This window comes from Blautia pseudococcoides (assembly GCF_001689125.2).
Classification (GTDB): domain Bacteria; phylum Bacillota; class Clostridia; order Lachnospirales; family Lachnospiraceae; genus Blautia; species Blautia pseudococcoides.
Genome location: NZ_CP015405.2, coordinates 115,343 through 169,347, shown reverse-complemented (window position 1 = coordinate 169,347; position 54,005 = coordinate 115,343). Strand labels below are relative to the sequence as shown.

73 protein-coding genes and 2 tRNA genes (2 of these 75 running past the window's edge) are annotated in these 54,005 nt (G+C 43.2%); 11 read left to right on the top strand and 64 right to left on the bottom strand.

Annotation, left to right across the window (positions count from 1 at the left end; translation table 11 throughout):
• From A4V09_RS00855 to A4V09_RS00730, 25 genes are all read right to left on the bottom strand, one after another.
• Positions 1-197 carry the 5' portion of a phage holin family protein gene (locus A4V09_RS00855; protein WP_033143733.1) on the bottom strand. The gene continues 106 nt to the left of window position 1, outside the view, so 197 of the gene's 303 nt are visible here — the first part of the coding sequence; its start codon is at positions 195-197; its stop codon lies off the left edge, out of view.
• 12 nt (positions 198-209) lie between these two features.
• Complete coding sequence (locus A4V09_RS00850; RefSeq protein ID WP_065544571.1) at positions 210-470, bottom strand: DUF6275 family protein; 261 nt, start codon at positions 468-470, stop codon at positions 210-212.
• Between the two features lie 5 nt (positions 471-475).
• Complete coding sequence (locus tag A4V09_RS00845) at positions 476-703, bottom strand: hypothetical protein (protein WP_330396485.1); 228 nt, start codon at positions 701-703, stop codon at positions 476-478.
• 75 nt (positions 704-778) lie between these two features.
• Complete coding sequence (locus A4V09_RS00840) at positions 779-1,018, bottom strand: hypothetical protein (RefSeq protein ID WP_065540679.1); 240 nt, start codon at positions 1,016-1,018, stop codon at positions 779-781.
• Positions 1,019-1,030: 12 nt separating this feature from the next.
• Positions 1,031-3,406 (bottom strand): hypothetical protein, encoded by a 2,376-nt coding sequence (locus tag A4V09_RS00835; RefSeq protein WP_065540678.1) that lies wholly within the window; start codon positions 3,404-3,406, stop codon positions 1,031-1,033.
• Between the two features lie 52 nt (positions 3,407-3,458).
• Positions 3,459-3,902, bottom strand: a complete 444-nt coding sequence (locus A4V09_RS25065) for a hypothetical protein (RefSeq protein WP_065540677.1) — start codon at positions 3,900-3,902, stop codon at positions 3,459-3,461.
• A 12-nt stretch (positions 3,903-3,914) separates the two neighbouring features.
• Entirely contained in the window at positions 3,915-4,112 is a 198-nt protein-coding gene (locus A4V09_RS00825; RefSeq protein WP_065540676.1) for a hypothetical protein, read from the bottom strand.
• Positions 4,072-6,396, bottom strand: a complete 2,325-nt coding sequence (locus tag A4V09_RS00820; RefSeq protein ID WP_065540675.1) for a hypothetical protein — start codon at positions 6,394-6,396, stop codon at positions 4,072-4,074. The genes A4V09_RS00825 and A4V09_RS00820 overlap by 41 nt, the downstream gene beginning before the upstream one ends.
• Positions 6,393-6,764 (bottom strand): hypothetical protein, encoded by a 372-nt coding sequence (locus A4V09_RS00815; RefSeq protein ID WP_065540674.1) that lies wholly within the window; start codon positions 6,762-6,764, stop codon positions 6,393-6,395. The genes A4V09_RS00820 and A4V09_RS00815 overlap by 4 nt, the downstream gene beginning before the upstream one ends.
• 10 nt (positions 6,765-6,774) lie before the next feature.
• Positions 6,775-10,668 carry a hypothetical protein gene (locus A4V09_RS00810; RefSeq protein ID WP_065540673.1) on the bottom strand — a complete coding sequence of 1,298 codons (3,894 nt, stop codon included), beginning with the start codon at positions 10,666-10,668 and terminating at the stop codon, positions 6,775-6,777.
• Positions 10,669-10,682: 14 nt separating this feature from the next.
• Positions 10,683-11,288 (bottom strand): Gp15 family bacteriophage protein, encoded by a 606-nt coding sequence (locus A4V09_RS00805; protein WP_065540672.1) that lies wholly within the window; start codon positions 11,286-11,288, stop codon positions 10,683-10,685.
• Positions 11,288-11,746, bottom strand: a complete 459-nt coding sequence (locus A4V09_RS00800; RefSeq protein ID WP_065540671.1) for a hypothetical protein — start codon at positions 11,744-11,746, stop codon at positions 11,288-11,290. Before A4V09_RS00800 ends, A4V09_RS00805 begins: the two co-directional genes overlap by 1 nt.
• 85 nt (positions 11,747-11,831) lie before the next feature.
• Positions 11,832-12,323 (bottom strand): hypothetical protein, encoded by a 492-nt coding sequence (locus A4V09_RS00795; protein WP_065540670.1) that lies wholly within the window; start codon positions 12,321-12,323, stop codon positions 11,832-11,834.
• A 14-nt stretch (positions 12,324-12,337) separates the two neighbouring features.
• On the bottom strand, positions 12,338-12,826 hold the full coding sequence (locus A4V09_RS00790; RefSeq protein ID WP_065540669.1) for a hypothetical protein: 489 nt from the start codon (positions 12,824-12,826) through the stop codon (positions 12,338-12,340).
• A 4-nt stretch (positions 12,827-12,830) separates the two neighbouring features.
• Complete coding sequence (locus A4V09_RS00785) at positions 12,831-13,277, bottom strand: minor capsid protein (protein WP_065540668.1); 447 nt, start codon at positions 13,275-13,277, stop codon at positions 12,831-12,833.
• On the bottom strand, positions 13,278-13,727 hold the full coding sequence (locus A4V09_RS00780; protein WP_065540667.1) for a DUF6751 family protein: 450 nt from the start codon (positions 13,725-13,727) through the stop codon (positions 13,278-13,280).
• A 10-nt stretch (positions 13,728-13,737) separates the two neighbouring features.
• The gene (locus A4V09_RS00775) at positions 13,738-14,085 is read right to left on the bottom strand and encodes a hypothetical protein (protein ID WP_065540666.1); all 348 of its coding nucleotides are present in this window, start codon (positions 14,083-14,085) and stop codon (positions 13,738-13,740) included.
• Positions 14,072-14,542: a head-tail connector protein gene (locus tag A4V09_RS00770; RefSeq protein ID WP_065540665.1), complete on the bottom strand. Its 471-nt coding sequence runs from the start codon at positions 14,540-14,542 to the stop codon at positions 14,072-14,074. Before A4V09_RS00770 ends, A4V09_RS00775 begins: the two co-directional genes overlap by 14 nt.
• A gap of 11 nt (positions 14,543-14,553) precedes the next feature.
• Positions 14,554-15,570 carry a hypothetical protein gene (locus A4V09_RS00765; protein ID WP_065540664.1) on the bottom strand — a complete coding sequence of 339 codons (1,017 nt, stop codon included), beginning with the start codon at positions 15,568-15,570 and terminating at the stop codon, positions 14,554-14,556.
• A 19-nt stretch (positions 15,571-15,589) separates the two neighbouring features.
• A complete protein-coding gene (locus A4V09_RS00760) occupies positions 15,590-16,228 on the bottom strand; it encodes a phage scaffolding protein (protein ID WP_065540663.1) in 639 nt (212 codons plus the stop codon).
• 135 nt (positions 16,229-16,363) lie between these two features.
• A complete protein-coding gene (locus A4V09_RS00755; protein WP_065540662.1) occupies positions 16,364-17,581 on the bottom strand; it encodes a phage minor capsid protein in 1,218 nt (405 codons plus the stop codon).
• Between the two features lie 3 nt (positions 17,582-17,584).
• Complete coding sequence (locus A4V09_RS00750) at positions 17,585-18,985, bottom strand: phage portal protein (protein ID WP_065540661.1); 1,401 nt, start codon at positions 18,983-18,985, stop codon at positions 17,585-17,587.
• Positions 18,985-20,631, bottom strand: a complete 1,647-nt coding sequence (locus A4V09_RS00745; RefSeq protein ID WP_084043380.1) for a PBSX family phage terminase large subunit — start codon at positions 20,629-20,631, stop codon at positions 18,985-18,987. Before A4V09_RS00745 ends, A4V09_RS00750 begins: the two co-directional genes overlap by 1 nt.
• Positions 20,632-20,948: 317 nt before the next feature.
• A complete protein-coding gene (locus A4V09_RS00735) occupies positions 20,949-21,326 on the bottom strand; it encodes a hypothetical protein (RefSeq protein WP_065540660.1) in 378 nt (125 codons plus the stop codon).
• Positions 21,327-21,436: 110 nt separating this feature from the next.
• Positions 21,437-21,760: a hypothetical protein gene (locus A4V09_RS00730; protein WP_065540659.1), complete on the bottom strand. Its 324-nt coding sequence runs from the start codon at positions 21,758-21,760 to the stop codon at positions 21,437-21,439.
• A 58-nt stretch (positions 21,761-21,818) separates the two neighbouring features.
• Between A4V09_RS00730 and A4V09_RS25690 the strand changes: the two genes are divergently transcribed.
• Positions 21,819-21,944, top strand: coding sequence for a hypothetical protein (locus A4V09_RS25690; protein ID WP_274537187.1), 126 nt, complete (start codon positions 21,819-21,821; stop codon positions 21,942-21,944).
• Between the two features lie 55 nt (positions 21,945-21,999).
• Here A4V09_RS25690 and A4V09_RS00725 read toward each other — a convergent pair.
• The 28 genes from A4V09_RS00725 to A4V09_RS00605 all read right to left on the bottom strand — a co-directional run bounded on the left by A4V09_RS00725 (position 22,000) and on the right by A4V09_RS00605 (position 35,380).
• Positions 22,000-22,071: transfer RNA gene (locus A4V09_RS00725), tRNA-Ile, on the bottom strand.
• Between the two features lie 59 nt (positions 22,072-22,130).
• Positions 22,131-22,463 carry a hypothetical protein gene (locus A4V09_RS00720; RefSeq protein ID WP_065540658.1) on the bottom strand — a complete coding sequence of 111 codons (333 nt, stop codon included), beginning with the start codon at positions 22,461-22,463 and terminating at the stop codon, positions 22,131-22,133.
• The gene (locus A4V09_RS00715; RefSeq protein ID WP_065540657.1) at positions 22,460-22,915 is read right to left on the bottom strand and encodes a Panacea domain-containing protein; all 456 of its coding nucleotides are present in this window, start codon (positions 22,913-22,915) and stop codon (positions 22,460-22,462) included. Before A4V09_RS00715 ends, A4V09_RS00720 begins: the two co-directional genes overlap by 4 nt.
• Positions 22,916-23,162: 247 nt before the next feature.
• Positions 23,163-23,235, bottom strand: a tRNA-Asn gene (locus A4V09_RS00710).
• Between the two features lie 464 nt (positions 23,236-23,699).
• Positions 23,700-24,143 (bottom strand): sigma factor-like helix-turn-helix DNA-binding protein, encoded by a 444-nt coding sequence (locus A4V09_RS00705; protein ID WP_065540656.1) that lies wholly within the window; start codon positions 24,141-24,143, stop codon positions 23,700-23,702.
• Entirely contained in the window at positions 24,130-24,354 is a 225-nt protein-coding gene (locus A4V09_RS00700) for a hypothetical protein (protein ID WP_065540655.1), read from the bottom strand. Before A4V09_RS00700 ends, A4V09_RS00705 begins: the two co-directional genes overlap by 14 nt.
• 6 nt (positions 24,355-24,360) lie before the next feature.
• Positions 24,361-24,648 carry a hypothetical protein gene (locus A4V09_RS00695; protein WP_065540654.1) on the bottom strand — a complete coding sequence of 96 codons (288 nt, stop codon included), beginning with the start codon at positions 24,646-24,648 and terminating at the stop codon, positions 24,361-24,363.
• A 33-nt stretch (positions 24,649-24,681) separates the two neighbouring features.
• Positions 24,682-24,840 (bottom strand): NrdR family transcriptional regulator, encoded by a 159-nt coding sequence (locus A4V09_RS24790; protein ID WP_171286179.1) that lies wholly within the window; start codon positions 24,838-24,840, stop codon positions 24,682-24,684.
• 607 nt (positions 24,841-25,447) lie between these two features.
• Entirely contained in the window at positions 25,448-25,657 is a 210-nt protein-coding gene (locus A4V09_RS00690; protein WP_065540653.1) for a hypothetical protein, read from the bottom strand.
• 122 nt (positions 25,658-25,779) lie between these two features.
• A complete protein-coding gene (locus A4V09_RS00685) occupies positions 25,780-26,274 on the bottom strand; it encodes a hypothetical protein (protein WP_065540652.1) in 495 nt (164 codons plus the stop codon).
• A gap of 13 nt (positions 26,275-26,287) precedes the next feature.
• Positions 26,288-26,539 (bottom strand): hypothetical protein, encoded by a 252-nt coding sequence (locus A4V09_RS00680; RefSeq protein WP_065540651.1) that lies wholly within the window; start codon positions 26,537-26,539, stop codon positions 26,288-26,290.
• A complete protein-coding gene (locus tag A4V09_RS00675) occupies positions 26,523-26,795 on the bottom strand; it encodes a hypothetical protein (protein WP_065540650.1) in 273 nt (90 codons plus the stop codon). Before A4V09_RS00675 ends, A4V09_RS00680 begins: the two co-directional genes overlap by 17 nt.
• A 9-nt stretch (positions 26,796-26,804) precedes the next feature.
• A complete protein-coding gene (locus A4V09_RS24070) occupies positions 26,805-26,960 on the bottom strand; it encodes a hypothetical protein (protein WP_156120919.1) in 156 nt (51 codons plus the stop codon).
• A gap of 17 nt (positions 26,961-26,977) precedes the next feature.
• Entirely contained in the window at positions 26,978-28,003 is a 1,026-nt protein-coding gene (locus A4V09_RS00670) for a DUF7666 domain-containing protein (protein ID WP_084043379.1), read from the bottom strand.
• Entirely contained in the window at positions 27,990-28,895 is a 906-nt protein-coding gene (locus A4V09_RS00665) for a DUF4373 domain-containing protein (protein ID WP_171286181.1), read from the bottom strand. The genes A4V09_RS00670 and A4V09_RS00665 overlap by 14 nt, the downstream gene beginning before the upstream one ends.
• 13 nt (positions 28,896-28,908) lie before the next feature.
• Entirely contained in the window at positions 28,909-29,232 is a 324-nt protein-coding gene (locus A4V09_RS00660) for a putative PDDEXK endonuclease (RefSeq protein ID WP_065540648.1), read from the bottom strand.
• A 51-nt stretch (positions 29,233-29,283) separates the two neighbouring features.
• Positions 29,284-30,021: a hypothetical protein gene (locus A4V09_RS00655; RefSeq protein WP_065540647.1), complete on the bottom strand. Its 738-nt coding sequence runs from the start codon at positions 30,019-30,021 to the stop codon at positions 29,284-29,286.
• A 14-nt stretch (positions 30,022-30,035) separates the two neighbouring features.
• Positions 30,036-30,500, bottom strand: a complete 465-nt coding sequence (locus A4V09_RS00650; protein ID WP_065540646.1) for a hypothetical protein — start codon at positions 30,498-30,500, stop codon at positions 30,036-30,038.
• Between the two features lie 83 nt (positions 30,501-30,583).
• Positions 30,584-32,131: an ATP-binding protein gene (locus tag A4V09_RS00645; protein ID WP_065540645.1), complete on the bottom strand. Its 1,548-nt coding sequence runs from the start codon at positions 32,129-32,131 to the stop codon at positions 30,584-30,586.
• The gene (locus A4V09_RS00640) at positions 32,128-32,877 is read right to left on the bottom strand and encodes a PD-(D/E)XK nuclease-like domain-containing protein (RefSeq protein ID WP_065540644.1); all 750 of its coding nucleotides are present in this window, start codon (positions 32,875-32,877) and stop codon (positions 32,128-32,130) included. Before A4V09_RS00640 ends, A4V09_RS00645 begins: the two co-directional genes overlap by 4 nt.
• Positions 32,825-33,748 (bottom strand): hypothetical protein, encoded by a 924-nt coding sequence (locus A4V09_RS00635; RefSeq protein ID WP_242963910.1) that lies wholly within the window; start codon positions 33,746-33,748, stop codon positions 32,825-32,827. The genes A4V09_RS00640 and A4V09_RS00635 overlap by 53 nt, the downstream gene beginning before the upstream one ends.
• Positions 33,749-33,752: 4 nt before the next feature.
• A complete protein-coding gene (locus A4V09_RS00630) occupies positions 33,753-33,995 on the bottom strand; it encodes a hypothetical protein (RefSeq protein ID WP_065540643.1) in 243 nt (80 codons plus the stop codon).
• Positions 33,974-34,276 carry a hypothetical protein gene (locus tag A4V09_RS00625; protein ID WP_065540642.1) on the bottom strand — a complete coding sequence of 101 codons (303 nt, stop codon included), beginning with the start codon at positions 34,274-34,276 and terminating at the stop codon, positions 33,974-33,976. Before A4V09_RS00625 ends, A4V09_RS00630 begins: the two co-directional genes overlap by 22 nt.
• Before the next feature lie 49 nt (positions 34,277-34,325).
• Positions 34,326-34,514, bottom strand: coding sequence for a hypothetical protein (locus A4V09_RS00620; protein ID WP_065540641.1), 189 nt, complete (start codon positions 34,512-34,514; stop codon positions 34,326-34,328).
• Positions 34,507-34,719: a hypothetical protein gene (locus A4V09_RS00615; RefSeq protein WP_065540640.1), complete on the bottom strand. Its 213-nt coding sequence runs from the start codon at positions 34,717-34,719 to the stop codon at positions 34,507-34,509. The genes A4V09_RS00620 and A4V09_RS00615 overlap by 8 nt, the downstream gene beginning before the upstream one ends.
• 15 nt (positions 34,720-34,734) lie before the next feature.
• Positions 34,735-35,028, bottom strand: a complete 294-nt coding sequence (locus A4V09_RS00610) for a hypothetical protein (RefSeq protein WP_065540639.1) — start codon at positions 35,026-35,028, stop codon at positions 34,735-34,737.
• Entirely contained in the window at positions 35,025-35,171 is a 147-nt protein-coding gene (locus A4V09_RS24065) for a hypothetical protein (RefSeq protein ID WP_157123426.1), read from the bottom strand. The genes A4V09_RS00610 and A4V09_RS24065 overlap by 4 nt, the downstream gene beginning before the upstream one ends.
• Positions 35,168-35,380, bottom strand: coding sequence for a MerR family transcriptional regulator (locus tag A4V09_RS00605; protein ID WP_065540638.1), 213 nt, complete (start codon positions 35,378-35,380; stop codon positions 35,168-35,170). Before A4V09_RS00605 ends, A4V09_RS24065 begins: the two co-directional genes overlap by 4 nt.
• A 93-nt stretch (positions 35,381-35,473) precedes the next feature.
• Between A4V09_RS00605 and A4V09_RS00600 the strand changes: the two genes are divergently transcribed.
• The gene (locus A4V09_RS00600) at positions 35,474-35,788 is read left to right on the top strand and encodes a hypothetical protein (protein ID WP_065540637.1); all 315 of its coding nucleotides are present in this window, start codon (positions 35,474-35,476) and stop codon (positions 35,786-35,788) included.
• Here A4V09_RS00600 and A4V09_RS00595 read toward each other — a convergent pair.
• A complete protein-coding gene (locus tag A4V09_RS00595; RefSeq protein WP_118593974.1) occupies positions 35,778-35,957 on the bottom strand; it encodes a hypothetical protein in 180 nt (59 codons plus the stop codon). The genes A4V09_RS00600 and A4V09_RS00595 overlap by 11 nt on opposite strands.
• A gap of 114 nt (positions 35,958-36,071) precedes the next feature.
• Between A4V09_RS00595 and A4V09_RS24060 the strand changes: the two genes are divergently transcribed.
• The gene (locus tag A4V09_RS24060; protein ID WP_157123425.1) at positions 36,072-36,236 is read left to right on the top strand and encodes a hypothetical protein; all 165 of its coding nucleotides are present in this window, start codon (positions 36,072-36,074) and stop codon (positions 36,234-36,236) included.
• A gap of 190 nt (positions 36,237-36,426) precedes the next feature.
• Here the strand turns inward: A4V09_RS24060 and A4V09_RS00585 are convergent, their stop codons facing one another.
• Positions 36,427-36,615: a hypothetical protein gene (locus tag A4V09_RS00585; RefSeq protein ID WP_065540634.1), complete on the bottom strand. Its 189-nt coding sequence runs from the start codon at positions 36,613-36,615 to the stop codon at positions 36,427-36,429.
• A 124-nt stretch (positions 36,616-36,739) separates the two neighbouring features.
• On the opposite strand from A4V09_RS00585, the gene A4V09_RS00580 reads away from it, so the two are divergent.
• The gene (locus A4V09_RS00580) at positions 36,740-37,132 is read left to right on the top strand and encodes a helix-turn-helix domain-containing protein (protein ID WP_018597928.1); all 393 of its coding nucleotides are present in this window, start codon (positions 36,740-36,742) and stop codon (positions 37,130-37,132) included.
• A gap of 315 nt (positions 37,133-37,447) precedes the next feature.
• Here the strand turns inward: A4V09_RS00580 and A4V09_RS26275 are convergent, their stop codons facing one another.
• Entirely contained in the window at positions 37,448-37,621 is a 174-nt protein-coding gene (locus A4V09_RS26275; RefSeq protein ID WP_334293546.1) for a helix-turn-helix domain-containing protein, read from the bottom strand.
• Between the two features lie 95 nt (positions 37,622-37,716).
• On the opposite strand from A4V09_RS26275, the gene A4V09_RS00570 reads away from it, so the two are divergent.
• The 5 genes from A4V09_RS00570 (at position 37,717) to nagB (ending at position 42,776) form a co-directional block, all read left to right on the top strand.
• Positions 37,717-38,244, top strand: coding sequence for a PH domain-containing protein (locus tag A4V09_RS00570; protein WP_065540633.1), 528 nt, complete (start codon positions 37,717-37,719; stop codon positions 38,242-38,244).
• Positions 38,245-38,249: 5 nt separating this feature from the next.
• Positions 38,250-39,281 carry a hypothetical protein gene (locus A4V09_RS00565; RefSeq protein WP_157123424.1) on the top strand — a complete coding sequence of 344 codons (1,032 nt, stop codon included), beginning with the start codon at positions 38,250-38,252 and terminating at the stop codon, positions 39,279-39,281.
• Positions 39,282-39,433: 152 nt separating this feature from the next.
• Positions 39,434-40,594, top strand: coding sequence for a tyrosine-type recombinase/integrase (locus tag A4V09_RS00560; RefSeq protein WP_065540631.1), 1,161 nt, complete (start codon positions 39,434-39,436; stop codon positions 40,592-40,594).
• A gap of 448 nt (positions 40,595-41,042) precedes the next feature.
• A complete protein-coding gene (locus tag A4V09_RS00555; RefSeq protein ID WP_084043377.1) occupies positions 41,043-41,939 on the top strand; it encodes a helix-turn-helix transcriptional regulator in 897 nt (298 codons plus the stop codon).
• A 108-nt stretch (positions 41,940-42,047) separates the two neighbouring features.
• Positions 42,048-42,776, top strand: a complete 729-nt coding sequence (gene nagB, locus A4V09_RS00550; protein ID WP_065540630.1) for a glucosamine-6-phosphate deaminase — start codon at positions 42,048-42,050, stop codon at positions 42,774-42,776.
• A 61-nt stretch (positions 42,777-42,837) separates the two neighbouring features.
• Here the strand turns inward: nagB and A4V09_RS00545 are convergent, their stop codons facing one another.
• The 7 genes from A4V09_RS00545 to A4V09_RS00515 all read right to left on the bottom strand — a co-directional run bounded on the left by A4V09_RS00545 (position 42,838) and on the right by A4V09_RS00515 (position 49,167).
• On the bottom strand, positions 42,838-44,121 hold the full coding sequence (locus A4V09_RS00545) for an ABC transporter permease (protein WP_065540629.1): 1,284 nt from the start codon (positions 44,119-44,121) through the stop codon (positions 42,838-42,840).
• Complete coding sequence (locus A4V09_RS00540; protein ID WP_065540628.1) at positions 44,118-45,014, bottom strand: ABC transporter ATP-binding protein; 897 nt, start codon at positions 45,012-45,014, stop codon at positions 44,118-44,120. The genes A4V09_RS00545 and A4V09_RS00540 overlap by 4 nt, the downstream gene beginning before the upstream one ends.
• A gap of 81 nt (positions 45,015-45,095) precedes the next feature.
• The gene (locus A4V09_RS00535) at positions 45,096-45,842 is read right to left on the bottom strand and encodes a DUF3169 family protein (protein ID WP_065540627.1); all 747 of its coding nucleotides are present in this window, start codon (positions 45,840-45,842) and stop codon (positions 45,096-45,098) included.
• Positions 45,829-46,047: a helix-turn-helix transcriptional regulator gene (locus A4V09_RS00530; RefSeq protein WP_065540626.1), complete on the bottom strand. Its 219-nt coding sequence runs from the start codon at positions 46,045-46,047 to the stop codon at positions 45,829-45,831. Before A4V09_RS00530 ends, A4V09_RS00535 begins: the two co-directional genes overlap by 14 nt.
• A 188-nt stretch (positions 46,048-46,235) precedes the next feature.
• On the bottom strand, positions 46,236-47,069 hold the full coding sequence (locus tag A4V09_RS00525; protein WP_065540625.1) for a CPBP family intramembrane glutamic endopeptidase: 834 nt from the start codon (positions 47,067-47,069) through the stop codon (positions 46,236-46,238).
• 6 nt (positions 47,070-47,075) lie between these two features.
• Positions 47,076-48,359, bottom strand: a complete 1,284-nt coding sequence (locus tag A4V09_RS00520) for a glutamate-5-semialdehyde dehydrogenase (RefSeq protein ID WP_065540624.1) — start codon at positions 48,357-48,359, stop codon at positions 47,076-47,078.
• A 103-nt stretch (positions 48,360-48,462) separates the two neighbouring features.
• Positions 48,463-49,167: an ABC transporter ATP-binding protein gene (locus A4V09_RS00515; RefSeq protein WP_065540623.1), complete on the bottom strand. Its 705-nt coding sequence runs from the start codon at positions 49,165-49,167 to the stop codon at positions 48,463-48,465.
• A gap of 1,319 nt (positions 49,168-50,486) precedes the next feature.
• Between A4V09_RS00515 and A4V09_RS00505 the strand changes: the two genes are divergently transcribed.
• Positions 50,487-52,868 carry a heavy metal translocating P-type ATPase gene (locus A4V09_RS00505; protein WP_065540621.1) on the top strand — a complete coding sequence of 794 codons (2,382 nt, stop codon included), beginning with the start codon at positions 50,487-50,489 and terminating at the stop codon, positions 52,866-52,868.
• 79 nt (positions 52,869-52,947) lie between these two features.
• Here the strand turns inward: A4V09_RS00505 and A4V09_RS00500 are convergent, their stop codons facing one another.
• Entirely contained in the window at positions 52,948-53,136 is a 189-nt protein-coding gene (locus tag A4V09_RS00500) for a DUF6472 family protein (protein ID WP_065544566.1), read from the bottom strand.
• A 216-nt stretch (positions 53,137-53,352) separates the two neighbouring features.
• On the opposite strand from A4V09_RS00500, the gene trkA reads away from it, so the two are divergent.
• Positions 53,353-54,005 carry the 5' portion of a Trk system potassium transporter TrkA gene (trkA, locus tag A4V09_RS00495; RefSeq protein ID WP_065540620.1) on the top strand. 709 nt of this gene lie beyond the right edge of the window, so 653 of the gene's 1,362 nt are visible here — the first part of the coding sequence; the start codon lies at positions 53,353-53,355; its stop codon lies beyond the right edge, outside the window.

The window sequence follows — 54,005 nt, the reverse complement described above, 5'->3', positions numbered from 1 at the left end:
CCGCCAAGAATTACCTCCGCATTAATGCCGCTGCTCATGTTGATGAGTATCGCAATTATAGTGCCCATCGCAAGGGCTGCAAGTGGTATGTACCTGTTTTTGATCGCCGGTATCGCGGTCTTTATCACATAGCCCACCAACAGGCAGATTCCCAATATTACCGGGTTGATATAGTTTGTCAAAAAGCTTAAATCCATGATTAATACCTCCTATCGTACAACAAAGTTCTCCCATTTTTTATATGCATCTACATATGTCTCTTTTTTATCCCCGTTATGAGTGATTTCGTAATACATGCCATCTGACACCGTAGTGCTTACCAAGGCTTTATTGTTCTGCAGTGTTTTACAGCTCCACACAATAAATACATCCTCTTCGGTGATCTGTTTCCGATCCGTTTTGTCAGCGTGCTCATTAAAATAATCCATAACGGTTTTCTTGCATAATGCTAAAAATTTTTCATTATTCATTTTTTTCATCTCTCCTTTTCCAAGTCTTCAATCCTGTGGTTGGCAACCTTCATTTTCTCTTCCAAAATGTAGGTTCTTTCCACGACCGAGTTATGCTTCTCTACCTTTTTTGTAAGCTCTTCCAGCTTATATTCCATCAATGCCCGCGTTTTTTCCTGCTGGCTCTTGTTGCTTATCAGGCAGACAATTAGAGTAACGCCTGCAGAGATGCCGGCTGAAATGATTGTTTCCATTTGCATATCTCCTTATTGATTTTTATTATAAAATAAGACCGTTTCCGGTCCTGCTCTGATCTCTGCCATATGCAATCACTCTACCGGGATCTCAACCGGCGGGTCCACTGGGTCTGTGGTGTCTGGTGTGGACTCCGGATCTACCGGGTCGGGATACATCTCTTCAGCCAGCATGACAAGGTCCATGTACTCCTCTTCACTGATCCGGTTCATCGCGAAATACACATCCAGCTTTTCAATCGCTTCATCCTTGCCATCGTAGAACTTTTTGTTAATCAAGTTCTGCATCATTCTTACAATTACACTACTGTTCATTCTTTCTTCCTCCTAAATGGTTGATAATAAGTCACGGGTTTCGTTTTCTATCATTGCCGCCTGTATTTCTGGCGGTAAATAGCTAAATGCTGCCGTAGTCTGTGCCTGGGCTGTTTCTAAGGCCGCTATCCGGTCTTCAAGCGCTCCGATATACTTGACAGTGTCCACCGTATAGTCCAGGGAAATGACAGGCTGTAGCGGGTCATCTGTCCAGATGTGGGTGGTCCCGGCGTAACTGCACAGGGCGTTCATGGCGGCCTGCTCTGCGGCGGAGAGGGGCACCCATTCTTCGGTAGCAAGTTGGTAGCATGCCGTCACGGGCGTTCCACTAGTGTCGCACTCCGTCAAAAATGTTTTGAAACCGTCTATGTCGAATGTGTTCTCAACTTTGTCACTAAATCTCCTGTCATAAATCCATATAAAAAAACCTGTGCCCATGTAAGTTAAAACACTGTCGTCATTAATTTCCTTACCGGAATACGGATAATGGCTACAAGAAATATGGGAATGCTTTAACATCTTACCAGGGATGGAATATGCATACTGTCCAACGCTTTTTATTTCGCTCGTCCCCGTAAGTCTGCATATGGCACCCCCATACGCCCATCCCCACACACCATCCCGGCATGTAAGCTTATCCCACTTTGTCAGCGGGCGGTCTGCGGTTATGGTGGCGGTGTGGCCTCTGTAGGGTTCCCAGCCGGTGTCTTTGTCTCCTAGTAATACACGAGGATAATATATTTTATTTGTCAGTGTTGTACCAGTTTTGACACTTACATGCCTTGCCCCTGTTACTTTGATACCATCAGGGTATACATTTGCATCAACGGTATATTTACCTTCTATCGCCTGTCCGGTGCCATCATTATCCAAAAAATATAGCACTACATCATTGACAAAATACGTCATCCCCGGAAGGAGTGTGATGATTGTGTTACTGCTTGTAGGAGGTTTCGCGTAGTTGCCTAAAAACCAAATATTAATAGTTTTATCACTAAATGTACCGTTAGATCTCACAGTGCCATCAGGATTTACAATTGATGATATGCCGGATGACGTGCCACCTTTTGCGCCGCTCATATCCAGGAGGTTTCTACTACAAGATGTTATTGTCACCTCATACTTCCCGGTCTGTTCATTCAGCTTCCCAACATTCTTCATCTCCTGCGGGTGCTCCGGGGATGGAGATGGTGCAGCTCCGGTGTAGGGTTCCCAAGGAAGGGCCGTGTCACCTGCGTTGAGCATGATATCAGAATATTCCCCAGCTCCAGATTCGGCAAAGTTCAGCCTGATCTTGCTTGCCAGTCCGGTAACTGATTTTATGTCCTTATTTATCCGCCCAACTATATTTCCCGCTGAATCTATGAGATCAATACGATATCCGCTGCCTGATATGTCACGTACATTACCACTTAATGTTACTTTTGTGTCCTCTGTGCTAAAACTGATGGGCGCCTGGTATCCGGAACCAAGCGCTGTTATTTTATAGACACGCCCGCCCACTTGTGTATATTGTGATTTCCAGTTTTTCAGGCATTGTTCAAAATCTATTAATTGTGCCCCAGTCGTTGTGACCTGCCTGGTCTCTCCTGGTATCTCCAACTGCCTGAACCCCATCCCGTCCGCCGCATCCTCCAAGGTGATAAAGCTCCCCTCAGCGCTCCGTGTAATGGCCCCAGCCGATATGCGCTGGAGCCTTGCTGTATTATCCCGGTTGGTATGTATCTGTTCTCTGTCTGCGGCTATCTCTGCGGCTGTAGCCTGGACGTTCTGGACCTGGGTTGTGCCCTCGGCCTGGATGCAGGATACCTGAGTGTCTCCGGCAGTGTTTACTCTCTGGGTCTGGGTCTGACCTGCATTGTTTACGTCGGCTACGGCTTGCTGTGCGGTCAATGTAAAATCGTTTTTTATCTTCTCAGTGTCCTGCGCTGATTTATTTGCCGCTGCCGCTTCTGCCTTTGCCGCATCCAGTGCTTTGATTGCATCCTGCCCCAGCGCTTCAAACATTCCTTCCAACACCGTTGATTCATTTTCACTGGGTATTCCGTCTCCCCTGGCGCTTCCGTCTATACAGAGATTGAACGGAAATGAGGATACTACGTCCTCGCCGCTGTCAAACTCAATTATGCATATAGCAACGCCAGGTTCCGCAAGCATCTGATTCGTCAGAGAAAAAACCACTGTATTCTCTACTATCCGGCAGTCATCATACACAACCTTTTTAGAGGGTTTAACCACCCATACACGTGCTGTAGCATCTGTAGGTATATCCCAGTCAGCTACTGTACACTCTATTTCCCTGCCAGTGTCTCCCTGCATTGTATAGACAACCAGAGGCATAGTCCGCTTATGTAATACACTAATCTCAATTTTTTTTACTGCTTTCATATTTCACCTCAATAAGTCTTGTATCCACATGGTTGATTTATAATATTATGATCTACACTGGGCCAATTGCGATCCACGCTAGTATGGTTTCTGTTGTGTTAGTCCTTGTTATGTAAGCGTCAAATCCATCATTTGAAATATTTGAAACGCCAGCCCCTAAAAAAACAGTGCCAGGAACGGATGTTATTGGAGTAACTACAGTACATGGCCGTCCTGCAAAGGATTTCGGAAATTGCACGTGCTTCATTGTTGGTTTATTTTCGACTGGATTAATACTGACACGACCATATTGAAACAAAATACCTCTTAATGTGGAATCAAATTCACGATTGAACATTTCCTTTAATGATTTTACTTTTATTCTTCCGGTCTTCGGTTCACCTACAGTTGGTGATGTTTCAATGAGTAGATCATCTGAATCATTTATTGTTGTTAAAATGGGAAGCGCTTTTATAAACACGTCATCAACTTCCGTCACCGCATCCAAATTCGCCATGTGTTATACCTCCTAATTCGCCAAAAAATTTTCATTTATAAACTTTTCTATATCGTCAACTTTTGCTTTTATCTCATCATCTACCAAGATAAAGTTTCCTTTATTATTTTGGCTAATAAGCTTCCCCATATCGTCAACTTCAGAAAAAGTAAAAGCAATCCTCACACCTTCACCAGTTGTAAGTTTTGTGAAACTCGTTAATTTCTTCATCCTGCATATCCTCCAAACCTTCGTAATATTCTTTCACCATAGCAGCCGCTTGTGCTTCATAATCAATATCTTTTGCATCAAACGGCATTATCTCATCATCAGAAAACAATTCCAACCTTTCAAGCTCAAATCCCAATTGCTTTATTTTGATTTCCCACGCAAACTTAACATTAGGGGCCCCTTTTACCACAAAATAGGATAATGTTTTGCTTTCCACCCATATATCGCCCTTGCCTTCTTTCTGTAAAAATACTTGATAGCATGCCTCTGTATTTACAGTTTCGGAAAAGACATCATCCAAAAATATATAACATTCCCCAATATTGTCAGTGCACCCCTCTCCTATGTCGCCAAACATCGGAGTCGGCATTTCATAGCAATACAGTTTCACATCACCATAATTTTGGGTTCCTGAAATTCTACTTTTTGTTCCACTGCACGAAAGTGAGCCGGTCGAATATATATTATTTGTTAAGGAAACTAATGTCTTACCAGTGGCTGAATTAATTGTTGATACATAACCATAGTCAAGTATTGTGCCTACGCGTGCATATGCTTTTCGTGTAAAGTCATAGGTTCCGCCTTCATCATTGTAAATAAATATTGAGCCTTGCGCAATTTCACAAGATGTCGTCTTCCCTTCATAAGTAAATGATTCTTTTATTACCGGATAACTTGTGCGTCCTTTATTATTATATCCGACGAGCAGATTGTCATTATAGTTCAATCCAAGATTATCCATTTTAGCTATTTCAGCACCGGATGCGTCTAAAATTTTCAGTAAACCATTTTTATTATTGTCACCGCCCAGTTTCATGGTCCCGCCGCGTAACCAATCAAAATTTAATCCTCTTGCTGTAATAATGTTAAAAAGAGCATTCCCGTTTTTGTCAACGGCCCACGTAGTGCCACCATCAAGAGAGGCGATTATTCCGTTGCTTGTCCAGTAACACGTGTAACTAGATTCTTCTATGGTAGGCTTATCGTGCATGTAATAAATGATACTTCCGTCTTCCTGTTCTACCGGGGTGAGATACATACCGCAACCCTGACTTATTAGCTTTGTGATTTGCTGTAAGACCGACTCGTAATTAGACAGTTGCTTAATATTGTCCCTTCTAGCGTTCACATAAGCCTTTGTAGCTTCTGCAGCATATTTGCTACTATTTCTTATTGTATCATTTGCGCTGTTCGCTAAAGATGTATAACCAAATACATTAAACACAACATCAGTTATTATAGTCCTGTATGTATTTCTTTTATCCCCTCTTGTAGATGTGATATAGGCCAAATCCATAAACTCAATGGTCGGGTCTGCAGTATGGTCACCAGAAATTTTTCTGAATCTGACGCCAATTAGTTCATTAGCAAGCCATGACACCACTTTTTTCTCTTCGCCTGCGATAAGTGGATTAGAAATTGATATCACATATCCTTCATTTCCTTCCATTATCTCATTGCTGTTCTCGCTATTCTCATCTATAACAGTTTTTATACCTGTTATTATGATATCATCCGTTCCTACTTTCATATTGCTGAAAAAGTTCTTTAAGTCATGTGCCTTATTCTTTTTTCCCCAAATACTTAAGATCCGTTTTCCACTTGAATCTAAAATATACTTCCGGTTTGCATCCATTATCGGGGACTTATACTCGCCAAAGTTATATGTCTGTATTTTGAGAAATCCGTCTACATCAAATCTGGCATTCCCACATGCTATCATAGCGATATATCCTAAAACTTGGCGCTCGGTTACTCCTTCTGGCCTGGTTTTCACCACAAAATCGTCATGAAGGAATGTGACAGTGCCCATCATGAACCCTTTACGTTCACAGATATCTCTATACATCTCGCCTGTCGTGGCAGGAAACTTAAGTTTAGTTGCATAATCCTTATCCGCCTTATACATATCGTCAACGGCCTCTACGATAACTGTGCTCCCATATGATTCAGGGGTTATTACTGTGTATGTGCCCTTGTTTACCGATTCTATGGTACTCGACAGCTGTAATTTTAACGTTAAATGTATCTCAGCCATAAGAAAATCGTAATCTGCGAACTGTTCCTTATCATTTATGATTTCCAACTGGATGCTCTTTGCGATTGCTGCGCCAAGAGGAAGCGTATTCATTCCAGCCGCATCAGTTATTGAATTATTTGATAATGCGAAATCTTTCGGCCCTAAGTTTACAGTCCTACCATCTTTAAATGTAATATCGGCATACTGCAAAAAACCTCTGCGGGTTTTCATTACTTCTCTAAATTCATTACTTACATTAATCACTCTGGATTCACACTCCTGAAATTGATTTGTAACCCTTCCCAAATTTCAAACCCTTCTTCAAGGGTTTGTGCATCCATATTAAAATTGGAACAGTAAAATTCACCATCCTGCCATTGACCCGGGATTCGCGGATTGGGATAGTGAAGCAACACGCTGCCTCTGCCAATACACTGATTAAGTATATTCGCTATCTCCTCCCAACTAAGGTAGTCCCAGGTTGTATCATATCCTCCAATTGTAAACATAGGGGTGTTATGCATAACGCCATCCTGCGATCTGTCGCTATCTTCTGTCGATGTAGTTGCAAAGACTGGACTATATGTAGATGGGGCGGCAACCGCCACCCCATTTATTTCAAATTGCTCCATGTTTGCCCTCCTATACTAAATCAAATGGATTGACGCCGGATTGAGTCCGCCTCATTTTTGCTTCATCAATCACGAGTTCAAATAGCGTCCTGCGCTGCACGTCAGCTTTTACATTATAGGTTCTTGCTCCTGCATTTCCTCCCATTTCCCTGTAGGCTTCTTTAAACGCTTTCTTCATGGTGGAAAGGGGTGATACGACTTCTGCCTCTTTGTTGTTATCCCCCAAAATAGCAGCAAATTCACCGGCACGCCTTGGAACCACTGTACCGCTTGCCAAACGCGGCATAGTGTAACTTCTGGGACGGTAGGAATAACTGCTAAAGCTTAATCCAGAACCCATACTGGTTATGGAGCTAAAACTATACCTGATGCTATTTATGATGCTGGATATCCTACTTGCTAAACTCGACGCCGCGGAAACAATCTGTTGGAACGGTCTGGTCACGATACCGACAAGGCTTGAAAATGTACTTTTGAATGATTGAGCGATCATTTTAAGCGGAGATATTGCTCCACTCTGCATATTTTTGGCCCCATTTGTTACGCTTTCTTTCATGGACTTCCATTTTGAATTTGTTTCGCTTAAAGCTTGCTTCCACTGCTCCGCAATACCACTCTTCAGTTCTGTGATTTTGCTTTTAGACTCTTTTGCAAGTGAGGCGGCCGATTCGGAAACTGAAGCTTTTATACTCTGCCATTTACTTGCCGTATTATCCCTTAATTCATTCCATTTCGTTGACGCAGACTCTTTTAAATTGCTTATCTTTTCCACGGCACCTGATTTCATACTTGACGCAATGCTTACGACTTTTTCCTTTGCCGCAGCCATTTTGTTCTGAGCAGATGTCTTTACCACCTCAAAAGCTTCTCCTATATTTGTCTTTAACGTATCTATCTGCTTTATAGTTCCGTCTTTTAATTCTGTGGATTTCTGCACTACCCAATCTTTTGCTGCAGTAAATTTAGGAGCAACAGATGAATTCCACCAATTGGGGAGATCTTCGGTAAAGAATTTCTTTACTTTGTCCCAGTTGCATATAACAGCGATAAGTGCGGCGACAGCCGCCACTATAATGATTCCCCAGGGGCCTGTTGTTGCCAATGCGCCACCAATCGCTTTTATTCCATTTCCGAGAACAGTTGAAACTGTTCCGAGTCCGCCAGTGATAGCAGTCATTATTTTTCCGCCCTTAGCGAAAATTCCTGCTATTCCATCCTTCCCGCCAAGGAATTTTTTTAATACGGTAACTGCTCCGCCAAGTATACCAGTAGCCTGTGTACTTCCAAGTGCATGAGCTATATCGCCTATAAATCCCAATACTTTACCTGCTATCCCTATCGCCATAATGATCTTAGCAATAGTTGCCGCAATCTTACCCGGTGTATTAGTTTCCAGCCCCGAAAGGAATCCGCCTAATCCCTTAACGAAAATACCTTTTATCAATTCCCATAGCCTGCTAAGGATCCCACCCCAGTCAATTGATTCAAGCATTTTCGCGACATTCTCTCCAAATTCATCCCATCTGGTGTCATTTACAATTTTTATCAATAAATCAAGAAGCTTTATAACCGCATCACTGATTGTAGTTCCAACTTCTTCCCATCCAAAAGTAGAAAAGAATGTATTCAGGGAATCAACTATTTTATTTCCTAAAGAATCCCAGTCGATTTCATCAATAAAATTATGGATTTCTTTTATTATTCCGGTTATTGCAGTGGCAAGTGTCCAAGCAAATTCTGACAGATCAATTTCATGGATCATGTTTGTGAGTGATCTGCCTATCTTTGCCCCCAGCGTTCCGAATGTGATTCCATCGACGAAATTGCTAGCCAAGTGTATGAATCCCTGGATTATCTTTCCAAGCGCAGTACCTAGATTTTCAATCTCGATATTATTAATGGCATTCATCAGTCCAGAAGCTAATGATTTTCCAATCTTTTTCCACGTCTCAAATTTCTCCATCCGGTTCGCAAATCCAAGAAGAAACTTGATAACTGTATTAAGCCCCTCAGCCAATGTCAGGCCCAACTTGTCCCACTTTATTTCGTCAAATATCCCATAAATCCCATCTGCTAATGCCCTGCCACAGTCCTCCCAGTCAATACCCGTGAACAACAGATAAAGAGTATTGACAAGGGTATTAATGCCGGTTCCGAACATTCGCCCTATTGCTTCCCAGTTAATAGTCTTCACAAGGCTATTAAAAAGATCGCAAAATTTATTGATGAAGTTGGTGATAACACCACCGCAGTTTTTCCAGTCAATAAAATCAGTTATCTTCTTAACCGCACCGTTGATTTTTTCTCCAAGGATACGCCCTATCTCCTCAAAATCACCTGATTTGATAAGGTCTTTCAATCGTTTTGCAAAATCCTGGATCGCATTATCTATCGGCACTGTTTCAAACATGTCCTCTGGCTTTAGCCCAGTATCGGGTGTACTGATTCCGCTGTCATTTCCACTGTTTTTAGATGTATCAGTGATCTTCTTTTGGATTTTGTTGATCTCGTCAATGGGGGAGAGATAGCCTTCCGCCTCGTCCGCTGCGTCTTTCAGCGCATCAGACTGGTCATTGATAGAATTTGTAGCCTTATCCGCGTTCTTTGCTGTCTCCCCGTAAGTGTCGGCGAAGTCCTGCTGTACTGCCTTTGCCCTTGTGAAACTGTTTTTTCCAGTAAGCGCCGCAATAAACATTCCAACGTATGTTATGGCTTGAGACAGAAGGTTAATAAATTTCGTTAATATCGGCGCAACTGCACTTATAAGTGGAGCGAATGCCGTAGCGACACTATTTTTTAAGCGTGTTAATGCAGATAGTAGCATGGACAAACTCTTATTTGTCTCGTCAGAATACTGAGACAGGCTTACAAGCCCCTCCTTTATTGCCGTGGTGATTCCATACAGGACTTTAAAAACTGTGCTGTACATGACGGACATTCCCAGCATCCTGCCCATGCCGAATTTATTTGATTCTTTGTTCGTCCTATGTAATATACTTGTAAGCTTCTTAAATCCAGCAGAAACACCATTAACAGCGCCGCGCACGCCACGCAGCATAAGAGATTTGCTCAGAGTAAACGCATGAAACGTCAGCTTATTTACACGTTTCGCCAATCCGCCAAGTGCTACTGCCAAAGTTTTTCCAGTCTTTGTAGAACGCTTCTGTTCATTGCTGGTATCATTAAGACTTTTCTTGTACTCCTTTTCAGCAGCTCTTGCTTTTTGAAGTTTTTGGTATACACTGTCGTATTCTTCGTCTCCAAACCCTAGATTTTCAGACGCGAGCTGTTTTAGCTTCAGTTCATAATATCTGGTTTCCTCCGCTACAGTTCTAGTTCTTTTCGCTAATGAGTCCAATTCATTATCCAAGCTTGTCAATTTTCCGCCGTACGCCATATCATTAAGGTTCTTCTTGTACTCTCTTATCTGTCCATTTATATCCTGCAATTTGATATATACTTCATTGTACTCGTCACTGTTATCGAAATATTTTCCTGCTTCTTCAAGCTCTCTCAGTTGTCGCTTGTATTCTTCTGCTTTTGTCTTTAGGTTGTCTATTGCGCTGGATGCTTTATTCGCATAGTTTTCTACATATTCCATAACTTTGGGATCATATCCGCCTTTTCCAGACCGTTCTATATGGATATCGTTTAAATCTTCTGCCTGCTTTTTTGCCTTTTTTTCCGCGTTTTCTAACTCTTTTATTCCATTTGTAGCCTCTTTTGCACCGCCGCCAACACTTTTAAACCCTTCTGACATGGATGCAGAGAGCGCGTCTATTGATGCGCGCAGCTTATCACATGACAGTACCAGGCTTTTGAGTATGTCCTTTATATTATCTGCTCCAGCTTTTACGCCATCTGTATCGATTGACGAATCAATGATAATGGAGCCATCTTCCATCCTGCCACCCCCTGCTATCCAAGCATTTTATTCAGCTTGTCCCGTTCTTCCTGTTCTGCCTTTGAGAGCCGTTTGTCAAGATCACATAATTTACGGTTTTCGTTATAGAATTTCTTCTCCCATTTTTCCATCTTAGACTTACTATTTTTTTTCTGACGGATATTTATCACCTGTAAAAATGTACCGTCTGGTATTTCCATAAAGTACCCCAGAAACGTCCACCAGTGCATATATTTTAATGCCCTCACATCGTGTCCAATCATTTTATTTACAGATGGAAAAATCAAAGGGGCGTCCTGTTCCCAATCCATAACGCGCGGTTTGGGCTTATTATCGCCTTCGGTTCCTGCTTCAATAAATTCCACACCCTTTTGTATGGCCTCTGTCACCGCTTCCTGTGTCAGAGGATTTCCGTCGGACAGAACATATATTGTCCCCATATTTTCGACAATTTCAATATCAACATAGAGTATGTCAATCATTGTCAAAATCTTATCTGTGTCATTTAAATCAGGATCGTTAAAAGCTCTAAGGATATCAACGATTTCACGAAAATCGGTTCGTATCTTATAATCTTTACCACAAACGTTCAAAGATTTTGGAAGTTCCCATACATCCATTAGTTATGATACTTCCTTGTGTATTTATTTACCCTTGTATTCGCTCTGTTCACCCTGATTTTACTTTCTTTTTCGACTAAACTCGCAATCTGTTCCAAAACTTCAAAGGCATATACATTCCCATTAGCCAACATGGACAATGGCGCCACTTTACTGAATAAAGAAGTGCTGGTGTCTTCGTTTAGCAAATAGGACATTTTTTCCACAATTCCTTTGTCTGCATCAACAATAAATTTTTCTGCATCTTCGCCCTCTTTCAGGTCGAGGTTGTTAAAAAATGTAACTACGTCATTATATCGGCTTAAGATACCAGTATCGGACGGATTCCAAAAGAATTCTCCCATCGGCCGTCTGTGTTCATCTTTGATCACATATTTTTTCGTGCCGGTATTAATAATCAGTTCTTCTTCATTTCTATTCGCTATCTGTGAATTTGGTTTCACTAATTTGTTGCTCATACTCTAACTCCTTTTCTGGGCCAATTAAAAGTTCATTGTTACTCAGCGATTCAAAATATGCTTTTTTAACTGCGTTCAGTAACGTTCATGCTTCATTACTGGACCCTGCTGTAAATTTCTTTGTGCTTAAATCAAATTTACCTTCCACACGATTTCCGGCATTATATACAGTGAATGGTATCTGCACTCCTGTTGTATCACCGCCTACAGAATCAGGAATCACATATACGTCCTCACGCCATGCCTTAAGGACGGTCCCATCAGCCTCCAGCAGTACATCTACCTGTGAGGTCTTACATGCATCCCCCTTCTTCCTGTTCATTGCTATATCCATGATTTTTTCTGATAACTTATCATCATATGAGTAATAATAGGGGGAAACCTCTGAACTTACCTCATACCCAGAATGCTGTACGCTCTGGCTTCCTAATATATTTTTTTTCGTTTCGACTTCTGGGTTAAGCTCCTCGTTAAATTCTTCCAGATCATCCCCCAGCCTAACATAAGTGCTCGCTGCATAAGTTGTGTCAAAAGCAGCATCAATAAGGTGTGCAAGGTACTGTCTTTCAGCTTTCATATTGTCATTCTCCTTTACTCAAAATAGTTGTTTTCGTATTGTACGGTTATATAAACAACCCAGTCGTAAATTCCATTATCATATGTCTGAGAATTGTACGCCGGGGTTGTCCTTCTGATTGATTTGATTTTTCTATCCCCTGTATCGGGGTAGCTCTTTAATCTGTATTTTTCACCTGTAATTATCACTTCCTGCTGTTCCAGCCATGCACCCAACATGTCCAGCTTCTCTTTCACACTGATGCGTGTAGATTCCGATGATTTTCCCATGCGGTAAAGTACAAAAAATGGATATTGGCACTTCTGCTTCACCTCTCCGCATATGGTCTTCTTCTCCGACTCGATGATTGCACCGGACACCGGGAACCATCCTACACCAGATTCCTCTTCCACAAAGGAGAATACCACCTCTTCGTCGCCCCATCCCGGGAACTGATTCAGAAGGGTATCAATAATTTTTGTCAGATAGGCCGAACCACTGGTATCATATTTTACATTTGCCACGCTCTCACCCCTTTATTGCCCTATTCATTGCATCTTCCCACTCTTTCATGTCTTTCCTTTTCGCCGCGAGGAACCATTCTTTCTGTACGTCTGGATTCGCCAGTTTGTTATAGTTCAACTCTCTTTCAGTTACAATCTTCTTTGCTCCTGGCCTTGCGTATGTGCTGCCCGTCACGGGGTCGACCATAACTTTTCCTTCATATAAAAAACGCCCTTCGGGTCCTACTCCGGCATAGACGATTCCTGTACCCTGAACAGATGCGCTTTTTGCTACAGTACGCTCTATAAAGTTCCCGCTAACTTTTGGCATAAAAGGTATCATACTATGCATGATTGCACCGTCAAGAGCGTACTGGGCGCGCTGTATGGCTTCGTCTAATCCGCTCATATCGAGCTTGATTTTGACATTCATTTTCTCGACGGAAAAATCCTTAAAATGCTTCCGGGCCATTTACTCACCGCCAATCTCAAAGTGGGGTATGAGGGTGTACTTGCCTACTGTGTTGAGTTTAAATACATTGTCCCGTTTGGCTTTCATGCAGGAAAATAGGCCATCCGTATATAATATATCGTCGTCTTGAATCACATCTTCCGGGTATTCGCCCTCAATAAAGAAGTCACATCCCTCGTTGAATGTAATTGAGGTCGCTTTTTCCTCATCCAACTGCGCATTCCACTCTTTCGGCAGCATGTACGGTTTTCCGACCACCAGTACCTTTCCGCCTACAGATATATACTGGATATGCAGGTTAGCCTTATTCGCTTCTGCCAGCCCGGTTTTGACCATACCAGCACCCTTGTCTATGATAAGGTATACGCCATCAATGACAGTCGGGAACCAAACAAAGCCTTTCTTTTCACTGCCGCTACGGTTAAACATTGTAATTGTGCTATCATACATGAAAATCGCCTCACATCACATCAGCTTTTGAAAATGCTACGAATATTTTTGGAAGCTGAGCGGCCATCCAGTCAACCATCTCTTCATTCTTCGCCCATCCTTCTTTACATATAAAAGTATTTTCAGAAAGCCCGCTTTCCTCAATAAAGGCATGAATAATCTCATGTCGCGCCACTTTCTTTTCGTAAACCTCAAGATTCTTGACTGAATTTAATTCTGGTTCATGGACACAAATCACAAGTTCTTTACTGGTTTTGTCACAGTACCCATCATTTTCTTTTAATCCTTCGTCCTCATCTCTCTTACGGAAAAATAGACTATATTTTGTCCCTAAAACATTAATTTTACAATCCTGCATATAATAGCAACTCTCCTTTATTATCTTTAACGCCGGTAAGGTATTCCCTTACTGTGTCGTATTCCAACTTTCTGCGCGATTTCACATCTTTTACCGCTGTTGTTATGGTACTGATTGTTGTACCTTGTCCCACAGCATAATGTATAGACTCGTTCCCGGATGACACGGCGGTTATCTGCTTTCCTATCACCGTTCCGTCCTCTTTGTGGATGATACCAGTAGATTCCTCTGCTTTTCTATCTTCTGCATCTATCCGGTAAAACAATTCAGCCAGGGCGCATATTGCTCTCTGCACCCTGGCCGCTGCTCTTTCATCAGTCGGAAATCCTTCTACCAGCCTGTCAAATGTGATAACGTCAATTTCATCACAAGACCGCTGACAGAATTTTTCAAATACATCTTCCGGGATCATATCGCCAAAATAGCGTGTAACGTAAAATTCGTATGTGGTATACATAACGTCACCTCTTATCCATTGGACTTAATCATACCCATGCGGATGTTCTTCTCCTTATAAGCCAAAGACCAGTTTGCCTTTGCCCCGAGTTCTACATTTGTCGGGGACTCCTTTTTAATCTTTGTTGCAGCAATAGAAAATCCATTGGGATGCATGACATACCCCTGCTTCGTATACAGTTTGCGAATGCCCGCTTCTGTCTCTGGGTCGTAGTCTGCGTAGTATGGGTCTTCATAGTTAGTCTTATCACAGGTCAGTATAGAGCCGGAGCCAATCATATAAGTCTTATATACTGGCACGGAACCAGACGTATCTACTGTAAACCGATCAGACACTACCGGGATGAAACCTCCGATCGTCGGCATTTCCATATCACCAGCCAAAGCATTCGGCACAGTATATTTGTTGTAATCCACAAGCCCCATAGCTTTGTATCTGGCATACATATAAGAGTGCATGAACAAAAGTCCCATATTCTCTGCAGAATCCCCAATTGCTTTCTGCTGTGCGTAAATAAGCGTAGTCTCATCTACTTTATTTGCCTCCGCAGGGTCCCCTTCTGCAGCCGAGATATCTGTGATATGATTCGCCATCCCGTCAAGGCTTAACACAGCATCCACAATAGACATCAGGTCTTTAGCTCTCACCTGCCGATAGTATCCGGATACGCTATTTGCGACATGTGTCATAGGGTCCGCTCCAGTCAGTTCTTTTGTAAAATCCTGCGCCTTCCATGCTTTCATCCTCTGGATCAACATACAGGTCTGTTTGCTTCCAGAAATCTCGGACGGGGTGTTGTCCGTTTCGCCATCATTGTTCAGCGCTGGGTCCTCTTCGGCATCAATCGGCACATAGAAAGGCAGTGTTGCCACGTTACCCTTGTCACCGATCAAATCCATAATCGTATTATCCTGTACCAAAATACCGGATGCTAAAATTCTGTCATTCCATGTAGGCTGTTCTGCCATATATTCGGAGAATACCTCCGGGTCAAATACAAAACCTCCAAATGTTCCAGTCATTGCCATAACTTATTTCCTCCTATTTTCATTTTCTCATTGCTTCGTACAGTTCCGGGTCACTCTGTTTCAATTTAGTACGTTCGTCAAGGGACAGCTTCCTGAAATCATCTTTTGTCATGCCGCCATTTCCAGTACCGGTGAACTTCGTAGTGAATTTTGCCTTATTCTGTTCGGCTTTCTGCTGTTCCTCATCCACGACAATGTTCGGGATCTGGTTCCCGTCTTTGTCTGTGATAAGTCCATTGAAGATATCTTCAATGGATTTTCCTTTTGCGGTATCCTTATCCAGTTCTTCCATGAGTTTTCCCCTAATACTGTCTGCGGTCAGGGAGTTCACAAATTTCTTGTCTCCCATGAATGTATCTACTGTCTTCTCCAATGCCCTGCGTGACTCTTCGGCAGCACGCTCTTCCTTCTCTTTCTGCAAGTCTGCTGTTAGGGTTTTAACCTGGTTTTGTAAGTCTTCCACATCCACCTTCTCAAAATCTTCAAGTTTTCCCTGCACGTCCTCAAGAGACTTTTTGTATTCGTCCCTTTTGGCTGCCGCCTTCTCGAATTCAGCCTTTGTCCGGTAATTTTCTTTCCATGCCTTGTCGAATCCATCCTTCTTGTCTTCTGGGATCTCAATTCCGAACTCTTTCATGATTTCATAAATGTTTTTCATTTTCCTTGCCTCCTGAAATGGTTTTATTGACCGCTCTTTCTGCGGTTGGATTCTGCCGGATTGACCCCCGGCCAGGTAACACGTGTGAGGGGAATCGAACCCCCATGTATGTTCCCGGAGAACCACACGCACCTCTTATGTAGATTTGTTATTGTATCTATCCACAGCCTCTCTGGCCTTCATCTCCTCTGAATGACCCCACTTTGCCGTATGCAGCCTTTCCTGCAAAGGTTTTATATTATGCATATCACAAAAATTCTTGTATTTCGCATTCTGTCTTTTAAGTGTGGCAGCTATATGGTCATATTCCTGTTGTAACTCATACTTCAACTTTTCATCCCCCGTGCTCTCAATTGCCGTTCGCAAACCAAGCAACTCTTGCTTTGTTTTACGGATATTACGTTCCATTCCTCTCATGTGCTTGTTAATATCCTCAATCTTCTTGTTTGCTTCGGAATCAATGTCACCATATGGATTATGAATTCCGTCTCCAGGTCCGAAAGAATGGCGGCAATTTGCACCGCACAATCCAGTTACGGAACCATATCCTGTTGAAGTGCGAAAATCAGGAAACCTTTTATCCTGACCAGTACGGCTAAAAAATTTCCCCTGCCACCAATAATGATTACCTGGGTTTTCCCCGCCATCTCCCGTACGTGCCCCGTAATGTGCGCTTGTGAGTATAATATCCCACTCCATTTCCTCCATACGTGCCATTTGTATATCTCCTGTAGCTTGTGCCACGCCTGTTCTAACCGTCCTTGCAACTGCTGTCTCTATATAGTCCTTATGGCCGGATGGATACACAATTTTCACGCCAGTTTTCGACACATTATCAACTGCTTCTCTCACCGCTCCCGATAACGGTTGTACATTTCGAGTGACCTTCTCATACGCCATATCACATTCCTCAATAAACGTCTGCTGTGCGGCATTGGCGGTTGTCCGTGTAAGGTTCCGTAGCTCTCCATTAGTAGCTTCATAATTTCTCTGCATAAGTCTAATCAGGTGTGGCGCTTGTTTTAGTGGCGTAGGGGACAGTCCAGCAGCTTTATACACTTCATTGTCATACTCAATAGCTTTTATACCTGCCTCTTCCATTCTGGATTGAACCTCTTTATATTGGGTTCCAAGATGGCTCGATATTTCTTTCTGTATATCTTCCAGCAGATATCCTGACTCTTGAATTGTTTCTATCTGCCACCTATCAATTGGAGTGAAAAGATAATCCTCTCTCCTTTCCAGTCTTCTGACCATCCGGGAGATGATGAGTGATATAACCTTCTGGTGCAGCCTACTGGCATTCTCTTCTGCTCCTTCTGTTATCTGCCTTAAATAATCCGGTGACAGCATAAGCTACTCTTCCTTTCCAAATAACGTCGGCTCTTCCGGCTGTGCTTCTGCTGTAAGGGCTTTGGCTTCTTCCTCTGTCATGCTTTCAAACTTCACAAAATACTTCCACGCCGGGATTTTCCCATTTACCACATACTTCCACCAGTTTGCCTTGTCCTCTTCGTAGCTGTATATGATATCTCCAAAGCCGTATTCAACCTCATACTGCCCGGAGGGCGCCAGGCCATACAGCTCCGCCATGATCTGCAATGCATATATCAGGCCGCCCATACAGTTTTCCAGCTTGTCCCGGCAGTCCTTTATAAACTGTATTGTCCTCTGCTGGTCTGCTTCTATCTGCGTCGCCGTTACCATCCCCGTTTTTTCGTCAAATACGAAGTAACCGTTGCTGTAACCACATTTATAAGCAATAAATGAGAGATACATGTTAATTCCTACTTTTCTTGTCTCTGTATTTAACTGTGGGTTTATTTCCTGATAGAATTCGTTTGCACTACTCCCGAGCACATTTCTCACAAATTTAGGAAGCCTTATGTCTTGTTTATCTCCTATTTTCATTCCGCTTTTTTGTGTCAATCTATCATCCAATAGGGTTATTTTTTGACTGATGTTAATTTCATACGCATTTCTGCTATATGCGATATCCAGATCTTTTAATTCTTCAATTGCAGTGGAGAATATAGGCAGCCCCAATGTGCTGCTGCTATCCACATTGTTCGCGTCAGGTGTGCTGAACACTCCAAACAGAGGACTATCCAGCCTCTCGCCATTTTCTTTGGTGATATACGCATCTGGCAACAACATCGACCAGCGTGTCTTTGCCAGGTCTATCTTCTTTCCAATGTCATCTTGGCTGTCAGATACATAAGCTCTATTAGATATGGCATACACCGAGTCACTTTCAAATCTGTGGTACTCTAGTCTGGTATAATACTTTTGTCCATTTTGGTAACTGTCTTTGAATATAATCCCATTGATATTACCGTTATCGTCCGTGGATGTGATAACAAAGTCTGCCGGGGTAAACACATCCACACCGCTACCGTTAGGCTTAAGTATTGCTGTACCATGTGCAATCCCCATCTCTACCCACTTGCGCAGGTTGAAATAGCACTTATCCATCTGCTTTTGCAAGTAATCCCCCATAGGCGAACCACTAACTGAAATGGAGACTGCAAGCGTTGTCAGCCTGGCAGTCTCCTCACATATGGTTTTAGCAAAATTGATTGTCCGAATATGGTCTTCCTCGTTTACCCACGCCGGATGACCTCTGTATATCATCACACACTTATTGATAAGAGCGTCCATCTGTGGGGACGTTACCGGGCTGACGTTAAACTCTCTCTCTGCCTCATTTTTAAACAACATTCCCCACCACCTTTTAATCATTGATATAATTCCCATTACGCTGAATTCCCCCTCCGATTGAAGAAGTCCTCATACGCATAGCGTAATGCCGCTATTATATGGTCTTCCTGTCCCTCTGGATAACCACTCATGACATTGCCGTCCTTATCTCTGGCATACTCATATTTGGTAATCTCATTGTAGGCATTTGGTGTCCTGCGCCTGTCTATCACGATCGTCTTGCCTTGCAGCCACTTAAACCCGTACTCTACGCTTCCAGGGCCTTTGATAGCTGCTCTTGCCAGAATACCCATATCCCTGTAGTCATTCACGGATTTGTTCTCGTTGCTGTCGCAGGTAATCAGATAGTCATCATACCCATATTTGATTATCCACTCTGCCGTTTTCTTATTCGGCGTTTTGTTTACATAATTCTCATCAATCAGATATATCTTTTCATGATGGCTGTCGTAATATGACCGGATAAACGCGTACTTATCTGGGTACCATCCCCAGTCAACACCCTGATATATCCTGTCCATGCGGCTAATCTCTTCGTCAGTGATTTCTCGCAATTCCAGATATTCAAATACATTTCCTCCCGAACCGTTAGCCACACCATCATACTCGTTCTCGTACGCTTCCGGGTTAATCTTTCTCAAATGTTCAGCGTCATCTATAAATTTCTGTCCCAGCCATTCCGGCGGGACATCCTTATATGTGCTCCTGTACACTACAGCGTCAGGGTTATCCCTCTCTGTCTCTGCCACATATTCGTTCGCCCAATTATTTTTACTCTTAGGCGGGTTAAATGACTTAAATTTATAAGCCACATCACCTCCACGGATGGCAGACTGCTCAATACTTCGGATTTCCTCCGGTCCCGCAAACTGATCCAGTTCCTCGAACCATATAATCCCAATGTATCCGAACTCCGGCTTAATTGATTTGATTTTAAGTGGATCATCCGCACCGCGGAAGTAAATTTTCTGACCTGTAGGTCTGTATATAATCTCTAATGGAGAAGTTTTATACTCAAATTCCTCCTCCAGACCCATCTTTTGTATAGCCCATTTAAGCTGCGCATACACTGAATCCCTTATAGTGTTGCCTACTTTACGCAGCACCAAAGCGTGCATATCGCTGTTGTTCTTAATCAGCTCTATAATGATACATGATACGGAAGACGACTTCGTAGACCCTCTACCGCCTGGAAAGTCATACTCTGAATGTTTTCGGTTTCTGATATCGCGGATAATTGGGTGAAAACCGTCTGCAATGATATCTAAGTCCATATGCCATGTTCCAGCATTGCGGGCCGCTTCTGCAATACGATGTCTCTCTTCTTCCTCTTCCTTGATTTTTAAAGCTTTTTCTAAATCATTTGCGGCTTTTAATCTTTCTGTGAGTGCAGCGTCAAGTTCAAATTGGTCTTTTTCTTCCCCACGAACAACACGGGAACGGAACTCTTGTATCTCTTTCAGGCTACATATTCGCTGTGAATCAATTTCCTGCTGTCTACAGGCTATATATTCCTTTATGCCCTCGTTTGCCATCAGCCTTCCCACTCGTTTATTCAAGCCCTTTTCTGCATATCCGGCGTCTCTCGCTGCCTTTGTCATATTGCCGCCATTTTCTATATAATTATCGGCAAACGTCTTATACTGCGGTTTTAACTTTCCTGTAAGTCTATCTTGTTGCATTAAGTTTTCACCGCCTTATATATGTCGTTCAGGCACTGTATTGCCTCTATGCCAGATGCAGACGAAAGTATCGTCATCCGCTCATCTTTTAATTTCCCTGTTTTCTTACGGTGTGACACGGGGGTGGTAAGGCGGAATATTGTTATCATACGTTGCTGATCTTGAACATAGAATTGTCGCGTATCTATGCTTACTATTAATCCTTCTTTTAGTATAGCTGTCTGTAGCTTTTTCATTATGCTTCGTGTATTCACCTTATCACCTTCCTCTATTTTAATGCATTAAAAAGAGACGGCCCTAAACCGTCTCCTACTCAATCACTTATACACACCCATGTAATCCAGCTCTTTTGTCAGCCGATATATGGCCTCTTCCAATATAGATACTATCCTGTTTGATACCTTCTTCTCTGTCACATGCGAAAAGCCATTCCTTCGGCAGTCATCCATTCCGTTTTGATAAGCGTCATGGACTTCTGATATGTAGTATATCTCTCCTTTATAGGATTCCAGATATTTTGATTCTTGGAATATTTCTTTTCGCAACGCATGGTATCTACTAAGTATCTCCTTTTCGTCATTTCGTTCCCCTGCAATGAACTGTCTTGCGTCAGCCTGTAACCATCTCATTTTCCTTTCATAGAACTTTGCTCTTGCAATAATTTGTTCTGGTGTAAATTCCCTTAAATCTTGCATATTATCGCCTCCCTCATATAAATGGTATCGCCAATTTGAAGCATATGCAATATTTAACAGCTAATTACCATCATTTTACTAATTTGCAAACAAAGGCAATGCCTGTAGTTCTAGATACATTTCGCTTGCTTAAACACTTTCAGCATTTTGGGAAACTGAAGAGCAATCCAGTCTACCAACTCTTCATCAGTGCCCCAATTGCTATTTGCATCTAATCCGCTCTCATAAAGGAACCCATGAATAATCTCATGCCGCAGTAGCCGCTTTTCTTCTGGTTCTACGTCTACTGAGCTCCCATATTCCGGTTTTAGCATACATGTGACAATACTTTTGGTTGTGCTGTCACAATATCCATCCTTGTTTTCTAACAGGATATCATCTGATATTTTCTTGCGCTCTATGGAATACTCTGTTCCCAATATTTCAATTTGCATTTCATACCCTCCATGATATACTTTTCTTGTGCCGAACCACAAAAGAGAAGGTGATTTTATGGCAGATAAAGGTAAATGCAGTGAAAAACCGCCTCGCCGTGGTCCAATGTCTGTAAAAGTTAAAGGCTATACCCGGGAAGATGGTACTAAAGTAGATCCTTACAAACGACATAAACCCAAGTAACTATTAACTGTTTTGGTGCGGCACATCTCACAACATAATGAAATCTGGCACAAAATGGGCATAACCGGAATCGAACCGGTGACACACGGCTTATAAGGCCGCCGCTCTAACCCCTGAGCTATATACCTATAATAAAAGCGCCCAGCCAGTTATCTGACCAGACGCTCTCAGTATTAATTTAATTTACTAATCGCCATTTTCTCTTCTCGCAAATAAATATCCGCTCAATGTAAACAGCAATGTTTTTACTATTTCAACAATTGAGTTCGTTATCTCCGAAAGTTCTCCTTTTATAGTGACGCTACAAACTACATCAACTATAAATATCAATCCGAGAAATACTAAACATCCAACAATTAATCTAAAAGCCGAAAAATAGCGTTTTTCTTTTCGCTCTTTATCCTTTTCTTCTGTATCTAATCTGTGCAATTTCAGATTATCTTCAACTGCGACTGCATCATCTAATGGTTCATCAATTTCTTCATTGGGTTTTCCGTATAAAAAATCTTCATCTTTCATGAAACAAATGGGTCCTCTTCCATTATATCACAATTCGATAAATAACTATCTCGACGTTTAGCGGCTTTATACCAAGCCGTCCCTTCTCGGTGGGTCATCTCAGATAACGGAATACCATCATACTTTTTATACTTATCCCATATTTCATTGATTGCTTTTTTAAAATAACTTGATGAATCTTCATTGATCAGATAAATTGTACCATCTGCTTCAGCATGATAACCTTTTATAGCATTTCCTTTGTACTTTTTAAATTCATCATACAAAGATCTAACTACCGGTCCATATTTCCATACTTCAAATGGCTCAGAAAATAGTGGCTTCTTTGTATCCTGGTAATATTTCTTATACACAAGATACGTTAATTTCTGTAACTTCATAGGAGTGATGTCGATATTCTCGGAAAAACCTTTGTTCAATATGTTATTGGCAACATTCAACGCATTTACCATAACTTCACCCCCGTAAACATATTTTCTTATTATTATAATAACAGAAATATATATTTGCGTCAATATTTCTCACAAGCATACATCAAACGCCCCATATTTCTACAGAGCGTTTCAAAAATGTATTGGGGGGTACGCCAAAAGGCGATTGCTTACCCCGGGGGATAATCCCGGAAGCTACGCAGCACTCAGTGCACATTATGCTGTCGCACTCCCTGCCTCTCCGGAAATCCGGCGACAGATAAGCTTACTGGGAATGTTGGATTTGAACCAACGACACTGCGGTTAACAGCCGCATGCTCTACCGACTGAGCTAATCCCCAACATTGCACCGCCGTAACGGTGCTGTTATCCCAGACCTGGGACATGCAGTTTAAAGTATATGCACTGCTAACTTACCCCGGACACCAGGGAATCTTGTTCTCTCTATAAACTGCTTGCACTTCCAGAGCGCTACCCGTAATTGCCGGACTACTGCAATCACCGGCCAGTCTCATCTATTACGGATAAAGTTTTTTACAGCTTTATAGCATTGCAGGACTTCAAGCTGTGCAGAAAATTTTCGGCAGCCTCGGAATTCTTGACGTCAATCTACTCCATTACGGAACCGCACTGCCTATACGCCCTAATGCGCCATACCGGACGTCCCGGCACCCATGCTATGTCTGCCTCTATATAGGGCAAACCTGCTGGATTACCTGGAACCTGCAAATCAGCCGCGGAGCTATGACACCCCGCAGCCGAACTTTCAAACGGAGGATATTTTATTATACTCGTTCTATTTTAATTATAGCATATTTTTTTGTGAATTGTGTGAAAGTTGAAGAAAATCACTAATTTTTTTTGATATGCTGCTCCTTTCCAGTCCAATCATTTCCGCGACCTCTCTCTGCTTCATTCCTTCCAGATAATACAGCTCAAATACCTGCCGTTCTTCCCCTTCTGGCATATTATCAATGAATTCCTCTACTTCCTTCATTTCAGCTTCTACTTTCCATTTCCTGGCCCGTTTTCTGACAATCTCCCGGTCAATCTTGTCGGCCTCCTTTGGGTCCAACATTGGAACACTGACACGCCGCTCTGTAAACGGGAACTCATGGTCTGAAGACTGTACTTTCCCCATCACCACCGGAAGCTCCTCCCGGCGTCCCTCCAGCTTGCTTATCTGCTTGTCAAGCATTAGTAGTTCCCTTTTCAAGGGCTTGTACCTTTCCAGTTTATTCTTTTCCATCAGCATCACCTCCCATTAATTTGCCCGGATCATTTACCCAGCGGAAAAAGTCAGCAACGCAGTCATCACACAGATCATAACTACAGCAGTAGTTACTCTTCCCTCTTACACTTATATTTCCAAAGGGTTCGCCGCTGCAATTGCCTCCGCTAAGCCTTAATTGATTATGGTCAAAATAGTTACCACATCTATCACATTTCAGTGCGTCCATTTTGTATCACCTCCTGTCTAAAATCTGAAGGAACTCATTATACTGATAGCTCTCACAGGCTCCTGTTTTATACTGGAGGAGAATGTGGTGTTCATACAGATTGACAACCTGCATCCGGCGGCTTACCTTTACAGTCCTCCGGCCCTCGTCTTTTACGTCCACTATGATATGTACTGCCTCTCCGCGCTTTACCCCGTACCGCTTTTCCCGCGCCCTTATGTTTTCCTCCCGCCTGATCGCGGGTAATGCCTGATCGTATGTAGGGTCCGGGCATCCTGATCCGTTTCTTCCCATCTATCTTTCTCCTTTCCAGATATTCTAAGACCGTCATTTATTTCTTGCTTTTACATCCTCCCAAAATGTTTCCGTGGTTTTAAACCGATATCCGCAGGCTGTACACTGCCTCCTTCGCATGACCATATGCCCACCTGGGGTTTCCTCACTGTCCGTTACCTGCGTTTTGCCGCCGCACTTTTTGCACTTCATAATTCGCCTTTCATAAAATCGCAAGTGCTGCCAACATCCCAATCGCTACGCCAGCTCCTATCCATATACCGACATTTAAATATGCCACTGATTCCTTTATGTATTCTTTAATTACTTTTTTCATGGTGTACCTCCATTGTCACCTCTAATTTAATTGTCGGTACTGGCTCCCAGCTTTGGCATACAGCCCAATCAATGCCCCCGACTGGCATCCGCATATGGCGCGGCACTCCCGTTGCATTCCGGCGCGTTATCTGCTCACCCTCTTTTTTATTGCCTATCTGGTTTTTGCTCCAGAGATTTTTTTACAAGGTCCCTCGTTCGTCCTTACCCCGTATTGCCGATAGGACAGCAATTGCATTAGCCCACATAACCGCTTTTTACATCTGATCGGTATTAATCTATTTCATATCGCAACGTCTTTCCCATGCTGCTATTGCCTCCTTTGATCTTTAATTCATTGCTATCAAAATATTCACCACATCTATCACACTTCATTGCATTCATTTGCCTTAAATACCTTCTCGGCCAGTGCCTGATCCATATCTATTACTACACTTTTACCTTCTGTTGTTACTCTTATCTTCATCAGATTTCCTCCTAAATTTCAATTATTTAAATACACCTGTCTGGTAACAATATTTGCATCAAAAATCTTCTTACTAACTATCGCCCAAGGTGATTCCGGTCGGTTGCGCTCAACAAAGCCTTTGGCTTTAGTTATATTCTCAGCCTCAATAAAAATCATACTCGCGTTTGTTCCAGCATCCTTTTGGTTCACATGAAAATCATCTAAATTAATTGCTATAAATTCCATCTATTTCGCTCCTTTCCAACTTCTGCATTCTTCACACCGCTTTTCTGATCTCCTGTTGTCTATGCCAACCCCGCCGCCAGTCATCCAGATACCTCTGGAGGTCTGCGATCTGTCGCTCTCTGTCATCCATTCTTTTCCTCCTCCGATTCGATAATCTTAAAAAATTCACTGGCTTTCATTTCTTTCATCCAGGGCATTAATGAAAAACTTTCATATTGCGTAGAGATAGATCCATATAGTTTTTCTCCAGCGTGAAATAATCTTTCACTATATTGGCCATAAAGGTGAAAACCATATTGTAAGTAATGCAGTTTATGCGGTATTGGCATATCAGCAACCATACGTTTCCAGGCTTTGCCTATTTCAGAGTTACATTTAAACTGTCTTAGTCCATTCTCCCCATACTTTTGGGTAAACTCCGTCTTAAAACTATCCTTATCTCTTTCAGTCGGGATTATAAATAACCTGTTTTTTGTTGGTAGAAATAATTCAGCATCTATTTTGTATGTACTGGAAAACTCATTGTAAACCTTGCGTATTTTTTCAATTTCCTCATCCCGCTTAAAATAGTCATCATATAATTTACAGCCTTTTTCAATCTCAAAGTATTTATCCATGCTATTCCTCCGCTTAATCAAACAGGCTTAACTGCCCGTCAATCTCCTGTTCTGGTTCTTCCGGCACCGCCTGCCCCGGCAGGTGCTTCAGCCCGAAGAACTTACATGCTACCCAACTCGGCTGCCAGTGCTTAGTACCCCCGGCCTCCTGGTATAGTTTGCAGTCGTAATGCTTCCCGATGCTGGTCAGGTTCGGGCACTCGTCACAGTATCTCGGGCTTGCGGTACCTCCGGAACGCATGTACATCTCACTGATCGCTCTCATTTGTGATCGCCGCCTTTATCTCTTCTTTCACATTTTCTATCACTGTCAGAGCTTCTGACAGCTCATATAATCCATTTTGTAGACGTTGGTCTACAACTTTACGCCTGAGGAGAGAAATCGTCTCCTCGAAGCTTCCACAGTATCCTATGGTGTCATAAGTTTTATTTCCTTCCTTGTCGGTCTTGCCTTTATCAACAGCAAGAGTGAAACCCATATTGTTGGGAATCGCATAATAATTTTCAATCAGGTGTACCATATTTTCCTCCTACTCCAGCGGCAGTTCCATCTCAGAGGGAACCATTTCCGCTTTTATCTCCATGCATATATCCTGTACCGGACACTTTGCACATTTACTCTGATCCTGTTCACAAATTTCTTTCATGGCCCGAAAGCCCTTTAGGACAATTTCTCTCTTCTCCATTATGCCCTCCTGTATCTTTAATCAACTTCGGTCATTACACCATCAATAAGTTGATAATATGTTTCTTCTTTTATCTTCTCTCCGTCTACCTGGTGGAGCTGTATTCCTTTGATCCTGTAATTCCCATCATTGTCCGTTTCAAATTCGGCACATATTATATAGGCGCCTTTGACTCCTTTAGCTTTTGCATTTAATCCTAGAGCTGCGGCTACAGAATTTACGCATCCTGCATAACTTGTACTTTCTTCTCCTGTGCTGAAAGATGCTCCACAGTTTCCGGTATTGCTGGATGCTCCACGGTATCCGGTATTGCTGGATGCTCCCCAGTTTCCGGTATTGCTGGATGCTCCACAGTTTCCGGTATTGCTGGATGCTCCACAGTTTCCGGTATTGCTGGATGCTCCACAGTTTCCGGTATTGCTGGATGCTCCACAGTTTCCGGTATTGCTGGATGCTCCACAGTTTCCGGTATTGCTGGATGCTCCACAGTTTCCGGTATTGCTGGATGCTCCACAGTTTCCGGTATTGCTGGATGCTCCACAGTTTCCGGTATTGCTGGATGCTCCCCAGTATCCGGTATTGCTGGATGCTCCCCAGTCTCCGGTATTGCTGGATGCTCCACGGTATCCGGTATTGCTGGATGCTCCCCAGTCTCCGGTATTGCTGGATGCTCCACGGTCTCCGGTATTGCTGGATGCTCCACGGTATCCGGTATTGTGGTTTTCCGCTTTTTTTTCACACCGTTTTGATGTGTATTCTATAGCTGCCTGCACCAGACCGGGTATACCAATCTTCGCTCCTATTTTTATCTCTGTGGAAGCTACTTTGCTGTCACCTTCAGATTTATCAATATCTCCTGTCTGTTCGACCTCATGGTATACGCTATCTGCTGGCTCATAATACTTAAAGCAGTCAAGTGGATATTCACAAGCATGGAATCCCGTATCACAGCATAATGCGCGCTCTTCGTGGTACTCTTTTCCCTCCTCGTACTGGAAACCTCTACACGTCATGTTATTTTTAAATCCTTTATATGCTTTCATGTTTTATCCTCCCTGTACCAGCCTGTAATAACTGGCTCTCTAAACTATCAACATCATATTTGCGTCCCTGGAAATTGCTGAACTTCGTTTTCTTCTTTGGCTCTGCCCTCTTCCGGGTTTTCTTCAATGAATGAAATCCTGTCCAGCCATCTGCAGCCGCTTTTTTAGCCAAAGCTATCCTGCCATTATCGTTATCCTCTGCTGCACATAATTCCTCACGTAAAAGTTGTATCTGCCCCTCATTGATAACCTTCCCATTCTGTCTCCTACACAAGAGAAAGAATTGGAAAGCATTTTCAAGCTCTGGGTTGTCAAATGGTTTTCCCGGCGGAGCCGTATTTATATTATTTCTTTTAGTTTCCTTTTCTTTTATATGGCTTTTTTCCGAAGAAATTTGAATTACTGCGGAATCAATTTGATTTTCTTCCGAAGAAATTCGATTTTTGGGTGAATTTAATAAAGGCTCCTCTTTTTCCTCTTTTTCGAGGAGCCAATACTTTTCACTATAAAGCTGTCTCTTCATCAGTTTCACTGCTATCTTGTGATAACGTCTTTGAATCCCTTCAGAGGTGATAACACTCTGTGCAAGGAGGGCCTTGTCAAAAAGCCCTAAATCCGCACAATAATCTATCACTTGCACGACAACCCTTTGATTCTTGATCCACTTATTTCCTATCTTACGGATGACCATTCTTGATAGCTTGTCTTTTGATAACTCGGCAAAATATCCCTGGCTATATACAATTGTCAGGATAACATCATAGATGGTAACACCCAGAGGGCCATACTCGTCCATGAGGTCGAATATCTTATCATCGTCATAGAAATTAAGCATCTTCGGAAAGTAGTCAAGCCCTCGTTTATTCGGGGCACCACGTGCCAATCTGACCACCCACTTTCCTGTCTTACAGCAGCTTTCCCGCCGCCTTATATAATTTCATCCAGTCATCCATGGCCATTGTTACCAGCCATGGATGATTATTTTTCCTGTGCATGACAGTAGGCATTTCACTCATTCTGGCATCGTTCATGGACTGTTCCATAGCCTTCTCAATGTTCAGCTTCTCCACTCTCTTACACTCGATATGGATACCAGAAAGGCCGACTACATCCGCATCACCGCTGGCACCACAATATTGCTGACCACGGCGGCAGTCTTTATATCCATATCCCTTTAGGACCTTAGTAAGCTCCAGTTCTCCTGCCTTGCCTTTCATTCTGCTGTTCATATCGTTCTCCTGACTTCCCCACCCCGTTTCCAGGGCAGGGAATAAAACTGATTATGCAATGATAGTGATACGGTCATATACCGAGTCATTCTGCAGGTTCTCGATCAGATACTGCTTGATATTATTCATAGCCTCATTACGCCACAGACCGCCCTCGGCCTCAACGATCTTGAATACCGGTTCTCCGCGGTCATCCCGGATGCGGAAGACAAATTCACTTGGCGGCTGCTTCACTTCCAGGAATGTGCGGTACGGGACCAGTGTGACCGGATTCGGCACCAGCACATCTGCTTTGGACGCAATGCCCTGCTTAATTGTAGTCTTCTGGCTCACACCATCGTCCCCATAGTTTGCCGTGGTCTTTGCCTCCACGTTGCCGGCTACCTTCAGGATGGCTTCCAGGTCAGGCGTCACATCGAAATCTGCCTGTAACTCGATAATAAAGCGCTCCTGATCATACCAGTTATCAAAGGAAAACTTCGGAACGATGGCAGATGACTTAAAAAGATATTCCCTCTTGCGTTCTGCAGTCAGCCCGGAATAGAGTTTTACACAGGTGGGGCTGACCACGTGGATAATCATAGTTTTCCGCAGCTCCTCCTTGCAACTTTTGATATAATCAATCATAGCCGTAAGGGTGGTTGCCTCGATCTGGTCTGCCATTGGCTCTCTATCGTATCTCATAAGGTCCTTATCGCAATAGGTCTTACCTGCGATCTCCACTACTTTTGGTTCCATGGCCTCTGCTTTTAATCCTGTGATATACCGCATAGCTTCTTTTAACATCATATTATCCTCCTTATTTACGCCTGTCTGGCGGCTCTTAAATCAATCACATTGTTACTGGTAACGGCCGGGGTTTCATAGATTTCCCCAGTGGATGGGTCTACCTTGCGCTCCATTGCGGCTGAATCACCGGCATGGTCTGGCTCTGCAATCTCCTCTTCCTGCACGTCCTGGATGGACATCTGTCCCGGGATCTGATTGCCAATCTCCACGGCTTCCACCTCTCCGGTCTTCAGGTTCTTACCCATATTGAGAGCTGTCACAGCTCCCAGAGCAGGTGCCAGAGTAGATTTTGCCTGGACTCCCGTGGTGACAAAATTACGGGCATCATTCGGCTTAAATTCGATAACCACTGTAATCCGGCGTTTTGCCGTGGCGTCTGTATTCGGGTCCTGGATATTCTCTGTCACTTTCTCCAATTCCCGGTTAATTTGTGATGTGAAGGCGCCGTTTGCGAATTCCTCCATATTCATATGTTTCATAGCTGCTCCTTTCCGCGGCCCAGCTTGATCAGGGCCGCTGTGTGTATTGTGATATATCATTCAGGCACAAAGCCGGAACCTCATTAATTCTCCATATACTCCTTGATCTGCTCTGTATAATCCGTAGACCTTTTTTTCTTCCATTCATCCCAGAAATCTATGGTCCGGGACTGCGGGCGCTCCTTTGCAAGCTGTACATGGATTTTCAGTGGTATGGGGGATGCATCTCCAACTATCAATACATCACCAGGAGAGAACATTGTGGTACTGTCAATCACGCTCTCATTGCCATCCGGCAGCATACCTTTTATCATAGTCTTGTCGTTCTCGTTATTGAGCTTTCCGACAATAAAGTTCGCACACTGGGCCATGATGGTCCTGTTAAGTTCAGACGGCCTCTGACTGGCGGCAAAAAGCGTGATGCCAAACTTCCTACCTTCCTTTGCGATGTCCTCGAAGATTTCCACCATACGCCGTTCTGACGCAGAGAGCTGAAAATTATCCGGGATATACACATGGGCCTCGTCGCAGACAAGAGTGATCGGATTGTATGTGCTGCCGGTCCTCTGGATATCATAGATGAGCTTGGTCAGCGCCCCTATGACTGGGATTGCCACATCATGAGGGATACCGGACAGGTCGATGTTCTTGACTGGCTTGTCCCCGCCCATGATCTCCTGCATGAGCTCATACAGATATTCCTGCCCGTATGGAGCAAATAGAAAGGAGTATCGTTTATCACTGAGTTTTGCCTCCATGGCATTCACAGTTCCTGTCAGTTTGCCATTGAGCTCTCCTTTCACAGTCTTATACATCCCGGCTTTATCACCGGATTTGTACACGTCTCCGGTATTTACCTCCTGTGTATTTAACTCTTGCATCTTTGCCAGTAATGCTTTGTAATCAAACCAGACTGGTTTGCCCTCATTTCCATCCGGGCAAATCCTGTGGTAGCTCTTACGCAAAGCCGACATAGCGACGGTTGCAGAGTCCTCTTTTATTTTTAGGATATTGGCGGCCATGTCCCGCAGGCCTAACATCCAGATTGGAAAATCTATGTCTTCGCCAAATTTGATATTATCCACGTAAGATATGTTGCTGTACTCACCATGGATATCAAAGACAACTATGTTAGTGCCTGGCAGCTTCGCCGCCTCCTCCAGGATCTTGGCTACCGTCTCAGACTTACCTGAACCAGTATTGCCGACAATACAGGCATGGCGCTGAAAGAACTTATTTCCATCCACCAGAGCCGGACAGTCATAAGTGCAATACTTACCAATCTGGAAGCCAGACTTCTTGCCGCCTATCATAGCGGCGAACTGTTTCGGGGTGATGCCTTCTGCCTCAATATCCGTAACCGGGTACTCGTCTATCGCTTTATTAAACCTTCCATTTTTCAGACTCCCAATAATGGAGCACTCAATCACCTTGACACTTTCTGGCTGTGCGATATAGTCATCATCCCCAAGTCCCGGGGATGTATCGGTATCTGTCAGGGATGTGACTGTGGTCACAAGGGTTACTTTCCCATCAGAGACAGATATCAGGTCGTTAATCCGGGCGTCAGAAAACTCAAACTCGTCCGTCTTTATCTGTATCCGGTCGCTTAAAATCTTTATCAGTTTCATCCTCTATCCTCCAGCAATTCATTGTAATTTCGTATCCTGGCAGCCTTTATGCTCTTACAGTAATCGCACTTACCACAACATCTGGGCGGCTCCATACCCGCTTTAACGGCCAGGAAACGGGGCATGTTCTCTTCCATCTCTTTCAGCGCCAGATCCAGTGTGGATTGAGGCACCTGGAATATATCCAGATCAGGTACCCGCTCTTTCGTGGCCACTGCCAAATAAAACGGCAATAACTGGCCCGTTACAATCTCCACACCTTTCTGGTACAGAGCTCCCTGCAGGTCGTACCGCCAGAATGGCATAGTACGGAAATTTGCAACCACTTTCAGATCCGTGATACATATCTCCTCCAGATAGCTGTCCATCTTCATTTTCCACGGGGTTCCAAACAGCTCAAATGTCATTATCCGTTGTTTCTCACCGCTCATGAACCTCATAAAGAGGGAGTCTGACCTAATCCTGAAAATAATCTCATTAGCCTTGCGGAACTCGCTGCGAAGCTCATTTTTACGAGTAAATACCGCAGGATTATCCCGGACAAACGCATCCAGTGTCCCCTCGAAATAAGAATCTACGAAAGAGCCTACCAGAAGAGCTTTTGTGACTGGCTGTTTATAGGTACCTCTAATCTTTGCCATCGCCGCAGCCTCACACTTCATAAAGTCCTTGTACTGCGATACCGAAAAGAATCTACTGTTCTGTTCCGGGGAGTAATAATTGTCCGCTGTCAGATTCTTCTCCATTTGTCACCGCTCCTTCACTTTTTTCTTCTCTGGCTTCTTCTTTCTTCTGTTCGCTGTTTTTCCCGTCAAATGGATTCTGGACTTCTTTTTCATCAACAGGTGGTGTGATCTCGAAATAATCTTCACGCTTCGCCATTCCATCCCGAAGAGAACGGTATACATTATTTAAGCGGAGCATGTCGTTCTCGCTGAATGCTTCTGTTTTACAGCCTATGTATTTCTCTATCATCTGTTTAGTGACTGAGAACTTGTCCTCAAATAACTTAATGCCTTTCCTTACGCGGTCTATCAATGGCTCTGTATTGCCGCTTACCAATGTCTTTTGACATTCCTCCACTGCCGCGTCCACCACATCTCCAGGAATGACACCCAGGATGCAGGCCCTCAGCCTTCTGGCTCCCTGGTTGGCGACCATCTCATAGATGTCACGAGGGTCAGTAAGCGGAACGTTGCCTCTTTTAGTTCCTCTCATATGTGGCACGCTGAATACTTTCGTCTGCCTGGTATTCGTCTCCAGATCCCAGGCATATGCCATCACCTGGCTCTCACCGCTCTTCTGTTCCAGCTCCAGTATGCCGAAATCTATGTTTCCCCAGTTCTGGGCCATAGCCTCTGCAAGCCGAATGGAAGGGCCAGTGACCTTTGTGCCGCCCCTGGGATACTCATACATAGCTCCCTCGGCCAGCCTTTTACGCTGGCAGACTCGCAGTATCCGGTTGAAGCTCTCCACCTCATCCCGGGGAAACTTCTTGGCGATCACCATAGCAGCCTGTACCTCCTGTGCCTGACGGCTTATCATCATCTCGGTTTGAGTATTTCGGGTTTGAGGCTGTACCTGTGTAAAATCATTTGCGTTTGTCATGTAATCCATGTCTCTACCTCCCTAAATCCTTTGTAAAAAAATACAATGTATCATCATCAGGATTATACGTGATATAATCCAGACACCCGTCTCCGGGGTTATCCCCATCCTGTACCTCTATCCCATCAAACAGCAGGCAATTCAGGAGTTTATTGATAATTCCGCAAATCTCTACAGGACTCTTGTTAGCCATTAAAAGGTCGATAACGTTTGTACTTGTATTACAATCTGCTCTTATACCAGTTTCTGCTCGCATTTCAAATCCTCCTCTTTTATCTGCTTTTTCAGTTCTTCTGCAACGTCTTCATGAAATGCCCTATCAATAAGTGACTCTTTGATATGGCCTGCCATGGTTCTGACGATAGGTATCGGCGGCTCTATGCAGTCATGCTTTCTGCCAATAACCTGCATGATAAAATTTTTATCAACACAGTTCCCTCTGGTGCATATTACATTTTCCTCTATGATTCTCAGCTTCTCTGAATCCCTGATCAGCTCTTCATATTCATGTAACGGCACTTCTATCTTGTTTTCCATCTTGACTTTCCTCCTGTTTTCCCTCTATAATTAGAGTGAGTTATTTTTATCAAGTCCCTGATTGCTTCCCGGCGCCAGGGGCTTTTCCAGTTTTTATAAGTTCGTAAAGCTCACTGATTTCTTCATCGTTTGCCAGATATCTAAGGGCAAATTTCAGGCGGCTGTCTTCGTCTACCAGATATCCGTCATCCATATCGTTCTCAATTGCTTCGATACAATCTAATATCAGATTATTCATTTTCCCCTTTCTCCTCCTCCGGCATTTCCCGGTCCCAGCACTCTGCGCAAAGTCTTTCCCTGTCTTCGTCCGTTACATCATCTAATGCTAGGCAATCGCTTTCTGCTTCGTACCCATATGTCTCTGGGCAACCATTACATCCCCCCTGCCATTTCTCATTTACTAATACCGGATGTTCCTGTTGCAATTTTTCTTTAAATGTCATAGTGTTTTCTCCTCCTTATCTTTTTTCTAATTTCCCACACTCACCTACGCGGTGGAACTGATTTGCGAAGTCAAGTATCGCATTGCGGGCCGCTATATACTCTGGGTCATCACAATCTAGCCTGCAAAAGTGGTATGCCAATTGCACAGCAATACGCTTGCACACCTTGACTGCAAGACTTCCGCACCACAATGGCCAGCACGAGAAGTCCAGGTCGGCTCTTCTCAGGTTGGCTCTTACACCATCGTCTTTACTGTTAATCCATTTCTTGTGTGCTTCTAATATTTTCTGTAATTCCTCTTGTTTCATCCTTTACCCTCCCTTTTGTTTTCTCTAATCCAATATTCCACTGCATATAAACAGATTACTGTCACCGCATACAGCAGCACCGCGTATGGCTCCACCCCGTAAATGGCTAATACGGTTAGGGCGGCTATGGTTGCATTCTTCAAACTATCTCCTCCTCATTAAGCTTTCGGCCAATATGATTTTCAAATTTGGCACGGTAAATATTAAACTCATCTGTTGTTTTACCCCTAACTTTCTTCGGCACGCATTCTCCGAACTTCCAGATTCCGCGGCGGATGTGTTCCCTTACATATTGGGGAGAAACACCTAGGATACGGGCTACCTCTGGCGGCTTTAGTATTTCTTTTGGCATATTTATCACCTCTTTTCTTGATTTTCTATTCTTTCCTTCCTATAATGTACTTACAGGCCCCGCCAGGCTGAGTATACAGAAGGGAGAACAGAAATGAAATTATCGAAAGATTCCGCTAAGCTCGCTTGTAGCCTTTATAAGACTTATCTTGAAAAACGTAAAAACAGTCAATCCAAGGCAAGCGCAAAACATTTTTCAAGCGGTTTTTATAAAGAAATCAAATCTTTATCCACATGGACTACTGAAGATATTACTGAAACACTGAATGAGCTCAAACGCGCCAATTTTATAAAAAAATATATCGACGGCAGTTTCCAGATTCAGGATAATTTCATCATTTATATGGAAAATCGTTTTAAAAATGGTGTTACCGAGGTAAGTGATTTTATTTCAAAATTCATTCCATGATTTTTTGCCCTCTGGTTCCTGTGTAGAACTCATCTTTTGTAATGCGCAGGAACCAGTTATCTCCTTCGCACGATAGTTCCAATTCACTTACATGCTCTATGCGTTTTCCGTTTAACTCGAAGATATTTTTTGATAAATCAATATTAATAGAGTTAAATAAGTTCTCCATTTTCATATCACCTCCTCATTTCCTGTTGACACAAACATTTACATTTTCTTCCAAATCTCCTATAATCTAGGTACAGGTGTTGCAGCACTGAGTACACCAGAAAGGAGAAATAGCATGATTGATAAAGAGAAACGTGCTCATGATTTAGCAATTCTCTATATGCAAATGGAAATAAAACACGAAAAAATTATTCCTGCATATACTGACGACTTTGGAAGCTTCATCAATGAATATGAGCATTGCTATGCTGAGATTCTTGAATATCTGAAGAAACAGTAAAGACTGTTTTTTCTTCCTCAGATATGATGGCCTCGTTTACTATTTCCGGAAAAATCGTAGCAAGGTCCTTCATGTCGGAAATCGTGAACCCTTTTCTTTCACACTCTGCAAAAATTTCTGTTACAAACTCTCTGACCCTCTGATTTTTCTTAACACGCAACATTTCCCTGGCCAGCATCTTCACACCTCCTCATCCTGCTTTCTTATTAGTAGTCACCTTTTTATCTAAAATATCTTCTTGTCTGGAAACCTCTTGTTGCCTCAGTAACAACGTATTCGCATCCCTAGTCAGGAGCAAGATATCTGGAAGGTCTATCTGCTTTAAGATAGTAACAATGCGATTGATTTCCTGCTCTTTCTGATTGTCCAAATCAAACATTTGTCTTCACCTCGCTTTCTGTAGCTTATAAAAACATTTTAATCGCTTTTTAAAACTTTGTCAAGACTTTTTAGTTGCTTTTTAAAACTTTTTGTGGTATAGTTATTTCAAGGAGGTGAAACTTGTGGAATTGAATGAGAGAATAAAATACTTAAGAAATGAGCTTAAATTAAGGCAGGATGACTTTGGAAGCAAAATTAATTTGACTAAATTTGCAATTTCAAATTACGAAAATGGCAGAACCGGTATTCCTGATAGAGTAATAAATGATATTTGCAGAGAATTCGGAGTAAATGAAGATTGGCTCAGAGACGGCGATGGCGAAATGTTTGAGCAATTGACAGACAAGGAAAAGCTGATGAAGTATACTGGTATGCTTCTTAGAGGTGAGGATTCCATTATTGTATCCGCAATCCAAGCGCTAATTATTACATATGAGCAATTAGACGATGCCAGTAAAGCAACACTCGAAAAAATAGCTACGCAATATATTGAGAATTTTAAAAAGAGCCAGTAAGCTGGCTCTCTAGAATAAGTTATTGTAGGAGATATTGTTTTATCAACATTAATAATTCTGAAACCTTATCTTCTGGCGCATTTACAAGTAGTTTGTTAATAGTATCAATATCCTTTTGCTTTTTGTCTTTGTTATCCATATGTAGTACCTCCCTCTCGGATAATGCAGTGGGAACATATATTCTGCTAAGAGTATACACCAGGAGCAAGTCAATTTCAAGAACATATGTTTTCTTCTGCTATTATTATAACAAATATCCGAATTGGAGGCTACAAAAATTTCGCTTTTTCGACATTTGTCCGGGCGCTCGGACACTTATTTATAAGGAGAGTCAAAAAGATCTGTAATGCGTACGTTTAACCCCTTAGCAAGCGATTCAAGCGTGTTAATTCGTGGGAATGTTCTATCGTTTGCTATATCCTCTATAGTGGATTTTGGAACACCAGTCATTATAGATACTTGCCGGACGGTCAAGCTCTTAGAACGCATAATTTCCTGCAACAATATTTTCATATTAACACCAACCTTTTTTGTGTTAATATGTGCAATTTTTAAATTTAAATACGATTAAAAGGGGGATAAATATGAGAAGTCTAGAACAAATCTTAAACGATATCAGCAAAATACCGTTTCATGACACCTTTGGAACCAAGAAAGAAATCCGATATCTGCCTAGTATATTGGATGATAACGAAGCTGTTCTTTCATTTACTTCCGGTTTTTTTGACGGTAACACATGGCTAATTGTATTAACTCATAGGCGTTTAATCTTTTTGGATAAGGGAATGATATATGGGCTTAAACAAAGGGAAATACCCCTTGATCATATAAATAGCGTAGGTCATAAAATAGGCCTGTTACTTGGTAGTATTGCCATTCAAGATGGAGCGTCTGCCATCAGGATAGATAATATTCAAAAACAAACCATAATACCGTTTATAGATGCTTTAAATAGGTCCATTGATAATTTCAAAACGGGACGCAATATTCGCAGAGAGTCTCCTTCAATATCCGCTGCTGATGAAATTAAAAAGTATAAACTACTTTTGGATGAAGGAACAATTACAGAGGAAGAATTCAAAATTAAAAAAAGACAATTATTGGAGCTATGATAGATATGATAAATAAAACACTTTATTTCAGCAATGGGTCTTTATACAAAGTATCACCAGAGGATGAGGACGGCTGGCGTGGAGCGAGATATTTGATATCTGACGGGGAAAGATATGATTTGGAAAATGTAGATAGTATTTGTTCTATTAAAGTCCCAGACTTTGAAGCAACAAATATTTTTGATGGTTACGGCGCTACTGGTTCTCTAGACTATGTCATCAGAATGAACGCCAGTTTTTTTTATAATCAATGTAAAAAGGAATTATGTTCTGCTTGTTTATGGAAATCTACTGAACTAATGTTTGCAAATAAATGGTATGTATGGAGAAAAAAAGATTATGTCAGGTTGATAACGTGGCACTATAAATTGGGCATGAAACAGGAAGCCTTAAAAGCACAAAATTATTTAATAAAAAAAGGATTTATTTTCACTGAAATAGAATTAAATCAATATAGGTCTGTTACGTCAAATATTAAAGCATCAAAAAAACCTGTTCAAAAAGATACTGTAAGTTATCATGAAAAAGAACTCTCCATAGTAAGAAGTGTAACAACAGAGGACATGCGTTCATTAAAAAGTATGCCTTTTCTTGTCAATACAGAAGTTAAAAAATATATACAAAAAAACAGCCATCCTTTTGCATATATGGATATATATGGAGAAAATATTGTCATTGCAAAATCGGAAATTGAAAAAATGAATAGTATAATTAAACTGGATTTAAAAAAATATAGAAATTTATCTCAAGACTTAAAAATCCCTACAGATCAATTAGTTTTTTCATCAGAAACCTATGGATATACAAGAATAATGTGCACTCCTAAAACATACACAGGAGAACTATCAAAATTTCCCTTTTCATTATTCTTCGCTACAGACTTTTCTGAAATGAAAAATACAACACACGGCGAACTCTTTTATGGACAAGATGGCGAAATTAAAAAAGGAAATATTTATTTTTGGAGATTTGGCACACCAACTTTCTTAACTTACAAATCCATAGATGGTATGTTAATGTTGATAAATATCGAATAAGAAAAAACCGGCCCCTGCGCCAACAGGAACCGGCAATATCTCCGAAGAGACGATACAAAATCTGGCAACTATATTGTATCATCTTCGGTGACAGGTGGCAAGAGACCATCTGTCTTTTTTACACCTAATTTTACCACAAGGAGGATGATAATATGCCCAAAAGAAAAAGAATGCCAAAGTTACCTAATGGTTATGGATCAATTCGCTATCTCGGAAAAGGCCGACGCAATCCCTATGCGGTACATCCGCCAACGGACGAATTTACAGAGAACGGCGTACCTGTCCGCCCAGCAGCCATATGCTATGTGGATACCTGGATTAAGGGTTTTACAGTGCTTACGGCATACAAGGCAGGGAATTATTACCCGGGATACGAAAACACGCTTATAGACCTAAATACCGACGCAGAAGACGCCTCTCGCCTCGAGGAGTTGGCAAATAAAATATTATCAGATTATAACCAGTTCAAAGGAATCGCTCCAGAAGAAACAGGCAAAACGTTTGCAGAAGTGTACGACGGCTTTTACAGTTGGAAATACAACGATGGAAAAAGAACTTACTCAAATGCTTCAAAAGCATCCACTAGAGCTGCGTTTCTCAATTGCTCTGCTTTGCACGAAAAGGAATTTCGCTCACTGAGGCATGATGATTTGCAAGAAGTTGTCAAAAACTGCCCTTTAAAGCATGCCAGTAAAGAACTCATAGTGTCACTTTACAAGCAAATGTATGCCTATGCAGATATTTACGAGCTATGCGACAAGGATTATTCAGCGCACGTGTCCGTTGATATCTTAGACGATGACGAAAATGGTGTTCCATTTTCTGAAAGTGATTTAAAAACATTGTGGAGAGACAAGGAACATCCTGTAGCAGAATTTCTACTCATAATGTGCTATTCTGGATACCGGATATCCGCCTTTTACACAATGGAAGTCAATCTGCTGGATGGATATTTTAGAGGTGGTGTGAAAACGGCTGCTGGAAAGAATCGCATGGTCCCTATACATCATTCGATACGCCCTCTGGTTGAAAATCGTATTAACTCAGACGGTTGTTTATTATCCATCAGTAAGAATACATTTCGTAAGAAAATGTATGCCTATCTCGAATCCGTAGGAATAGATCGGCACACTCCTCATGACTGCAGACACACGTTTTCAGCTCTGTGTGAAAAATACAAAGTAAATGAAAATGATAGAATGAGATTGTTGGGACATGCTTTCACAGATGTGACGAACAAAACATATGGCCATAGGACTATTGATGAATTAAGAGACGAAATCGAAAAAATCAAAATTCCAATTTGTGACTAACTTGTGACTAACCTCCCCCGATTATTAGTATTTCGCACTATCTAACTTACGCTTTTAAATGCCATACAAACCCCTATTTTACAAGGCTTATGACTGTTTTTTTGCGTATTTACTGCATTTGTAAAAAGCTTGATTTTTTAATAATATCTTAAACATAGTGCTCCGCATAATACCACAATTTTTGACGATTTTTTTATGCATATAGCACTATAAATAAAGTAAGTGTATCTATATTCAGCAAACATATCCTACAGGCGACATAATAACTTTACTGATATGGCAATCTGATTGTACAAATGCATTTTCGGTTCAGCCTGGTGATATGTCTCATTACAGACAGCATCCTGCATTTCTTGCTGTTTTTTTTCCGTAATAGTCCAACTGGCGAAACGATATGGTTTTTCTGGAAAAGTTGTTTTATAATGTATTCATGCTATGGAGGTGTTTTATGCCATTTGAAAGTCTTGAATTAAGAGAAGATATCAGTATCTCCAAAGTTGTCACCATACACTATTTTGAATATATGAGTGACTTTAATTTTCCCGGGGAATCCCATGATTTCTGGGAATTTGTCTGTGTTGATAAAGGAGAGGTGGATATCATGGCCGGCGACAGGCCACACACACTGAAGAGGGGACAGGTTGCCTTCCACAAACCGAATGAATTCCACAGCCTGAAGGCCAATGGCCGGATCGCGCCAAACCTGGTGGTTATTTCATTTGAATGCAGCTCTCCCGCCATGCAGTATTTTGAGGGGCTTATAACAGAAATCGGTGAAACAGCCCGTTATCTCATGGCTCAGATCATTTACGAAGCCAAACACTGCATTGCCACACCCCTTGATGACCCTTATACTACCCATATGGAACGGCACCCGGGGGCAGATTTCGGTTCCGAACAACTGATCAAGCTTTATCTGGAACATCTGCTCATACACCTTGTGCGGGAGCAGCTAAAAGGCCGCAGCACCGCACCTGCTGTAGTCAAATCCATCAAGCAGAAAAATGATGCCATCATTTACAAGCGGATCACCGCCTATCTGGAGGAACATATCCGTGAGCATCTGACCATTGATGAAATCTGCAGAGAAAACCTGATCGGCCGCTCCCAGCTTCAGAAACTTTTCCGGGAGCAGAACCAGTGCGGTGTCATTGAATACTTCTCACGGCTTAAAATCGAGCTGGCAAAACAGCTCATCCGGGAGAATCACCACAATTTTACGCAGATATCAGATTTCCTTGGCTATACTTCCATCCATTATTTTTCCAGGCAGTTTAAAAAGCTCTCAGGCATGACCCCGTCCGAATATGCCTCATCCATTAAACTGCTTGCCGAAAGGCCATAATTTTGAAACTTCTTTCAGAATTTTATCATTGTTTTACAAGACTATTCATATTATAATGAAGAAAAAGAGCACGGTGAAACGGGGGCTCGCAATAAAGGAGAATGTGTTATGAAAATCTACAGAACAAAAGACTACGATGAAATGAGCAAAAAAGCGGCACACATCATTGCTGCTCAGATTGTATTAAAACCTGACTGTGTTCTCGGTCTGGCAACCGGCTCCACACCGGTAGGCACATACAAGAACCTGGTTGAATGGTATAAAAGCGGGGATTTGGATTTCTCCACACTTTCCTCCTGCAATCTGGATGAATACAGAGGGTTAAGCCCTGAAAATGACCAGAGCTACCGTTACTTTATGAATACAAATCTGTTCGATCATGTAAATATTCGCAAAGACCATACTTTTGTACCGGACGGACAGGAAGCAGACAGCAACAAAGCCTGCCAGATGTATGAGCAGATCATCCAGGATCTGGGCGGCATTGACCTGCAGCTTTTGGGCCTTGGACACAACGGACATATTGGCTTTAACGAGCCTGCAGAGGAATTCCCCAAAACAACACATTGTGTTGACCTGACAGAGAGCACTATCCAGGCCAACAAACGTTTCTTTGAAAAAGAATCTGATGTTCCGAGACAGGCCTACACCATGGGTATCGGAACCATCATGAGCGCCAAAAAAATCCTTGTTGTAGTAAGCGGTGAGGATAAAGCGGAAATCCTTAACAAGATCATCAACGGACCGGTCACGCCTCAGGTTCCTGCATCCATCCTGCAGCTTCATCCTGATGTGACGATCGTTGCTGATAATGCGGCACTTTCCCAAGTTAAATAATTTTATAAAAAAGAGGGAACGGCCAGCCGGCTGTTCCCTCTTTTGTACTGCGTCCGATTCATTATCTCATTCTTAAAAGTTCTTTCATTTTCAGCTTATTTCCGTAATGGAGAACAGATGCACTGTACACCCTTATTGACACTGCCGCGATCACAATGATAAATAGAAGGAGAAGGCCCATGGAAACCAACAAATCCCCTGTCTTCATCCCGCCTGTCAGCAGAGTGAACGGTACGGAAAACGGTGAGGAGAACGGCAGATACATGGCAAATTTGGCCAATCCGCTGCTTCCGCCTCCGGCGATAGCTGTAAAATATCCCAGATAAAAGCTGCCAAGACTGATAAACATTACAGGCATCATGGCTGAGTTCAGGTCCTCCACCTTGCTCACAGCCGCGCCGCATACGGAATTCATCACCGCGTACAATGCATATCCCAGTATAAAATAAACCAGTAAAATGAAAACCGTGAACGGTGTGATGCTGGAAAAACTAATTGCAACTCCGCCTATATTAAAATTCGCAGGCACAAATACCGTGTAGCATATAACTGCAAAGGCAATGATAACCACCATCTGGATCAGTCCCAAGACTCCCATTGCCAGACATTTTCCGATGAGGATCCTGGATGGTTTTGCTGAGACAACCAAGGTCTCCATAACCCGGGAGGTCTTTTCCGATGCCACAGACATGGCAACGCCGTAGCCGTAATAATATACTGCAAAAAACATGATAAATACCACAGCCAGGCCCAGAATATAACCTGTAACATCCATATCACCTACGGATTCCTCTGTGAATGGCAGAGACAGGGTGGATTCTGCAATGGTCCGGCTGTCCACACCACTCTCTTCCAGGACATTTTTCTGCCATATTTTATTACACTCATCTGATATTTTCTGAGCGCTTATTCCCTTCATGAAATTAGCATTTACCACATGGATAAAGGGAGCTCCGTCCTTCTCCTCAATGGAGATCAGAGCGTTGTTTTCATTTTCTCTGATTTCAGCACGAATGCCTTCCTCCTCCTCTTTTGAGGCGATCTTAAAATTCCTGTCCATATATATCTTTCTTAAGGAATCCAGATTCTTCTCAAAAATCCCGGTCTGGTCGATCAGGTAACAGACGGGTGCATCTTCGTCCACAGCAATCTGTTCTGAAGAATTTTCCGTGCCCCCCGTACCTGTCTCTTTCTCGCTGCCGCTGCCCTTCACGGCTGATATGATCCGCGGAGCCAGACACAGACCCAGCACCATGACCATAATGATCACAGTTGATACAATAAAGGCTTTCTTTCTGGCTGCCTCTTTTAGGGTGTATGAAAATACTGTTGTTACCTGTCTCATTCTGTCTCCCCTGCCTTTCTGACGAAAATCTCCTGTAAAGATGGTTCCCGGATTTCAAATTTGTTTGGGTAGATTCCTGCATCCAGCATTCTTTTCAGGAATCTGTGAGCCATCTCATCCCCATTAATTTTATACTCTGTCTCAGCGGCACGCACTTCAAAAACTTCCAGTCCTTCTTCCCTGGCTATCTCCTCCACGTCCGCATTTACAGCAACACATAGATTGGTGTGGCCAAACGCTGATTTGATCTCTTTTAAATTCCCCTGCAGGATTGTTCTGCCCCTGTTCAGGATCAGAAGGTTTTTACAGTATTCTTCTACGGTCTCCATCTGATGCGTACTCAGAATAATATATTTCCCCTCTTCCACAAGCTCAGATACCAAATCCCTCAGCATTTTGCCGTTCACCGGGTCCAGGCCGGAAAAAGGTTCATCCAGAAAGACAAGTCTCGGATTATGGATAATGGCAGATATCAGCTGCACCTTCTGCTGGTTTCCCTTTGAAAGCTTTTCCGCAGGCATATTTCTATACTCCATCACTCCAAGGCGTTCCATATAGCCAAGCGCTGCTTTCTTCACTGCTTCCCGCTTCATACCGCGGAGCATCCCGAAATAAATAAGCTGTTCCAGAACCTTCGTCTTCATATAGATGCCACGCTCCTCCGGCAGATAGCCGAAAGCCAGTGTCTCCCTGTTGATTTTTCTTCCATTCCACTGGGCTTTACCTTCATCAGCCTCCATAATCCCCAGTATAGTCCGGATCGTGGTGGTCTTGCCCGCCCCATTGGTTCCCAGAAGGCCAAATACCCCCGGTGTCTCCATGGAAAAGGACAGATGGTCAACCGCTGTTTTCTCTCCAAACCGCTTTGTCAGGTTTTCCACTACTAAACTCATATACTCCTCCTCTTCTATTGCTCCATCCGGTCAGAAACAAGACGGTCCGTGCGGTTGGCCTTGTCTCTGACCGAGTTACCCTTAACGCCTTTTTTCATAGTTACATATATATAGAACAATCTGGTACGTCCAGATAATTCCTAGCATAAGAAACGGCAGTACACCGATATCCACTGCCACGGAACACATCAGCAAAACTATATAGATGCCTGCATAAAGCCAATTGGACTTTCTGTATACCACATAGGCAGCCTCATACATTCTGGCCTTCTCCTGTTCATCGCAGCTTTTATCCCAATCCCGGTTAAAATGCAGCGACAAAGCGTTGCCTTTCTTTTCAGGATTCATCTTCTTTGTCTGTTCAACCAGAATATGTTCTGAGAAGGCGGACCACAAACAGTATCCCACGAACAAAGTGGGTATCACTGCAAGGCTGGCTTTACTTTCACTCCTGTGAAGTCCGTAAACAATGTTTACACCGCTTAATACCATTACCATTGTGGAGCAGCATGATATGATTCCCTGGCAGCGATTGTTGTATCTTTCAATCTGTTCTGCTGTCTCATCGTCCTCTCCATCCCATTCACGGAACTTCTTCCGGACTGTGAGCACCATGTATGTATTGGCAATACTGCCCAGGATGGACATAAGGACTATGAACCAAAAGGCGCCCTTACCAATGAATGTCTCCAGAATACTTCCCAGTTTTTCCACATCCCCGCCGTGCTCTCCTATGATCACAGTACCTACCCCGCCCATAAGACCGCTGACCAGAATGATCATAATAAATTCCAGATATCCTTTTTTCTCTTTTTTATGCTTCTTCATTCCCGTCCTCCACATACCAGAAAATGTCCTCCACGGATGCCCCGCACTCCTTGGCTATTTTCAATGCCAGAGTCACAGATGGGGAGTAATCTCCTCGCTCAATGAGGCTGATGGTCTGCCGGGATGCTCCCACGCGCCGCCCCATTTCCTGCTGGTTGATATCCAGCTTTGCCCTGTATTCCTTCAGGCGGTTGTGCAGCGACATTCCCATCCCTCCTTTGCGACAAAATTATTTGTCATTTTGACAATTTTCCTTGTCATTGATTATAGCACTTGACAAGGATAGTTGTCAACTGTTTATACAAAAAAGACGGGGCTGTTGTTTTTAGCCACCGTCTCTCACAATCATATTTAACCACACAGCTGATTCGTCGGCTCATCTGGCTAGTTATATCATTTATAGAGATATTCTTCGTTTTTTCTTTTTTCCCAAATAAATAAAATCACCAGAATTCCTGCGCATACCAGTGCCCCTGTAAAGATTCCAATTATGCTGAAATTTATTACGGAAATCACCTGTCCGCTGAAATTAATAATAAAGTGACAGAGTATGGATGCCTTCAAGGTACCGTATTTTTTTACCAGTCTGCCCAGGATCAATCCCATCACAAAAGCATAACACCCCTGTACCAGATTCATATGATAAATGCCGAAATACAATGCCTGAAGAAAATTAGCGGCCCAGAAAGGGAAACTATTTTCCAATATTTTCAGGCAGAGCCCTCTCATAAGCAGCTCTTCCGCCAAAGGCGCCATAATGATCACATACAGCATGGAAATAATGGACGGCTCTGACATTCCCAGTCCTTCCATCACTTCCATGTACTGTCCCATCAGGTCCGGGGCCACTACGGCAAGAATATTCAAAAGGCTGCTGACCGCAAACTGGATAAATAAAGCCACAAAAAAGATACCCAGTATTGCTCCTGAATCCATGCCCGGCTTATGCCCCCGCTCCAGATAAACAGCCCGTCTGTCTGCCATCACTCTGCGGTACCAAAAATACCCCACCAGCAGAAAAAGCCCATAGGACGCAGCACTTATGATATACACATATTGATTTATCACATACTGCAGCACCGGTGACTGGTATATATGGATCATATTCAAAAAACGGTCAGCAAAAATGATCAGAAACTGCATCCCAAATACCACCAGAATCTGGATGATATACATAAGCACAATTGGTGCCAGACTCAGCAGAAGTGTCTTTGCTTTTTTTACCATTCCTTATTATGCCTCCAGGTCTTTAAAATGAAACTGCTTTGTGCCGTCTGCATACTCTCCCACCGTCTGTCCGCTGCCAAACAGCTTATATTTATAGGTTACCAGACCTTCCAGCCCCACAGGACCCCTGGCATGGATCTTACCGGTACTGATCCCCACTTCCGCACCGAATCCGTAACGGAATCCGTCGGCAAACCTTGTAGAACAATTCCGGTATACACCTGCGGAATCCGCAAGCTGCATAAAGGTCAGGGCTGTCTCTTCGTTTTCTGTAATAATACAATCCGTATGGTGGGAGCCGAATCTGTTAATGTGTTCCACTGCCTCCTGTACATTGTCCACCAGTTTCACAGAGATCACCAGGTCCAGATACTCCGTATCGAAGGCATCCTCCTCCATAACTTCACAGGGTATGATTTCTGACACTTCCGCGGTTCCCCTGATCTTCACATGGTTCTCTTCCAGGGCTTTGCTGATCACTGGCAGAAACTCCTCTGCAATTTTCCTGTTGACAAGCAGGGTCTCCACAGCATTGCAGGCCGCGGTATACTGTGTCTTAGCATCAAGGATGATCGGCACTGCCTTCTGTTGTTCAAAGGATTCGTCCACATATATATGACACACACCGTCGGCATGACCCATGACCGGAATTTTCGTATTGTTCATAATATATTGTACAAACTGATTGGAGCCTCTTGGAATGAGCAGGTCAACCGTCTCATGGCAGGACAAAAGCTCATCAATTTCATTATGCAGTTCTGCCTGCAGCATACACCCCTTTGGCGCACCTGCTTGGACGGCTGCCTGATAGATGATGTCAAACAGAACTTTGTTTGTCCTGGCTGTTTCTTTCCCTCCTTTTAGGATGGCACAGTTTCCGCTTTTTAAACAGAGGGAAGAAATCTGCACCAGGGCATCCGGCCTGGCCTCGAATATAATACCGATCACACCGATGGGACATGTCACCCGGTATAATTCCAGCCCTTCATCCAGCTCTCTTGCAAGCTGTACTTTTGAGAGGGGATCCGGCAGATTGATAAGTTCCGCGATCCCTGCAGTCACATCCTGGAGCTTATGTTCATCAAATTTGAGCCTTTTCATCACGGCAGCTGCAATTCCCGCTTTCTCTGCTGCTTCCATATCTTCACGGTTTGCTTGGAAGACAGCCTCCTGATTCGCAAGAAGTGCGGTTCTCACTGCCTCCAATGCAGCATTTCTCTGTTCCTTGCTGAGCGCTGCCATGCGGAAACTATCCTGTTTCATTTTCTGGGTTGCTTCTTTTATATTCATATGATGTATCCTCCTGTTATTCTTTACTGTTATATATGTGTGAAATATCTGTAACGTCTCAGCAGGTCTGTAAATTCACTGCATGAAAGGCTTTACATTTACGCTACCATTCAATCTTTTCCACCGGAATGGGGGATGCATTTTTTGTTATCTCCGTCACTTTTCCGCTCCTGAACCGGATGACCCGGTCAGCCATGGGCGCCAGCGCAGAATTGTGCGTAATAATGATAACCGTCATATGCTCCTTGCGGCAGGTATCCTGCAGAAGCTGAAGGATCTGCTTGCCCGTATTGTAGTCAAGGGCGCCTGTTGGTTCATCACAGAGTAAGAGCTTGGGATTTTTGGCTATTGCCCTGGCTATAGCTACCCTCTGCTGCTCACCGCCGGAAAGCTGTGCCGGAAAATTCGAGGTTCTCTCTGCAAGCCCTACCTTTCCCAAAACTGTAGCCGGATCCAGAGAATCCCTGCATATCTGAACAGCCAGTTCTACATTTTCAAGAGCTGTGAGATTTGGTACAAGGTTGTAAAACTGAAATACAAATCCCACATCATTGCGTCTGTATGTGACTAAATCCTTTGCCTTTAATTCATTTACATGTTTTCCGTCTACAATAACTTCTCCCTCAGTGGCACTGTCCATACCGCCCAGAATATTGAGGGCAGTGGTCTTTCCTGCTCCGGATGCCCCCAGGATCACTGCAAGCTCCCCCTTTTCCACGGAAAAACTGGCATTGTCCAACGCTCTGATCTCCACCTCATTCTTGCTGCCGTATATTTTTTTTACATTTTGGAATTCTATAAATGACACACTTCTATCCTCCCGGCTTCAGAGCGTATTTAAAAATTGCTCTAATGTTAGTTCTCATTATATCGCCATTTTAGCTGTACCGCAATCTAGTTTTTTATGCCTGGAAATATTTTTGATAACTTTACAGTTGGTTACAGCATGTTTAACCCGTTGAATTTTTAAGTGTGACTTATTTTAAATATGAACAAGTTCTGCCGATTTCACCTTACAGGGAAGTCTGCCTTGCAGTGTGAAAAACACAGAGCTTTTTTGCATTGCTGGATAGGGCGCTTCCTATGCATGGTGCAGTATCCTCTTGGGCAAAATGTCTTCTTGAACAGTGACCTGTGAACAATAACATAACTTTTACTTTTTTCTGTATAAGTATTGACTTTTCCACTTATTCATATTAATATATGAACAGATATTCATATGTTTAATATACTATAGTTACATAGGTAAAAATAAATTTGGAGGGTCCGAATATGAAGCAGGATAAAAAAAATTCTTCCATAAACCAGCAGAGGTATGAAAAAGAACCAAATCATGAACATCTGCATGATGAACACTGCGAGTGCGGATGCGGGCATGACCATGACGAGCATTCTCATGAGCACTATCATGACAACCAACAACACGATGAACATTGTGACTGTGGGGGCGAACATGACCATAACGAGCATTCCCATGAGCACTATCATGACAACCAACAACACGATGAACATTGTGACTGTGGGGGCGAACATGACCATAACGAGCATTCCCATGCGCACTATCATGACAACCAACAACACGATGAACATTGTGACTGTGGGGGCGAACATGACCATAACGAGCATTCCCATGAGCACTATCATGACAACCAACAACATGATGAACACTGCGGCTGTGGATGCGGACATGACCATGACGGACATTCCCATACGCACTATCACGACGACCACCAACATGATGAACACTGCGGCTGTGGATCCCAGCATGATCATGACGGGCATTCCCATGCGCACTATCACGACGACCACCAACATGATGAACACTGCGGCTGCGGATCCCAGCATGATCATGACGGACATTCCCATGCGCACTATCACGACGACCACCAACATGATGAACACTGCGGCTGTGGATCCCAGCATGATCATAACGGGCATTCCCATGCGCACTATCACGACAACCACCAACACGATGAACACTGTGACTGCGGCTGCGAGCATGACTACGGACATGAGGAATCCCATCACACGCCTGGTCATCCTAAGGACTGTCAGTGTGAATTGTGCCACCCGCATGAGGAATACTGCGATATCTGCGGCGAGAGTCTTGCAAACTGCAAGTGTAATATGCCAGATGCCGACTGTGAAAAGAAAGTCTATATCCTGAAAAACCTGGGCTGCGCAAACTGCGCAGCTAAAATGGAAGCCAAAATCAAAGAACTTCCCGGTGTAGAGTACGCCACTATCACTTTTGCCACGAACCAGCTCCGCCTATCAGCCAGGGACCATGCATCCCTTTTACCGCGGATCCAGGAAATCTGTACCTCTATTGAGTCGCAGGTAGAGGTGGTGCCCCGTTTTAAAATGCCCGGTGCATTTACCACCAAAACATACCGGATTGAAAATCTGGGCTGCGCCCACTGCGCGTCCAAAATGGAGGAAAAGATAAACGCTCTCCCGGAGGTATCCAATGCCACCCTGACTTTTGCCACACACCAGCTACGCGTCACCTCAAAACGAGACCCTGACATTCTGCTGAATCAGATACAAAAAATCTGTACCGACATTGAGAGCGGTGTGACGATCAAAGCAAAGGATACTACCCCCAAAAGTGCAGATACCCTTCCGATCCAGGACGTTGTACCGCCCACAAGGGTGCTCTCACAGGATACAAAAACGATCCTTGCCCTCTGTACCGGCGCTGCCCTGTTCGTTGCAGGGGAAGTGCTGGAACATATGGGTATGGAGATACCGTCCCTTGCAGTGCTTTTGACCGCCTATGTACTGTTGGGCGGAAGAATTGTCCTGACTGCCCTTCGTAACCTGGCAAAAGGCCACGTGTTCGATGAAAACTTCCTGATGAGCGTCGCCACCATTGGCGCCATCGTCATCCGGGAATACCCTGAAGCTGTGGGTGTAATGCTGTTTTACCGTATCGGAGAATACTTTGAGCACAAAGCTGTGGAGAGAAGCCGCTCCCAGATCATGGACGCGGTCGACATGAGACCGGAAACCGTCACCCTGGTTATCGGGGATGATACAAAGACTATCGCAGCCGGGGATGCAGTGGTGGGCGATATTATCCTTATTCGACCCGGCGACCGGATTCCTTTGGACAGTGTGGTGATCGAGGGTGAAAGCCGTATCGACACCTCCCCGGTGACCGGAGAACCCGTGCCTGTCAAAGCAGGATTCGGAGATGAACTGACCTCCGGATGCGTCAATACTTCCGGCCTCTTAAAGGTACGCGTCGAAAAAATACTGGAGGAATCCATGGTGACACGTATTCTGGATTCTGTGGAGAACGCTGCTGCCAGCAAGCCCAAAATTGACCGGTTCATTACACGTTTCGCAAGAGTATACACACCATTTGTTGTATTCCTTGCACTGGCAACCGCAGTTATCCCCTCCCTGATCACAGGTGACTGGGACCATTGGGTATACACAGCGCTTACTTTCCTGGTGATCAGTTGTCCCTGTGCCCTTGTTTTAAGTGTACCCCTCGCATTTTTCTCCGGAATCGGAGCCGGTTCCAAGAGAGGCATCCTTTTTAAAGGGGGCGTGTCCCTGGAAGCCATGAAGGGTGTAAATGCAGTTATTATGGATAAAACAGGAACTTTGACAGAAGGAAATTTTGTCCTGCAGACAGTTCTCCCTGCCGGCCATATGAACGCGGACGACCTGTTGGAACTCTGCGCTGCCTGTGAATCCACTTCCTCCCATCCCATTGCAAACAGTATCGTCACTGCAGCACAGGGAAAAGGTCTCCCCATCAAACGCCCGGATTCTGTGGAGGAAATCGCAGGCTGCGGGATCCATGCATTTATAAACGGCTCAGAAATTCTATGCGGCAACCGCAAGCTGATGGAAAAGTTCCATATCCCTATGGAAAATATCTCCACTGACGGCCTGGGTGCAGAAGTCTTTGCCGTAAAAGATAAAACCTATGTAGGCAGCCTTGTCATTGCCGATACCCTGAAAGGGGATGCCAAATCTGCGGTTAAAAAGATAAAGGATATGGGAATCACCCCTGCCATGCTGACCGGTGACGCCCAGGAGACGGCTCTGGCAGTGGCTAAAGCAGCAGGCATTGAGGAAGTGCGGGCCCGTCTCCTGCCCCAGGATAAACTGAATGAACTGACACGGCTGCGCAACACATACGGCTCTGTCATGTTCGTAGGTGATGGTATCAACGATGCACCGGTACTGGCAGGTGCCGATGTGGGCGCTGCCATGGGAAGCGGCGCGGATGCAGCCATAGAGGCGGCTGACGTGGTATTTATGAATTCTTCCATGGAGGCAGTACCTCAGGCATTATCCATTGCCAGAGCCACCAGCCGCATTTCCTGGCAGAATGTTATCTTTGCCCTGATCATAAAGGTTTTGGTCATGATACTCGGTCTTTTTGGATTTGCATCCATGTGGATGGCTGTCTTTGCAGACACCGGTGTTGCTATTCTGTGCGTGCTCAATTCCATCCGCATTCTTTACAGGAAAAATCTTTCATAACGCGGTAACGTCTCTGCCTTTTAATAATAGGAAGAAGCTGTGACCTGACTATATAGCAGTCTGAACACAGCTTCTTCTTTTACATCTGCTTTCTTACAATTTTATACTCATCATTCATCTGGAAGTAGGGACAGTTCTGGAAGGTATTGGTCATAAATCTGCCCATCTCGTCCTCGTCCAAATTCACATCACAGCTATAATAGCCATATTCCTCATCATAGACATAATTACTGCAGTATTCGCAGTTGGCTGTTTTCTTTTTTTCCATAATCCGCTCCCTTTTTCTATCTTTTGAATTATGTATAGCAGAATCTTTTCTTTTTGTCAAATTTCACTATAAATTTCCTATAAAATACAGAAAAATTTATGATTCTATGATTTAAAAAAACTGCAAGTGGTGTTATAATGATTGGACGATATCCCTTTATAAAATCTTTATGTCAGGTATATTTTTTTTATACAATTTTAATTACTGGAGGAAGTTATGAAAATCATCATTTTAGGCAGTGGTAAAGTGGGCCGTACCCTTGCCGAACAGCTCAGCAACGAAGGACACAATATAGTTATGGTAGATTTAATCGCCAAAAAGGTCCAGGACATTTCAGAAGACGCAGATATTATGGGCGTACTGGGCAATGCATCCAGTATCAATACCCTGTTGGATGCCGGAATTGAAACCGCTGATATCCTGATTGCGGTGACCGGTTCCGATGAACTGAACCTTCTCTGCTGCCTGATCGCCAAAAAGGTCAGCAAATGTCACACGATCGCCAGAGTACGAAACCCTGTATACAGCAAAGAAATTGGATTTATTAAGGAGCGTTTGGGTATTTCCATGATCATCAATCCGGAACATGCAGCCGCTATCGAAATTTCCAGGCTTCTGCGTTTTCCCTCTGCCATCAAAATCGACACCTTTGCCAAAGGCAGGGTCGAACTTCTGAAATTCAAGTTAAAACCCGAATTTAAACTGGACAAGATGACTGTCATGGAAGTAGCAGAGCGCTATAAAAACAATATCCTCATATGTGCGGTAGAGCGCGGAGACGAGGTAAGCATTCCCTCCGGTAATTTTGTTTTGAGAGATAACGACATTATTTCTATCGTTGCCTCCCCAGTGAATTCCGCACTGTTCTT

What these genes read in the sequence shown, in the direction of transcription:
- A4V09_RS00700 (WP_065540655.1), bottom strand. Translation starts at nt 24,354, where the DNA reads ATGGACGCACTGAAATGTGATAGATGTGGTAACTATTTTGACCATAAT.
- A4V09_RS00530 (WP_065540626.1), bottom strand. Translation starts at nt 46,047, where the DNA reads ATGTCGCTGCACAACCGCCTGAAGGAATACAGGGCAAAGCTGGATATC.
- A4V09_RS00715 (WP_065540657.1), bottom strand. Translation starts at nt 22,915, where the DNA reads ATGGTAAATGCGTTGAATGTTGCCAATAACATATTGAACAAAGGTTTT.
- A4V09_RS00565 (WP_157123424.1), top strand. Translation starts at nt 38,250, where the DNA reads ATGATAAATAAAACACTTTATTTCAGCAATGGGTCTTTATACAAAGTA.
- A4V09_RS00520 (WP_065540624.1), bottom strand. Translation starts at nt 48,359, where the DNA reads ATGAATATAAAAGAAGCAACCCAGAAAATGAAACAGGATAGTTTCCGC.
- A4V09_RS26275 (WP_334293546.1), bottom strand. Translation starts at nt 37,621, where the DNA reads ATGCGTTCTAAGAGCTTGACCGTCCGGCAAGTATCTATAATGACTGGT.
- A4V09_RS00545 (WP_065540629.1), bottom strand. Translation starts at nt 44,121, where the DNA reads ATGAGACAGGTAACAACAGTATTTTCATACACCCTAAAAGAGGCAGCC.
- A4V09_RS00835 (WP_065540678.1), bottom strand. Translation starts at nt 3,406, where the DNA reads ATGAAAGCAGTAAAAAAAATTGAGATTAGTGTATTACATAAGCGGACT.
- A4V09_RS00525 (WP_065540625.1), bottom strand. Translation starts at nt 47,069, where the DNA reads ATGGTAAAAAAAGCAAAGACACTTCTGCTGAGTCTGGCACCAATTGTG.
- A4V09_RS24060 (WP_157123425.1), top strand. Translation starts at nt 36,072, where the DNA reads ATGATTGATAAAGAGAAACGTGCTCATGATTTAGCAATTCTCTATATG.
- A4V09_RS25065 (WP_065540677.1), bottom strand. Translation starts at nt 3,902, where the DNA reads ATGGCGAATTTGGATGCGGTGACGGAAGTTGATGACGTGTTTATAAAA.
- A4V09_RS00675 (WP_065540650.1), bottom strand. Translation starts at nt 26,795, where the DNA reads ATGGTACACCTGATTGAAAATTATTATGCGATTCCCAACAATATGGGT.
- A4V09_RS00670 (WP_084043379.1), bottom strand. Translation starts at nt 28,003, where the DNA reads ATGAAAGCATATAAAGGATTTAAAAATAACATGACGTGTAGAGGTTTC.
- A4V09_RS00500 (WP_065544566.1), bottom strand. Translation starts at nt 53,136, where the DNA reads ATGGAAAAAAAGAAAACAGCCAACTGCGAATACTGCAGTAATTATGTC.
- A4V09_RS00610 (WP_065540639.1), bottom strand. Translation starts at nt 35,028, where the DNA reads ATGAAACAAGAGGAATTACAGAAAATATTAGAAGCACACAAGAAATGG.
- A4V09_RS00845 (WP_330396485.1), bottom strand. Translation starts at nt 703, where the DNA reads ATGGAAACAATCATTTCAGCCGGCATCTCTGCAGGCGTTACTCTAATT.
- A4V09_RS00755 (WP_065540662.1), bottom strand. Translation starts at nt 17,581, where the DNA reads ATGCTGTCACCGGATTATTTAAGGCAGATAACAGAAGGAGCAGAAGAG.
- A4V09_RS00605 (WP_065540638.1), bottom strand. Translation starts at nt 35,380, where the DNA reads ATGCCAAAAGAAATACTAAAGCCGCCAGAGGTAGCCCGTATCCTAGGT.
- A4V09_RS00640 (WP_065540644.1), bottom strand. Translation starts at nt 32,877, where the DNA reads ATGGAGAAGAATCTGACAGCGGACAATTATTACTCCCCGGAACAGAAC.
- A4V09_RS00585 (WP_065540634.1), bottom strand. Translation starts at nt 36,615, where the DNA reads ATGTTTGATTTGGACAATCAGAAAGAGCAGGAAATCAATCGCATTGTT.
- A4V09_RS00770 (WP_065540665.1), bottom strand. Translation starts at nt 14,542, where the DNA reads ATGTATACCACATACGAATTTTACGTTACACGCTATTTTGGCGATATG.
- A4V09_RS00680 (WP_065540651.1), bottom strand. Translation starts at nt 26,539, where the DNA reads ATGAGAGCGATCAGTGAGATGTACATGCGTTCCGGAGGTACCGCAAGC.
- A4V09_RS00815 (WP_065540674.1), bottom strand. Translation starts at nt 6,764, where the DNA reads ATGGAGCAATTTGAAATAAATGGGGTGGCGGTTGCCGCCCCATCTACA.
- A4V09_RS25690 (WP_274537187.1), top strand. Translation starts at nt 21,819, where the DNA reads ATGGCAGATAAAGGTAAATGCAGTGAAAAACCGCCTCGCCGTGGTCCA.
- A4V09_RS00595 (WP_118593974.1), bottom strand. Translation starts at nt 35,957, where the DNA reads ATGGAGAACTTATTTAACTCTATTAATATTGATTTATCAAAAAATATC.
- A4V09_RS00690 (WP_065540653.1), bottom strand. Translation starts at nt 25,657, where the DNA reads ATGGAATTTATAGCAATTAATTTAGATGATTTTCATGTGAACCAAAAG.
- A4V09_RS24070 (WP_156120919.1), bottom strand. Translation starts at nt 26,960, where the DNA reads ATGGAGAAGAGAGAAATTGTCCTAAAGGGCTTTCGGGCCATGAAAGAA.
- A4V09_RS00785 (WP_065540668.1), bottom strand. Translation starts at nt 13,277, where the DNA reads ATGGCCCGGAAGCATTTTAAGGATTTTTCCGTCGAGAAAATGAATGTC.
- A4V09_RS00750 (WP_065540661.1), bottom strand. Translation starts at nt 18,985, where the DNA reads ATGGGAATTATATCAATGATTAAAAGGTGGTGGGGAATGTTGTTTAAA.
- A4V09_RS00615 (WP_065540640.1), bottom strand. Translation starts at nt 34,719, where the DNA reads ATGACATTTAAAGAAAAATTGCAACAGGAACATCCGGTATTAGTAAAT.
- A4V09_RS00630 (WP_065540643.1), bottom strand. Translation starts at nt 33,995, where the DNA reads ATGCGAGCAGAAACTGGTATAAGAGCAGATTGTAATACAAGTACAAAC.
- A4V09_RS00780 (WP_065540667.1), bottom strand. Translation starts at nt 13,727, where the DNA reads ATGTATGATAGCACAATTACAATGTTTAACCGTAGCGGCAGTGAAAAG.
- A4V09_RS00760 (WP_065540663.1), bottom strand. Translation starts at nt 16,228, where the DNA reads ATGAAAAACATTTATGAAATCATGAAAGAGTTCGGAATTGAGATCCCA.
- A4V09_RS00775 (WP_065540666.1), bottom strand. Translation starts at nt 14,085, where the DNA reads ATGCAGGATTGTAAAATTAATGTTTTAGGGACAAAATATAGTCTATTT.
- nagB (WP_065540630.1), top strand. Translation starts at nt 42,048, where the DNA reads ATGAAAATCTACAGAACAAAAGACTACGATGAAATGAGCAAAAAAGCG.
- A4V09_RS00765 (WP_065540664.1), bottom strand. Translation starts at nt 15,570, where the DNA reads ATGGCAATGACTGGAACATTTGGAGGTTTTGTATTTGACCCGGAGGTA.
- A4V09_RS00685 (WP_065540652.1), bottom strand. Translation starts at nt 26,274, where the DNA reads ATGGATAAATACTTTGAGATTGAAAAAGGCTGTAAATTATATGATGAC.
- A4V09_RS00655 (WP_065540647.1), bottom strand. Translation starts at nt 30,021, where the DNA reads ATGATGTTAAAAGAAGCTATGCGGTATATCACAGGATTAAAAGCAGAG.
- A4V09_RS00730 (WP_065540659.1), bottom strand. Translation starts at nt 21,760, where the DNA reads ATGCAAATTGAAATATTGGGAACAGAGTATTCCATAGAGCGCAAGAAA.
- A4V09_RS00535 (WP_065540627.1), bottom strand. Translation starts at nt 45,842, where the DNA reads ATGAAGAAGCATAAAAAAGAGAAAAAAGGATATCTGGAATTTATTATG.
- A4V09_RS00540 (WP_065540628.1), bottom strand. Translation starts at nt 45,014, where the DNA reads ATGAGTTTAGTAGTGGAAAACCTGACAAAGCGGTTTGGAGAGAAAACA.
- A4V09_RS00825 (WP_065540676.1), bottom strand. Translation starts at nt 4,112, where the DNA reads ATGAAGAAATTAACGAGTTTCACAAAACTTACAACTGGTGAAGGTGTG.
- A4V09_RS00850 (WP_065544571.1), bottom strand. Translation starts at nt 470, where the DNA reads ATGAATAATGAAAAATTTTTAGCATTATGCAAGAAAACCGTTATGGAT.
- A4V09_RS00600 (WP_065540637.1), top strand. Translation starts at nt 35,474, where the DNA reads ATGAAATTATCGAAAGATTCCGCTAAGCTCGCTTGTAGCCTTTATAAG.
- A4V09_RS00745 (WP_084043380.1), bottom strand. Translation starts at nt 20,631, where the DNA reads ATGCAACAAGATAGACTTACAGGAAAGTTAAAACCGCAGTATAAGACG.
- A4V09_RS00810 (WP_065540673.1), bottom strand. Translation starts at nt 10,668, where the DNA reads ATGGAAGATGGCTCCATTATCATTGATTCGTCAATCGATACAGATGGC.
- A4V09_RS00705 (WP_065540656.1), bottom strand. Translation starts at nt 24,143, where the DNA reads ATGGAAAAGAATAAACTGGAAAGGTACAAGCCCTTGAAAAGGGAACTA.
- A4V09_RS00570 (WP_065540633.1), top strand. Translation starts at nt 37,717, where the DNA reads ATGAGAAGTCTAGAACAAATCTTAAACGATATCAGCAAAATACCGTTT.
- A4V09_RS00660 (WP_065540648.1), bottom strand. Translation starts at nt 29,232, where the DNA reads ATGAACAGCAGAATGAAAGGCAAGGCAGGAGAACTGGAGCTTACTAAG.
- A4V09_RS00735 (WP_065540660.1), bottom strand. Translation starts at nt 21,326, where the DNA reads ATGCAAGATTTAAGGGAATTTACACCAGAACAAATTATTGCAAGAGCA.
- A4V09_RS00650 (WP_065540646.1), bottom strand. Translation starts at nt 30,500, where the DNA reads ATGAAACATATGAATATGGAGGAATTCGCAAACGGCGCCTTCACATCA.
- A4V09_RS00635 (WP_242963910.1), bottom strand. Translation starts at nt 33,748, where the DNA reads ATGGATTACATGACAAACGCAAATGATTTTACACAGGTACAGCCTCAA.
- A4V09_RS00805 (WP_065540672.1), bottom strand. Translation starts at nt 11,288, where the DNA reads ATGGATGTATGGGAACTTCCAAAATCTTTGAACGTTTGTGGTAAAGAT.
- A4V09_RS00645 (WP_065540645.1), bottom strand. Translation starts at nt 32,131, where the DNA reads ATGAAACTGATAAAGATTTTAAGCGACCGGATACAGATAAAGACGGAC.
- A4V09_RS00620 (WP_065540641.1), bottom strand. Translation starts at nt 34,514, where the DNA reads ATGAATAATCTGATATTAGATTGTATCGAAGCAATTGAGAACGATATG.
- A4V09_RS00555 (WP_084043377.1), top strand. Translation starts at nt 41,043, where the DNA reads ATGCCATTTGAAAGTCTTGAATTAAGAGAAGATATCAGTATCTCCAAA.
- A4V09_RS00560 (WP_065540631.1), top strand. Translation starts at nt 39,434, where the DNA reads ATGCCCAAAAGAAAAAGAATGCCAAAGTTACCTAATGGTTATGGATCA.
- A4V09_RS00695 (WP_065540654.1), bottom strand. Translation starts at nt 24,648, where the DNA reads ATGGGAAGAAACGGATCAGGATGCCCGGACCCTACATACGATCAGGCA.
- A4V09_RS00800 (WP_065540671.1), bottom strand. Translation starts at nt 11,746, where the DNA reads ATGAGCAACAAATTAGTGAAACCAAATTCACAGATAGCGAATAGAAAT.
- A4V09_RS00505 (WP_065540621.1), top strand. Translation starts at nt 50,487, where the DNA reads ATGCCAGATGCCGACTGTGAAAAGAAAGTCTATATCCTGAAAAACCTG.
- A4V09_RS00795 (WP_065540670.1), bottom strand. Translation starts at nt 12,323, where the DNA reads ATGAAAGCTGAAAGACAGTACCTTGCACACCTTATTGATGCTGCTTTT.
- A4V09_RS24790 (WP_171286179.1), bottom strand. Translation starts at nt 24,840, where the DNA reads ATGAAGTGCAAAAAGTGCGGCGGCAAAACGCAGGTAACGGACAGTGAG.
- A4V09_RS00840 (WP_065540679.1), bottom strand. Translation starts at nt 1,018, where the DNA reads ATGAACAGTAGTGTAATTGTAAGAATGATGCAGAACTTGATTAACAAA.
- A4V09_RS00720 (WP_065540658.1), bottom strand. Translation starts at nt 22,463, where the DNA reads ATGAAAGATGAAGATTTTTTATACGGAAAACCCAATGAAGAAATTGAT.
- A4V09_RS00625 (WP_065540642.1), bottom strand. Translation starts at nt 34,276, where the DNA reads ATGGAAAACAAGATAGAAGTGCCGTTACATGAATATGAAGAGCTGATC.